A 46216-nucleotide genomic window follows, 5' to 3' on the forward strand; every position below is an offset into this window, starting at 1 on the left:
GCCGGGGAATATCACGAGATCGTCACCGGCGTCGAAAAGGACGATACCCCCGCGCACCGGCATGGCGTTTACGGGCTGGGGCCGCGCGTGCCCATGTACGTGCTGTCGCCCTGGACACGCGGCGGCTGGGTCAATTCCGAGGTGTTCGACCACACGTCGGTGCTGCGCTTCATCGAGCGGCGTTTCGGCGTGACGGAGCCGAACATTTCACCGTGGCGCAGGGCGGTCTGCGGCGACCTGACCTCGATTTTCAACTTCGCCACGCCCAACGATGCAGACATGCTGCGCGGCCTGCCGCCCACCGCGCGCGCCGCCGAGCGGGCGGCCGCCCTGCCCGGCACGGTCACGCCGCCCGCGCCCGCCAGGCCCGGCGCCGCGCGGCAGGAGGCCGGCACGCGGCCGTCGCGGGCCCTGCCCTATGCGCTGCAGGCGAACGCCGCCGCCGCGGGCCAGCACGTCACCCTGCATTTCGACAACACCGGCAGCGCCGGCGCGGTCCTGCATGTCTATGACCGGCTGCATCTCGAGCGCGGGCCGCGCCGCTATACGGTGGAAGCGGGCAAGCAGTTGTCGGGCGTCTGGGACGCCGGCGCGGACGCCGGCCGCTACGATCTTTGGGTACTGGGCCCCAACGGCTTTCACCGCCATTGCGCGGGCCGCCTGACCGCGCCCGCGCAACACGGCCTGGAGGTCCGCGCCCGCCACGACGGCGGCGGCGCGCGGTTGCGCCTTTCCGTCCGCAATGCCGGCTCGCAGGCCTGTACGTTCACGATCGAAGACCAGGCCTACGGGCGGCCCTCGGCGACGCAGACCCTCGAAGCCGGCCTAGAGGCCGTCTACGCCTGGCCGCTGGACGACAACGGCGGCTGGTATGACTTCGCGGTGAGCCTGGCGGAAGATCCCGCCTTCCTGCGGCGGTTCGCCGGCCGGGTGGAAACGGGCAAGCCGTCCACCTCCGATCCCGCGATGGAAGAGGAAACGGTGATGGAATGGATCGCGCGGGCCTGAAGCCCGCGCGTGAAGGAGATGCGGGCGGGGACGCCGCTGTGGCGTCCCCGCCGCCTCAGGCCTGCCCGGCCTGTTCGGCCTGCTCGCCGCCCTTGCCCAGGCCCAGGTAGCTTTCGATGACCTTCGGGTCGCCGGCCAGTTCGCGCGCCGGACCGTGCAGGATGACCTCGCCGGTTTCCAGCACATAGCCGTAGTCCGCCACTTGCAGCGCCGCGCGCGCGTTCTGCTCGACGAGCAGGATCGCCACGCCGGTTTCGCGCAGGCGGGCGATGATGTGGAAGATCTCGCGCACGATCCGCGGAGCCAACCCCAGGCTGGGCTCGTCCAGCATCAGCAGGTTGGGCTTGGCCATCAGCGCGCGGCCGACAGCCAGCATCTGGCGCTCGCCTCCCGACAGCGTGCCGGCCTGCTGGCCGCGCCGCTCGCGCAGCCGCGGGAACAGATCGAAGACTTCGTTCAGCGTGTCGCGCCAGCCGCTCTCGCGGGCGCGGTAACGGCGGAAGCCGCCCAGCAGCAGGTTGTCTTCCACCGACATGGTGCCGAACAGTTCGCGGCGTTCGGGCACCAGCGACATGCCGGCCGCGACGCGGCGCTCCACCTGCCAGCCCGATACGTCGGTTCCCGCGTATTGCACCGCGCCGGCCGCATGGCCGGTATGCGGCAAGGAACCCATGATCGCGTTCAGCATGGTGGATTTGCCGGCGCCGTTGGCGCCGATCACCGTAACGATGCTGCCGGCGGGCACGGTGAGCGTGGCGCCCACCAGCGCGCCGACCTTGCCGTAGCGGGCCGACAGCTTGCTGACTTCAAGAACGGGGGATTGCGTCGCGCTCATCACACGCCTCCTGCCGACACGGGCTTGGCCTGGTCCGCTTCGGGCAGGTCGTCGTCGATGCCGCCCAGATAGGCTTCCAGCACCGCCGGGTTCTTTTGCACGTCGGCCGGCACGCCTTCGGCGAGCTTGGTGCCGAAATCCATCACCACCAGGTGGTTGGTCAGGCGCATCACAAAATCCATATCGTGTTCGACGAGCAGAATGCTCATACCCTCGGCGCGCAGTTGCTCCAGCACGCGGGCGAGGTCTTGCTTTTCCTTGTAGCGCAGGCCGGCGGCGGGTTCGTCCAGCAACAGCAGCATCGGGTCGGCGGCCAGCGCGCGCGCGATTTCCAGGATGCGCTGCTGGCCCAGCGCCAGGTTGCCCGCCTGTTCGTACAGGTATTCGCCCAGGCCCACGCGCTTGATCTGCTCGGCGGCCTCGTGCAGCAACTGCGCTTCGCGCGCCCGGTCCGAATGCAGGGCGCCCGCCAGGACGCCGACGTCGGAGCGCAGGTGCGCGCCCAGCGCCACGTTCTCCAGCACGGTCATGCTGGGCAGCAGCTGCACGTGCTGGAAGGTGCGGCCGACGCCCAGCTTGGCGATCTCGCGCGCCGAGCGGTTGTCGATGCGCTCGCCCATGAAGGTGACCTTGCCCCGCGTGACCGGCAGCACGCCGCTGATCAGGTTGAAGGTCGTGCTCTTGCCGGCGCCGTTCGGGCCGATCAGGCCCATGATTTCGCCGGAGCTCACCTTGAAGGAGATGTCGTTGACGGCGACCAGGCCGCCGAACTCCTTGCGGATGGCATCCACTTCCAGCACCACCTGGCCGGCCTGCGGACGCGCGCGCGTGGGCAGCGCCGGCGCTTGCGCGGGCGGAGCCAGGTTGCGGCGCGAGCCGTCGGCGCCCGTCATGCTCTCCCACCAGCCGGCCAGGATGGGCCACAGGCCGTTGCGGGCGTATTGCAGCATCAGGATCAGCAGCACGCCGAAAACGATCATCTCGAAGTTGGCGTTGGTATCCAGCAGCTTGGGCAGGAGGTTCTGCAACTGGTCCTTCAGCACCAGGATGACGCTGGAGCCCAGCAAGGCGCCCCAGACGTAGCCCGCCCCGCCCACCACGGCCATGAACAGGTATTCGATGCCGTAATTGATGCCGAAGGGGCTGGGGCTGACGGCGCGCTGCATGTGCGCGTACAGCCAGCCCGACACGCAGGCCAGCAGCGCCGCCCAGACGAAGATCACGACCTTGTAGGCAGCCGTGTTCACGCCCATGGACTCGGCCATGCCGGCGCCGCTCTTCAGCGCGCGGATGGCGCGGCCGGGACGCGAGTTCAGCAGGTTGCGGGTCGCCCACAGCGCCAGCAGCACGAATACCCAGATCAGGTAGTAGATGTGGCGGCCGCTGGCCAGGGAAACGCCGAAGATGCTGATGGGCTCGATGCCGGCGATGCCGTCGTGCTTGCCCAGCCAGTCGATATTGCCGAACAGGAAGTACAGCGACAGGCCCCAGGCGATGGTGCCCAGCGGCAGGTAATGGCCCGACAGGCGCAGCGTGATGGCGCCCAGCAGGTAGGCCACCACGGCGGTCAGGACCAGCCCGGCCGGCAGGGCCAGCCAGGGCGATACGTCGTACTGCGTGGTCAGGTAGGCGGTGGTGTAGGCGCCCAGCCCCACGAACGCCGCCTGGCCGAACGAGGTCAGACCGCCCACGCCGGTCAGCAGCACCAGCCCGAGCACGACCAGGCTGGCCAGCCCGATGTAGTTGAGTTGCGTCACCCAGAACTCGGGCGTGGCCGACAGCATCGGCAGGCCCGCCAGGACGACGATGAAGACGGCAAGCAGAATGCGGTTCATGACGTTTATTCCTCTTCGTCCACGTGATGGGTGCTGAACGAACGCCAGACCAGAACCGGGATAATCAGGGTGAAGACGATGACTTCCTTGTATGCGCTGGCCCAGAAGGACGAGAACGCTTCCAGCACGCCCACCAGCAGCGAGCCCGCGGCCGCCACGGGGTAACTGGCCAGGCCGCCGATGATGGCGCCCACGAAGCCCTTCAGGCCGATCAGGAAACCGGTGTCGTAGTAGACCGTGGTGATGGGCGCGATCAGCATGCCGGACATGGCGCCGATGGCGACCGCCAGCGTGAAGGTCAGGCTGCCGGACATAGTGGTGCTGATCCCCACAAGCCGGGCGCCGCGGCGGTTGACCGCCGTGGCGCGCAGGGCCCGGCCGTAGAGCGTCTTGCCGAAGAACAGCCACAGGCCCAGGATCAGGATGGCGCAGGTCGCGACCACGAACAGGCTTTGCGCGGACCAGGTGGTGAAGCCCAGGTCGACTTGCCCGCTGACGAACGCCGGCGTGCGCCAGCCTTCGGCGCCGAAGAACACCAGGGCCAGGCCGGTCAGCGCGAAGTGCACCGCCACGGAAACGATCAGCAGGACCAGCACGGTGGCTTCGGCCAGCGGCTGGTAGACGATGCGATAGACCATCGGGCCCATCGGGATCACCAGCAACAGCGTCAGCAGCATGTTCAGCCACAGCGAATTGCCAGGCGCGGCATAGGTAACGGTAAGCCAGAGCAGCGCCAGCGGCAGGGCCACGCAGGTCACCAGGGCTTTGGGCAGGCCGGCGGCGCTGCGGGTGCGCAGCGCGCGCAGCAGTTCGAGCGCCAGGCACACGATGCCCAGCAGCGGCAGCAGGTAGGCGGTGCCGGGCACCTTGCCATCCACCAGCATCGCCAGGGTCAGGGCGCCGAACGCCACGAACTCGCCCTGGGGAATGAAAATGACGCGCGTGACGGCGAATACCAGCACCAGGGCCATGCCCAGGAGGGCATAGATGGCGCCGTTGACGACACCGTCTTGCAGCAGGATTAGCGCAATTGAGGAATCCATCTAACAACTACCTTGTGGTTTCTTGGTGCCCCCGGCCGCGTCCGGGGCACTGATACGACACACCGGCCGGAAAGGCCGGTGCGAAGCATTGCCCGGGTGCCGCGGACGTGCGCCTTGCCGGCGCCGCCGCATTGTGCACCCGTGGATCGGGCGATCCCGTGGATTTACAGGTTGGGCTGGTAGACCCACTTGCCGCCTTCCACCTTGACGATGACGCGCGAGCGCTCGTCAAAGCCGGCATGGTCGGTCGGCGACATATTGAACACGCCTTGCGAGGCGGCGAGATCCTTCACGCCTTCCAGGGCGTCGCGCATGGCGGCGCGGAATTCCGGCGTGCCCGGCTTGGCGCCCGACTTCAGCGCCACCGGCAGCGCGGCCACGACCAACTGGCCGGCGTCCCACATATGGCCGCCGAACGTGTTGGTGGAGCCCGCGCCGTTGGCCTTTTCGTAGGCTTCCACGTAAGCCAGGGCCGATTTCTTGACCGGGTTGCTGTCCGGGAGCTGGGCCGCGACCAGCAGCGGGCCGGCAGGCAGGAGCATGCCGTCGCAATCCTTGCCGCAAACGCGCAGGACGTCGTTGTTGGCGGCGCCGTGCGTCTGGTAGATGGTGCCGCCGTAGTTGCGGGCCTTCAGTTCCTTCTGCGGCAGCGCGGACGGGGTGCCGGCGCCGGCGATCAGGATGGCGTCGGGCTTCGCGCCGACGAGCTTCAGCACCTGGCCGGTGACGCTGGTGTCGGTGCGGCTGTATTTTTCGACCGCGACGATCTCGATGCCCTTGGCCTTGGCGGCCTTCTGCATCACGTCGAGCCAGCCGTCGCCGTAGGCGTCGGCGAAGCCGATGAAGCCCAGCGTCTTGACCTTGGACTTGGCCATGGCGTCAGCCAGGGCGCCCGCCATCAGCGCGTCGTTCTGCGGAGTCTTGAAGACCCAGCGGCGCTTCTCGTCCACGGGTTCGACGATCTTGGCGCTGGCGGCCACGCTGATCATCGGGACCTTGGCTTCCGCGGCCACGTCGACCATGGCCAGCGAGCCCGGCGTGACGGAAGTGCCGATCAGCACGTCGACCTTGTCGTCGGAAGCCAGCTTGCGCGAGTTCTTGACGGCTTGCGTGGTATCGGTGGCGTCGTCCAGGACGATCCATTCGATCTTCTGGCCGGCCACTTCCTTGGGCAGGAGCGCCACGGTGTTGCGCTCGGGAATACCCAGCGACGCGGCGGGGCCGGTGCTGGCCACCGTCACGCCGACCTTGACCTGCGCGCTTGCCAGAAGCGGCAAGGTCAGGGCAACAGCGGCAGCCGCCGCGGACAAGCCGAAGTGCTTGCGCATATTTTTGTCTCCTGTGGTGGCTCAGAGGCGCCTCGACAGAGGCTAAGCGAGCCTAGTTAAAGTTATACAGAAAAAAATATTATAGGGTTAAAACAGTATCAGATGACTACGCGCAACTCCGGTAAATCCCTGATGTGCTAAAGAAACACGTTTCAGCAAACGCATTCGTTAATGGCGAACTTGTACTAGAAAAGCGCGTAGCGCGTCAGTTGGGGGATTCCCTTGCCCCAGGGCGCCCGCCTCAGCGCCCCACCATGGGCCACACGCGCTCCACCCTGGACGCCACCCACGCGGCGACCAATGCCTTGACCAGATCGCCGGGCACGAACACCGCCACCGCCAGCGCGGCCTTCGCAAGTTCCATCTTGGCGACCGTGGCCAGCCAGGGCACGCCGAAGGCGTACACCACGGCAATGCCGCCAATGACGCAGGCGGCCGCGTAGCCGGCGATCTGGGCCGCGCCGGAGGCCCTTGCGGCCAGCCGGCGGGCCAGCCAGCCCGTCACGAAGGCGCCCGCCACCAGGCCCACGAGAAAACCGCCGGTCGGGCCGAGAAACGCGCCCAACCCGCCCCGCCCGCCCGGCAGCACGGGCAGGCCGATGGCCGCCAGCGCCAGGTACAGCAGGCAGGCCAGCGCGCCCCGCGCGGGCCCCAGCATGGCGCCCGCCAGCATGGCCCCCAGGGTCTGCAGCGTGATGGGCACCGGAATGGCAGGCAGCGGGATGGGCGGGATCAAACTGAGGACGACGATCAGCGCCGCGAACAACGCGATCAGCACGGTGTTGCTGGATTTCATGGGTTTTCCCCTTGCTGGTGGATGGTGTTCAGGCGCTGCGCGCGTCGATGGCTTCGGCGACTTCCTGGGCCCTTTTCAGGGTCAGCACGATCAAAGGCACGATGAGCGCGACAGGATTGGCCCCGAGCCCGCGGGCCGCCTGCGCCTCGCGGATTTCCTGGAAGTTGCGCCAGATCTCGGGCACGAAGCGCAAGGCGAGCGCCAGCGCCAGCGCAACCTTGCCGGCATCGACCAGCCCGGCGCGCTGGAGCGGCATCAGCGCCGTTTCGCAGACCGCGATCAGGTCGGATGTGCGGGTGGCCAGGGTGACGGCCAGCGCCAGCCCCACCAGCGCCCCCACGCGCAACAGCACGGCCAGCGCCGCCATCCCTCCCTGGAACCAGGCGGTGAAGGCGCCCACGGCCAGCAACACCCAGACGAGCCCCTTGAGCTGCCTCCAGACCGCGGCCGCGGCCACGCCCGTGGACCAGACCAGCAGGCAGGCCGCCAGGCATGCCAGCGCCAGCCAGCGCGGGTCGCGCAGCAGGAAAAGCCCCGCCCCCGCCGCGATCAGCGCCAGCAGCTTCAGCCAGGCAGGCAGGCGGTGCAGCGGCGTGCCGCCCGGCACATACAGGGGCTCCATCATGCGCAATGCTCCCGGTACCAGCGCAGGGCGGCGGCCGGAGCATCGTCCGCCGCGATATTGCCGTCCCGCACGACGAGCACCCGGTCGAAGTCCTCCAGCAGTTCCAGATCGTGGCTGACGACGATGGCATCGTGGGGCAGCCCGGCGATGGCCTCGCGCACCCGGTTGCGGTTGCGCAGGTCCAGCTGGGTGGTGGGCTCGTCGAACACGATGAGCCCGGGCTCCATGACCAGCACCGCCGCCAGCGCCACCAATTGGCGTTCGCCGCCCGACAGGGTGTGGCTGGTCCGGTCGGCGAGGTGCCCCACCCCCAGGCTGCCCAGCTGCGCCTCGATGCGGGCCTCGCGCTGCCGGCGGTCGGGCGCCAGGTGCTTCAGGCCGAACGCCAGATCTTCGCGCACAATGGGGAAGACGATCTGGTTTTCGGGGTTCTGGAAAACGAAGCCGACCTGCCGGCGCACCGCCTTCAGGTCTTGCCGGGTATCCAGCCCGCCTACCCGCACGCTGCCCGAGGAAGGCAGCACCAGCCCGTTGACCAGGCGCGCCAGCGTGCTCTTGCCGGCGCCATTGGGGCCGACGATGCCGACGCGGCGCTCGGCCAGCGTCGCGCTCACCCCGCGCAACACTTCCGCCTGGGGCGTCGATACAACCGCCTGGTCAAACTCGATTAACATGGGGCGGGATTATGCCCGAACCATTTCGGGCATCGGGACTCCAAGAGCTCATATGGACAAAGTACGCAAATCCGACGCCGAATGGCGTGCCCAGCTTTCCCCCGAAGAATACGTCGTCGCCCGCGAAAAGGGTACGGAACGCGCATTCACCGGGCGCTACTGGAATACGTTCTCGCATGGCATCTACCGCTGCGTGGGCTGCGGCACGGCGCTGTTCGCGTCCGACACCAAATTCGACGCCGGCTGCGGCTGGCCCAGCTATTTCCAGCCGCTGGACCCGGAAAAGGTCCGCGAGGAACGGGATACCAGCCACGGCATGGTCCGCACCGAAGTGCTGTGCAACGTCTGCGACTCGCATCTGGGCCACGTCTTCCCCGACGGCCCGGAGCCTACCGGCCTGCGCTACTGCATCAACTCCCTGTCGATGACGTTTGAACCCGTAGAAGACTGAATGAAGAAGTTTCTGTTCGACCTGTTTCCGCTGTTCCTTTTCTTCATCGCCTACCGGTACACGGACATTTTCATCGCCACGGGCGTCGCCATGGCCGCGGCCGTCGCGCAGATCATCTGGCTGAAGGCCACCGGCCGCGCCACCGAGGCCATGCACTGGATCAACCTCACGGTCATCCTGGTGTTCGGCGGCGCGACGATCTGGCTGCACAGCGACGTCTTCATCAAATGGAAGCCCACGGTGCTGTACTGGCTGTTCGGCGGCGCCCTGGTCTTCGCGCGCCTGCTGTTCGGCCGCAACCTGATCCGCCGCCTGATGGAAAAGCAGATCCAGCTGCCGGATGCGGCCTGGGAACGGCTGAACCTGGTGTGGGCCGCATTCTTCCTGATCGCGGGCGCCCTCAATCTCTACGTGGCGTTTTCCGGCCACTTCACCGAGTCGCAGTGGGTCAGCTTCAAGGCCTTCGGCCTGATGGGCCTGATGGTGGTCTTCGTGATCGGGCAGTCGCTGTGGCTGGGCAAGCACATCCAGGCCGAGGAGCAGACGCCCTCAGGCCCCGACTCCCCGCCCGGCAAGCCCTGATCCCCCCGCCCCGCCTTCTTCCGGCCGGCGCCCGCGCGCCGGAACTTTCATATTCACCGCCATGTCAGACACCACCGACCGCATCGCCCTGATCCGGGAACGGCTCGCCGCCCTGGAACCCGTCAGCCTGGACATCCTGGACGACTCGCATTTGCACGCCGGACACGAAGGCAGTAAAAACGGCGCCGGCCACTATCGCGTGATCATCGTTGCGTCTTGCTTTGCGGGGCTCTCCCCCGTCGCGCGGCATCGGCTGGTGTATCATCATTTGCAAGATTTGATCCCTTATCCGATTCATGCGCTTGCGCTTGACGCCCAGGCTCCCAAATAGAAAGTAAAAGGATATTCATGAAACGCATCGTCATGCTGGCTGCGGCCTGCGTCATCGCCGTGCCGGCTTTTGCCCAGAACGTGGCCACCGTCAACGGCAAGGCCATTCCGCAGAAGAGCCTGGATCAATTCGTCAAGCTGCTGGTCAGCCAGGGCGCGACCGATTCGCCGCAATTGCGCGAGCAGGTCAAGCAGGAAATGATCAATCGCCAGATCTTCGTGCAGGCCGCCGAATCCAGCGGCATCGCCAAGCAAGCCGACGTCCAGACCGAAATCGAACTGGCCCGCCAAGGCATCCTGGTCCGCGCCCTGATGGCCGATTACCTGGCCAAGCACCCCGTCTCGGAAGCCAAGGTCACGGCCGAATACGAGAAGATCAAGAAGGAACAGGCCGGCAAGATGGAATACAAGGTCCGTCACATCCTCGTCGAAGACGAGAAGACGGCCAATGACCTGCTCGCCCAGATCAAGGGCAACAAGAGCAAGTTCAACGACTTGGCCAAGAAGAACTCGAAGGACCCCGGCAGCGCCGAGAAGGGTGGCGACCTGGGTTGGGCTCCCCCGACCAACTACGTCCAGCCGTTCGCGCAGGCCGTGACCCAGCTGAAGAAGGGCGAACTGGTCGACAAGCCGGTGCAGACCCAGTTCGGCTGGCACATCATCATGGTCGACGACACCCGTCCGGTGGAATTCCCGCCGCTCGACCAGGTCCGCACGCAACTCGAAGAAATGCTGCGCCAGCAAACCCTGGCCGACTACCAGAAGGAACTGCGCGAAAAGGCCAAGATCCAGTAAGCCTGTCCGCCGAAACAAAAACTGCCCGCATCGCGGGCAGTTTTTTTGGAGGAAAGGAATAATTTCCGGAAAGCCAGCCTCAGCCGGCCATTCCGAGCAGGGCTTTCAGCCCGTCTTCGTCCAGCACGGTCACGCCCAGTTCCTGGGCCTTGGTGAGTTTGCTGCCGGCGTCCTCGCCCGCCACCAGGTAGGCCGTTTTCTTGGACACCGAGCCGCTGACCTTGCCACCGGCCGCCTGGATGTGCATGGACGCCTCTTCGCGCGTCCAGTTAGGCAGCGTGCCCGTCAGCACGAAGGTCTTGCCCGCCAGGGTCGTGCCTTGCGGGGCCGCTTCGGCCACCGGGCTCACGCCCTGCGCCTTCAACTGCCCGATCACGTCGCGGTTGTGCTGTTCGGCGAAGAAGTGGCGGATGGATGCGGCCACCACCGGCCCCACGTCGGGCACGGCCGACAGCATCTCTTCATCGGCATCCATGATGGCGTCGATGCTGCCGAAATGGCGCGCCACGTCGCGGGCGGTAGTTTCGCCCACGTGGCGGATGCCCAGGGCGAACAGCAGACGGGCCAACCCCGGCGTGCGCGCCTTTTCGATCGCGGCCACGAGGTTGTCCGCGGACTTCTGGCCCATGCGGTCCAGCCCCACCAGCTCGAGCGGACGCAGGCTGTACAGATCCGCCAGCGTCTTGACGCGGCCGCTGTCGACCAGTTGATCCACCAGCTTCTCGCCCAGGCCTTCGATGTCCAGCGCCTTGCGGCTGGCCGCGTGCCAAAGGGTCTGCTTGCGCTGGGCCCCGCAGAACAGGCCGCCGGTGCAGCGCGCGATGGTTTCGCCTTCCAGGCGTTCGATGGCGGAACCGCACACCGGACAGGCGGTGGGCATGACGAACTCCCGGGCGTCGCCGGGCCGCTTTTCCAGCACGGGCGCCAGCACCTCGGGAATCACGTCGCCCGCGCGACGCACGATCACCGTATCGCCGATGCGCACATCCTTGCGGCGGATCTCGTCCTCGTTGTGCAGCGTGGCGTTGGTGACGGTCACGCCCCCGACGAAGACCGGTTTCAGGCGGGCCACCGGCGTGATGGCGCCGGTGCGGCCGACCTGCACCTCGATGTCCAGCAGCGTGGTGGTGGCCTCTTCGGCCGCGAACTTGTGCGCCAGCGCAAAGCGCGGGGCGCGCGCCACGAAGCCGAGCACCTTCTGGGCCGGCAGCGAATCCACCTTGTAGACCACGCCGTCGATGTCGTAGGGCAGCTCAGCCCGCATCGCGCCGACCTTGGCGTAGAAGGCCATCAGGCCTTCGGCGCCGGTGGCCCGGTGGTTGTGCCTCACGTTGACCGGCAGGCCCAGCGAGGCGAGCCAGTCCAGCATCGCGCCATGGGATTTCTCGGGCAATTGCGAGGCTTCGGCCGCGCCCGCCGAAGCCTCGGCAAACAGGCCGCCCTGCGAACCCGGCAGGCCATGGACCTCGCCCCAGCCATAGGCGAAAAACCGCAACGGCCGCTTGGCGGTGATGCGCGGATCCAGCTGGCGCAGGCTGCCGGCGGCCGCGTTACGCGGATTGACGAACACTTTTTCGTCGCGCTTGGCCTGGGCCTGGTTCAGTTTTTCGAAGTCGGCGCGGTTCATCAGCACCTCGCCCCGAACCTCCAGCACCTTGGGCGCGGCCCCCGTGAGCTGCAGGGGAATCGCCTTGATGGTGCGGATATTGGAGGTGACGTCTTCGCCGGTCTGGCCATCCCCGCGCGTGGCGGCCTGCACCAGGCGGCCGTCCTCGTAGCGCAGGCTGATGGCCAGCCCATCAAGCTTGAGTTCGCAGAAATAGTCCGCCTGCTGCGCCGGGCCGAGCAGGCCGGCGCCGCGCAGCGTATCCGTCACGCGGCGGTCGAAGGCCACCACGTCTTCCTCGTCGAAGGCATTGCCCAGCGACAGCATGGGCACGGCATGGCGCACGGCGCCAAAGGCCGACACCGGGGCGGCTCCGACCCGCTGCGTAGGCGATTCGGGCGTCACGAGCTCCGGATGCTCGGCCTCCAGGGCCTGCAGCTCCCGCATCAGGGCGTCGTACTCGGCATCCGAAATGGAGGGTTCGTCGTAGACGTAATAGCGGACGTTGTGCTGTTCGATTTCGGCGCGCAGGCGCGCCGCGGCCTGCGCCGCGTTTTCACCGCCGGAAGAGCCTTTCATATCAGTTATCCATAACACCGCGGACCGCCCATGGCTCGCGACTCGCGCACGAGACGCTGGAATGGGCGCGGGGCCGCGCGGAGCCGGCCTCGCCGGTCCGCCGCGGCGCCCCTGGGAGGAGGCGCGCAGCGCTTCCTGGGGCGAACCCCATCAAGCGAACACCCGCTGGGCGCGTTCGCTGCCGGCGGGCAGGCCCGCCTGCTCCAGCTGGCCGAACAGCACTTGCAGCCGTTCGTCGATGACCGTTTCAGAGCCATCGGCCAGCGGCTTGCCCTGGTCGTCGACCAATTCCGCGCGCAGGCGGGCGGCCAGGTCGCGGCCCACGTCGACCATGCGGCCGAAGGCGCGGCTGTCCGCGGGGCTGCACGGCACGTCGAGCAACAGGTAGAGCCGTTCGATTCCGCCCATGCCGGCGTCGAACGCCGCGCCGTCGGCGCGGGCCAGCGTGAAGCGGGCCACACCGTTCTCCGCCGGCCAGGCCAGGCGGTTGCCATCGGGGACGAAGCCGGCATCGCGCGCCACGCCCAGCACCTCGGCGGCGGGCTGGGCCGTGCCCAGCAACAGGGTCAGGCCAACCTGGGTATCCAGGGCGGCGCAGGTATCGTCCAGGCGCGCGCCCTGCTCGAGCACGGCCTGCTGGTCCGGCCCTTCTATGGTGGCGTCGAAGCGCTCGGCCATGTCCTGGGCCCGGGCCCAGGCCTGCGACCATTCGATGGCGGTCAGCGGGCCGCTGCGGTTGGCCAGCAGCACGGCCAGCTGCATCGAGGCGTAGGATTCGCCCGCATGGATGTGGGCGCGATGGCGGCGCTGGTCGGTTTCGGCGAACACGCGCATGGGCTTGCGGCCCACGTGGCGCAGGCTCTGCATATAGGGCAGCAGCTCGGCGCCGCGCACCGGTTCGGCGAAGTTGATCTCGATGACCACTTCGCAAGCGGGATCCGGCTCGGCGGCATCGTCGGCGTCCGTGCCCGGATCGACCGGGGCCGCCTGTCCGGCTTGCGCGCGCGGGGCCTCGCCTCCCATGCCGGGTTCGCGGCGAGGCGCCGGACCCGAGGCGGCGCCGGCGGCAGCGGCGCCCGCCCCCAGCAGGGGATCCTGCTCGGACGCAGGGAAATGCGTCTGCATCTTGCGCCGCACGCGGCGGTCCTGCCACCAGTTGAATCCCAGCACCAGCAGTATCAGCAGGACGCCCAGGGCTATCAGCCCGATCTGCAAATCACTCATGTATCAATCCCGCGCCGAAACGCCCGGCGCCCTTCTGAATATTGGTTTATGCCGCTTCGGAGGCCATCATCTGCACGGCCGAATCTATGTCTACCGCAACGATACGCGAAACCCCTTGCTCTTGCATGGTTACACCGATCAGTTGCTTGGCCATCTGCATCGCGATCTTGTTGTGCGAGATGAACAGGAACTGGGTCTGCTCGCTCATGTTGGCGACCAGATTGGCATAGCGTTCCGTGTTGGCGTCGTCCAGCGGAGCGTCCACCTCGTCCAGCAAGCAGAACGGGGCCGGGTTGAGCTTGAACAGCGCGAACACCAGCGCGGTCGCGGTCAGCGCCTTTTCGCCGCCCGACAGCAGGTGAATGGTGCTGTTGCGCTTGCCGGGCGGCTGGGCCATGACCTGCACGCCCGCGTCGAGGATTTCCTCGCCCGTCATGCTCAGCCGGGCTTCCCCGCCCCCGAACAGCTTGGGGAACAGCTCGCCGAAGTGGCCGTTCACCACGTTGAAGGTCTCCTGGAGCAGCTCGCGCGTTTCGCGGTCGATCTTGCGAATGGCGTCTTCGAGGGTTTCGATGGCGGTCATCAGGTCCTGGTGCTGCGAATCCAGGAAGCCCTTGCGCTCGCGCGAGCTGTTCAGTTCGTCCAGCGCGGCCAGGTTGACCGAGCCCAGGGACTCGATCTGGCGGGAAATGCGGCTCACTTCCGATTGCAGCCAGCTCGCCCGGCGCCATTCGTCGGACTGGTTGGCCAGTTCCTGCGCGAGGGCCTCGCGGTCGACCTCGCGCGCGTTCAACTGTTCCGTGAACTGCTCTTCGGCCAGGCGGGCGGCCTGCTCCTGCAACTGCAGCTCCATGATGCGGGCGCGCCGCGGCTCCAGCGTCTGTTCCTGTTGCAGGCGGTCTTCGTCGGCGCCGCGCAGCAAGGCGGCCAGATTGTCCATTTCCTGGCGCGCGCGCGACAGCGCTTCCTCGCGCTCCGCGCGCACCTCCAGGGCGTCCTGCAAGCCGGCCTGGGAAGCCGACGCGTCCAGCTCGGCCAGGTCTTCCTGCAATTGCTCCAGTTCGACGCTGGCGCGCTGGCTCTGGTCGGCCGCCAATTGCTGGTTGCGCTGCAGATCGGTGATCCGGACCTGGATGCTGCGTTCGGCGAATTCGGCTTCCTGGGCGGCGCGCTCCAGTTCGCGCAGCCCGGCGCGGGCGGCCTCGGCCTGGGCGGCGAGCGTCTCGCCGTCGATCTCGGCATCGGCGAAGCGGGACTGGTGTTCGGCCAGCTCTTCGTCCAGCGCCTCGAAACGGGCCTCGGCTTCCTCGCGGGTGGCGCGCAGGTCTTCTTCCTGGACCTTGATTTCCTCCAGGTCCTGCCGCAGGCGGGAGGCGCGCTCGCCCGACTGTTCGGCCTGCTGCTGCAGGCGCGAATGTTCCAGCTGGATGTCGTGCACCCGGCGCGTGACTTCCGCCACGCGCTGGCGCGCCGGGGCGATGGCCTGGGACACCTGCTGCCACGCGGCCTCGGCGCGGGCCACCGCGGCGCGCGCCTGGTCGGCGATCAGCTGCTGGGCCTTGATCTCGCGCTGCAGGTTCTCGATTTCCTGCTGGCGGGCCAGCAGGCCGGCCTGCTCGGAGTCGGGCGCGTAGAAGCGCACGCTGTGCGCATCCACCAGGTGCCCGGCCTTGACCACGCAGGCGCTGCCGGCGGGCAGGCTGGCGCGCATGGACAGGGCCTGGGTCAGGTCGGCGGCGGTGTAGACACCGTCCAGCCATTCATTGAGCAGCGTGCGCAGGTCGGGGTCGGTGATGCGCAGCAGGCTGGCCAGCGGGGTCAGCCCGGCCGGAGCGGGCGGCGTGGGCGCGGCGGCCGGCAACTGGTAGAAAGCCAGGCGGGCGGGCGGCGCGTCCTCGGCGAAGGCCCGGGCCCAGTCCAGGCTGCGCACTTCCATGGATGCCATGCGTTCGCGCATGGCGGCTTCCAGGGCGGTTTCCCAGCCGGGTTCGACGTGCAGCTTCTGCCACAGCCGGGTCAGCCCGGCAAGTTCATGCTTGGCGAGCCAGGGCTCCAGCGCCCCCTGCTTCTGCACGTCTTCCTGCAGCTTCACCAGCGCGGACAGGCGGGCTTCCAGGCGCGCAAGATTCTGCGCGTCGGTCTGGGCGGCGGCCTGGGCGCGGCTGCGCTCGGCGTCCGCTTCGGGCACGCGGCCCTCCAGGGCGGCGAGTTCTTCCTGGGCTTCCTCGAGCTGGTCTTCGCCCGCCACGCGGTCGCCGGCCAGTTGCTCGAGGCGGACCGGATCGGGGCTGTGCAATTCGCGCAGTTCCTGCTGCAGGCGCTCGCGGCGCTGCTCCAGGGCCTGCATCTGGCGGTCCGCGTCGCGCTGCGTCTGCGCGACCAGGGCCAGGTTCTGTTCCACGCGGGCCAGGGCGGCGCGCATCTCGTCGCGCCCGGCGGCGGCTTCGCGCACGCGCTGCTCCACCGCCGGCAAGGCGGCCTGGGCATCTTCGGCCTTGGCGCGCGCCTCTTCGGTGCGGGCGGCGCCGGCCGCCAGGTCTTCCTCGGCCTGGGCGATCTGCTCGGTGCAGTGCTCGCGCTGGGCGGTCCATTCGCCGATCTGCTGCTGCAGCTGCTCGCGGCGTGCCTGCAGACGGTTGCGGGAATCCACCACGTGGCGGATCTCGGCTTCCAGGCGGCTCACCTGGGCGTTGGCTTCGTACAGCGCCCCCTGGGCCGCGTGGGCGGCGTCGCTGGCGGCGTAGTGGGCCTGGCGCCTGGACTCCAGCGCCGCCTCGCCCGCCCGCAGGCCGGCGATGGCGGCTTCCAGTTCGTTCTGGGCCTGCGCCATTTCCTGGGCCTTCTTGGCCCGCTCCTCGCGCGCCCCGGTTTCCTTCAGGAACCACAGCGCATGCTGCTTCTTTTCGCCGTCGGCCTGGAGCTCGCGGTAGCGGGTGGCCACCTCGGCCTGCGCCTCCAGCTTTTCCAGCTGGGTGTTCAGCTCGCGCAGGATGTCTTCGACGCGGGTCAGGTTTTCGCGGGTGTCGGACAGGCGGTTCTCGGTTTCCCGGCGCCGTTCCTTGTAGCGCGACACCCCGGCCGCTTCCTCGAGGAATACCCGCAGTTCTTCCGGGCGCGCCTCGATCAGGCGGTTGATCATGCCCTGCCCGATGATGGCGTAGCCGCGGGCGCCCAGCCCGGTGCCCAGGAAGATGTCGTGGATGTCGCGGCGGCGGACCTGCTGGTTGTTGACGAAATAGCTGCTGGTGCCGTCACGGGTCAGGACGCGGCGCACGGCGATTTCCGCGTAGCTGCTCCATTGGCCGGCGGCGCGCCCCTCGCTGTTGTCGAACACCATTTCGACCGACGCCCGGGCGGCGGGCTTGCGGTTGCCGGAACCGTTGAAAATGACGTCCTGCATGGACTCGCCACGCAGTTCCGAGGCCTTGGCTTCGCCCAGCACCCAGCGCACGGCGTCGATGATGTTCGACTTTCCGCAGCCATTGGGACCCACCACGCCCACCAGCTGGCTGGGCACGGGAATCACGGTGGGATCGACGAAGGACTTGAAGCCGGCGAGTTTGAGCTGAGTAAGACGCACAGTACGATGACGACGGGGTGGGTTGAACGAAAGGCGTTAACGGACCTGCCGCGCAGATTGCAAACCGGCCCATCGAGGGCCGGCTCTCATATGGCTCGTATGATACCGCAGCCGGTCCGCCCCCAAACGTCAGCAACCGTCAACCCACGGGCAAACGCTCAATGGCCGCCATTTGGGCTCCGGCTATACTCCCTGACACTTTTTGGCACGACACATAAATTTTCACGCGGACTGGCCGGGCTCTGGCCGAAGAACGGGGACATTCTTGAAACGTGGTTTCTATCTGGTCATGGCCGCGCAGGCCTTCTCGTCATTGGCGGACAATGCGCTGTTCATCGCAGCCATCGCCTTGATACAGGAACTGCACGGCCCCGACTGGTTGGCCCCCATGATGAAATGGTCGTTCGCGCTGGCCTACGTCGTGCTGGCCGCCTTCGTCGGAGCCCTGGCCGACTCCTTCCCCAAGGGGCGCGTGATGTTCTCCACGAACGCGCTGAAGGTCGGCGGCTGCATGCTGATGTTCTCCTACGCCAACATCGGCATCCCCGAGCAATACCAAACCTACCTGGTCTGCATGGCCTACGGCATCGTGGGGATCGGCGCCGCGGCCTACTCCCCCGCCAAGTACGGGATCGTGACCGAAATGCTGCCGCCGGCCATGCTGGTCAAGGGCAATAGCTGGATCGAGGGCCTCACGGTCTTCTCCATCATCCTGGGCACCGTGCTGGGCGGCGTGCTGATTTCGTCGTCCGTTTCCGCCGCCCTGCTCAACCACTCGTTCATCGGCAAACTGGTCCATACCCCCGCCGAGGCGGCGATCCTGGTCATCGCTTTCGTCTATCTGCTGGCGGCGCTGTGCAACCTGATGATTCCGCACACCCACGTGCGCTACCCGCCGCAGCAGAAAAACCCCGTGCGCCTCGTCCGCACCTTCTGGGGCTACGTCTGTGTGCTCTGGAAAGACAAGCTGGGCCAGATCTCGCTGGCCGTCACCACGCTGTTCTGGGGCGCGGGCGCCACGCTGCAGCTGATCGTCATCGAATGGGGCCGCAGCCACCTGGGCTACCAGCTGGACAAGGCCTCGATGCTGATGGGCGTGGCCGCGCTGGGCACGGTGGTGGGCTCCATCCTGGCCGGCCGCATTCCGCTGCGCCGCGCGCTCTCCGTGCTGCCCGTGGGCGCGGCCATGGGCCTGGTCGTGCTGCTGATGCCGCTGGTCTATTCGCCCTGGAGCGTCTACCTGCTGCTGCTGATCACGGGCGGCCTGGCGGGCTTCTTCGTGGTTCCGATGAACGCCCTTCTGCAGCACCGCGGCCACGTCCTGCTGTCGGCCGGCCACTCCATCGCCGTGCAGAACTTCAACGAACAGCTCAACATCCTGCTGATGGTGGCCATGTACACGCTGCTGCTGTGGCTGCAGCTGCCGATCAACCTGATCATCGTGATCTTCGGCACCGTGGTCGCCGTGCTGATGGTGGTCTTCATGCGCTGGAGCAAACGCAACCTGCAGGCCAACCCCGAGCTGCACGAGCAAATCGGCCAGGAAGGCCACGGCCGCGCGCTGGACTCCTCGCACTAAGCGATTGATCCTCCAATGAAAAACCGGGCTTGCGCCCGGTTTTTTTTTGCCTGGCGGAGGCTCAGCCCATGCGGGCCGCCAGCTTCAGGTCCTGCCAGGCGCGCGCCTTTTCGCCGGGGCTGCGCAGCAGGTAGGCCGGGTGATAGCTGACCACCACCGGTATCTGCACGCCCTCGTCCGTCTTCAGCTGATGGACGCGTCCTCGCAGGCTGCCGATCGTGGCGTCGGTGCCCAGCAGCGTCTGGGCGGCAAAACGGCCCAGGACCAGAATCCGCTCCGGCTTGAGCAGGGCGATCTGCCGCATCAGGTACGGGCTGCAGGCCGCGATCTCCTCGGGCTTGGGATTGCGGTTGCCCGGCGGGCGGCACTTGATGACATTGGTGATGAAAACGTCGCGCTCGCGGCTCATGGACACCGCCGACAGCATCGCGTCCAGCAACTGGCCCGACCTGCCTACGAAAGGTTGCCCCTGGCGATCCTCTTGCTCGCCGGGAGCCTCGCCCACCACCAGCCAGCGCGTCGGCTGGCCGCCATGGCCGAACACCGCATTGCGGCGGCCCTTGCACAGGCCGCAAGCCTCGCACGCCACGACCTGCTCGCGCATCTCGTCCAGGCTGGAATTCCTGATGGCCTCGGCCACCGGGATGGGCGCGGGCGCGGCCGCTTCGGCCACCACCTTTGGGGGCGGCGGCGGCGGCGGGCCCTTGCGGTTCAGGATGGAAGCGGGGATGCCCGGGCGGCCCGGCACGGGCTCCGCGGCGGGCGCCGCGGGGGCGGCGGCGGGCCGGGCCGGCGGGGCTTCGGCGGGCGGAGCTTCCGCCGCGGGGGCGGATACCGGAAAAACGGGTTTTGAAACAGGGACTTGCGGCTCGGCGGCCGGCCGGCTCGCCGCCGGCGCCGGACGCAGCCACAGCCGTTCCATGCCGATTTCGCGCAGCCAGATCCTTTGAAGGGGATTGACCCGGGGAGCGGCCGGCGCGGGGGAAGAGACAGGCGCCATCATGCGGCTTCTCCGGCGGCGGCCGCAAAGCGCTTCTGCATGACCAGCGCATCTTCCCGGCCGCCCTTTTCGGCGGGATAGTAGCCGCGGCGCACGCCTATCTGCAGGTAGCCGTGCCGCTTATAGAAACTGATGGCGGACGCGTTGGAGGGCCGCACTTCCAGGAGCACGCCCTCCAGGCCGCGCTCGCGCGCCTGCTGTTCGCACCAGTCGAGGAGAATGCCGCCCAGCCCCTGGCGGTGCAGTTTCCTGGCCACGGCGATCACCAGCAGGTGGGCCACGTCCGGGGCGAACATGACGACGCAGAACCCCGCCAGCTTGCCGTCGCGCCGCAGCACCCAGGCGCCATAGCCGGCCGCCAGGGCGTCGGCGAAATTGCCGCGGGTCCAGGGAAAGGACTGCACGTGCGCCTCCAGCGCCACCACCTCGTCCAGGTCCGCGTCCGTCATGGGCTGGGGAACCGCGGGCGCCAGCGAGGACTGAGCCTTGGGGTTGCCGCCCTGGCCCAGCATGCGCTCGGCGGTGGTGAAAGCCACCTTGTCGCGCACATAGAGCGGCGCGGCCAGCTCGGGAGCCAGGGCTTCGCCGCGCAGCCAGCCCTGCCGCGCAAGACGGGCCACGCTGGCCGCTTCCGGCCGCTGCGCGCCGGCGGCGCGGCGCCACTGCGCGGGATAGGCCATTTCCGCGGCGTAGGCATCCCACGCGTCGCCCGCCAGCAGCACGCCCAGCGGCTGGCCGGCGGCGGCCGACCAGCCCGACAGGTGATGCGCGGCCCAGGGCACGACCTCGGCCGCCGCGATCAGCATCGGCGCCTGCAGCGTTTGCCAGGCGATTTCGCCGTCCGCACTGCCCGCCTGGCGGTAGACCGCCAGATAGACTTCATTCATCCGGGCGTCCAGCGCCACGACTATCGCGTCCCCGGGCGTGGACTCCACCTGTGCGGCGACCGCCTGATGAGAGACAATGGGCAATACGGGAATGCCCAGCCCGAGGCCCATGCCCTGGGCCACGCCGCAAGCCACCCGCAGGCCCGTGAAGCCGCCCGGCCCCTGGCCGAAAGCCACCGCGTGCAGGGAGCCTGGCGTCAGGCCGGAGGCCGCCAGCAGCTCGTTGGCCATGGGCAAGAGCCGTTCCGCGTGCTCCTGGGAGCCCTCGTGTTCCCTGACGCTGACCTCCAGCCGGCCGCCGGCCGCGCGCAAAAGAGCCACGCCGCAACGGGACGAAGAGGTTTCCAAGGCCAGCAGGTTTAGTTCCATAGATGCAGATTGTACGAAATACCGCGGCTCCGCCCCCGGTTGTAAGGGGGATTTCAACGATGGATCGCAATGTGTAATATCTTGTGAACGCCCACTAGCCGCTGGTTCTTGTCACTGTTACATTTCCGGCCATGAATACGCAAAACACCACCCCCACCCGAAAAATCCTCGTCGTCGACGATGATCCGCGCTTGCGCGATCTGCTGCGCCGGTATCTGTCCGAGCAGGGATTCAACGTTTTCGTCGCCGAAGACGCGAAAGAGATGGGCAAACTCTGGCAACGCGAGCATTTCGACCTGCTCGTGCTGGATCTGATGCTGCCCGGCGAAGATGGCCTGTCCATCTGCCGCCGGCTGCGCGGTGGCCATGACAATACTCCCATCATCATGCTGACGGCCAAGGCGGAAGAGATCGACCGCATCGTCGGCCTGGAGATGGGCGCGGACGACTACCTGTCCAAGCCGTTCAACCCCCGGGAACTGCTGGCGCGGATCAACGCCATCCTGCGCCGCCGCGGCACCGAGGAACACCCCGGCGCTCCCAGCCAGGAGAACGAATCCATCGCCTTCGGCCCCTACGTGCTGAATCTGTCCACCCGCACGCTCACGCGCAACGGGGAACAGGTGCCCATCACCACGGGCGAATTCTCGGTGCTCAAGGTATTTGCACGGCACCCCAAGATCCCGCTCTCGCGCGACAAACTCATGGAGCTGGCCCGCGGCCGCGAATACGAGGCCTTCGATCGCAGCCTCGACGTCCAGATCTCGCGTTTGCGCAAGCTGATCGAGCCCAATCCGTCCAAGCCCGTATTCATCCAGACCGTCTGGGGTCTGGGATACGTGTTCGTGCCGGATGGTGGCAGCTGACCGGCTGGCCCGCCCCGGGCAGGAGCGCAGCCTCGTGCCCCGCTTGCGCAGAACCTTCAGGAACCTGACATCTCGATTGCGGCTCGGCTTGTTCGGCCGCACGTTCCTGTTGCTCGCCGCGCTGATGCTCGTGAGCCTGGGCGCGTGGCTACAAGTTTTCTTCAGCATGGAGCTGGGACCGCGCGCCAATCAAATGGCGCAGCGGGTGATCACGGCCGTCAATATCACGCGCACCGCGCTGATCTATTCCCATAACGACGAACGGAGCAAGCTCCTGCTGGACCTGGCCACCAACGAAGGCATCCAGGTCTACCCGCGCGAAGTCACGGACTTCGCCGAGGCGCTTCCCGACGACGACTACTGGCAACGCGTTGCCCAGCACATCCGCACGCGCTTCGGCCCGGAGACGCAGATCGCCTGGGGCGTGAACCAGGTGCCCGGCTTCTGGGTCAGCTTCCAGATAGAGAAGGACCTGTACTGGCTCGTTTTCGAGCGAGAACAGATAGGCTTGACCGGCGGGATCGAATGGCTGGGCTGGGGCGCAACGGCATTGCTGCTGTCCCTGGTGGGGGCCGCGGTCAGCGTGGGCTTCGTCAACCGGCCGCTATCGCGGCTGGCCCGGGCGGCGCAAGTACTCTCCCGGGGCGAGACGCCCGCCGCCCTGCCCGAGCAGGGCCCGCTCGAAATCCGCGACCTGAACGCCTCGTTCAACCGGATGGCCAAGGACCTCAGGCAGGCCGAGGCGGACCGCGAGCTGATGCTGGCGGGGATCTCGCACGACCTGCGCACGCCTCTGGCGCGCATGCGGCTGGAGATCGAACTGAGCGGCGTCTCCGAAGACGCCCGCCAGGCGATCGACGAAGACCTGGGCCAGATCGACCACAGTATCGGCCAATTGATGGAGTACGCGCGGCCGGCCGGCACGCTGCCGCAGCTGGCCACGGATATTTCCGCCGTGCTGGCCGAGCTCTACGAACGCGAACGCAGCCATACCGCCTCGCTGGGCGGCGAACTGGAGGCCTCGCTGGAGCCCGGCCTGCGCGCCCGCATCACGGCGCTGGACCTCAAGCGCATCGTCAGCAACCTGATCGAGAACGCCCGCCGCTACGGGCGCTCGTCCGATGGGATGGCCCATCTGGTCATGACATTGCAAGCCGACGGTGCCATGATCGCGATCGAGGTGTCCGATCGCGGCCCGGGCATCGCCCCCGAGGATGTCGACCGCCTGCTGCGGCCCTTCTCCCGCGGCGAAGCCGCCCGTACCGGCGTCAGTGGCGCCGGGCTGGGCCTGGCGATCGTCGAGCGGCTCCTCAAGCACGTGGGCGGGTCCCTGCGCATGCTTCCCCGCGAGGGAGGCGGCCTGACCGCCAGGATAGAGCTGCCCAAAGCCAAGTTTAGGAATTATCAATTAGACAACGATAATCCATAGCGTAGAATTTACGGTTTGAGGCACAGCCTTAATTCCACCAACAACTGGGAGTAAACATGAAAACTGTTGGCGACAAACTCGAGCCCTTCAAGGTCACCGGCGTCAAGCCCGGCTTCAACCAGCACGAAGAAAATGGCGTGTCGGCGTTTGAAGACATCACCGAAAGCTCGTTCCCCGGCAAGTGGAAGGTGATCTACTTCTACCCGAAAGACTTCACGTTTGTTTGCCCGACCGAAATCGTCGGCTTCAACAAGCTGGCCAAGGATTTCGAAGACCGCGACGCAGTCCTGCTGGGCGGTTCGAGCGACAACGAATTCGTCAAGCTGGCCTGGCGCCGTGAGCACCCGGACCTGAACAAGCTGGGTCACTACCAATTCGGCGACACCACCGGCGCCCTGATCGACCAGCTGGGCGTGCGTGAAAAGGGTGCTGGCGTTGCCCTGCGCGCCACGTTCATCGTCGACCCGGACAACACGATCCAGCACGTTTCGGTGAACAACCTGAACGTCGGCCGTAACCCGGAAGAAGTCCTGCGTCTGCTCGACGGCCTGCAAACCGACGAGCTGTGCCCGTGCAACCGTTCGGTTGGCGGCGCCACGCTGTAATTTCCAGCCCGGCCAGGGATCTGCCCAGCAGGTCCCGCGCTGGGCTTTAACTGCGCTAGATTATAGGTAAAAACTATGGAATTTCTTACGACCATTAAGGAACAGCTGCCGGATTGGGCCAAGGACATCCGCCTGAATCTGGACGCCGTGATCGCCCGCTCCACGCTGGCACCCGAAGACGCGGTGGGCGCCGCCCTGTCCGCCGCCTACGCCGCGCGCAGCCCGGCGCTGGTCGACGCCTTCAAGAGCGGCCTGTCGGAAGCCGACGCCAACGCCGCATTGACCGCCTCGGCCCTCATGGGCATGAACAACACCTGGTATCCCTACGTGGAAATGACCGGCGACGCCCAGTTGAAGAGCCTGCCCGCGCAACTGCGCATGAACGCCTACGCCACTCATGGCGGCGTGGAAAAGAAGCGCTTCGAACTGTTCGCGCTGACGGCCTCCATCATCGGCAAATGCCACTTCTGCGTGGCCTCGCACTACGAGAACCTGAAGAACGACGGCCTGTCGACCGAACAGCTGCGCGACGCCGGCCGCATCGCCGCGGTGGTCAACGCCGCCGCGCTGGCGCTGACTGCCCAAGGCAAGTAAAGCACCGCCTTCTCAAGGCAAAAAGGGCCCAACCGGGCCCTTTTGCTTTTCTTGCCACTTCGGCGGCGATCGAATCCGGGGCCGATCCCAGGATCAGACCCGGGCGAGCAGCGCCACGACCGTCGCCGCTATGCCTTCCTTTCTGCCGAGGTAACCCAGGCCTTCATTTGTCTTGGCCTTGATGTTGACCTCGGTCTCCGCCAATCCCGTGTCCGCGGCGATGTTCTTCACCATGGCCGGCGCGTGCGGGCCGATCTTGGGAGCCTGCGCGTGCAGGGTGGCGTCGATATTGACCGGCTCCCAGCCGGCCTTGCGCACCCGGGCCATGGCCTCGCGCAGCAGCACGCGGCTGTCGGCCCCCTTGAAGGCCGGGTCGGTGTCCGGGAAATGACGCCCGATATCCCCCAGGCCCGCGCCGCCCAGCAGGGCGTCGGTGATCGCGTGCAGCAGCACGTCCGCATCGGAGTGGCCCAGCAGGCCGTGCGTATGGGGGATCGTGACGCCTCCGATGATCAGCGGCCGGCCCTCGACCAGCGCGTGCACATCGAAGCCCTGCCCGACGCGAAAGGGAATGCTCATAGCCATTTTTCCATCAGTTCGAAATCATCCGGCCACGTCACCTTGAAATTGCGCATGGCGCCGGACACGAGCAGCGGCGCGTAGCCGGCCGCCTCGATGGCCGACGCTTCGTCGGTGACGGCAATGCCGCTCACGGCGGCCGCCGTCAGCGCGTCGCGCAGCACGCCGGCCCGGAACATCTGCGGGGTTTGCGCCTGCCACAGGCCATTGCGGTCGAGCGTGCGCTCGACGCGCCCATGGCCCGACTTGACCGTATCGGCCACCGGCAAGGCCAGCAGGCCGCCCACGGGATCCGCCAGGCAGGCGTCGATGAGACGGCCCAGCGCATCGGCGGGCAAGCCGGGGCGCGCGGCGTCGTGCACCAGCACCCAGGTATCGTCGCCCGCCCCGCTATCGGCCAGCGCGCCGGCCACCGTATCGGCGCGCGTCGCGCCGCCGCAGGCCCGCCACACCGTGCGGGGCAGCCCCGCCAGCGCCGCATCCACCCAGCCGTCGCCCGGCGTCACCGCCACGCGCACCTGGGACACCCGGTCGTCGGCCAGCAGCGCCCGCACCGCGTGGCGCAGCATGGGCTCTCCGGACAGGGGACGATATTGTTTGGGAACGGTCTCGTGCCCGGGCCGGCTGGCGCGGGCGCCGACGCCCGCTGCGGGCACGATCGCAATGATGGAGGCAGACATGGTGCGGTGATTTTATAATCTTCCGCTTGATGCCTGCTGCCAGCCTGATGCCTGCCCCCATTCTCCCCGCCACAGCCGCGCCCTCCGTCCCCGCGACGGCCCCCACTCTGTCCGCGCTCAAGCCCGGTTCGCGCTACGCGCAACCGCGGCCTCCGGGCTCGGGCGACGCCTGGCTGCTGGCGGACCTGGCGCGCCAGGCGTCCGCGCCCCTGGTCATCCTCACGGCCGAGCCGGTCGAGGCCCAGCGCCTGGCGGAAGAGATCCAGCTGTTCGCCCCCGACCTGCGCGTGCGGCAGCTCCCCGACTGGGAAACGCTGCCCTACGACGCATTCTCCCCGCACCAGGACCTGATTTCGGAACGCCTGCACACGCTGCATTCGCTGATGACGAAATCGGTGGACGTGCTGACGGTGCCGATCACGACGGCGCTCTACCGGCTGGCTCCGCCCTCGTTCCTGGCGGCCTACACCTTTTCCTTCAGGCAAAAAGACAAGCTGAACGAAGCGGCGCTGCGCGCCCAGCTGACGCTGGCCAACTACAACCACGTCACCCAGGTGACGGCGCCGGGCGAATTCTGCCTGCGCGGCGGGCTGATCGACCTGTTCCCGATGGGTTCGGCCGTGCCCTACCGCCTGGATCTGTTCGACGACGAAATCGAGACCATCCGCAGCTTCGACGTGGATACGCAGCGCAGCCTGTATCCCGTGCGCGAAGTGCAGCTGTTGCCCGGTCGCGAGTTCCCCATGGACGAGGACTCTCGCACCCGCTTCCGCGCACGTTTCCGCGAAGTCTTCGAAGGCGACCCGTCGCGCGCCCTGCCCTACAAGGACATCGGCAACGGCATCCCGTTCGCGGGCGTCGAGTACTACCTGCCGCTCTTCTTCGAAGAAACGGCCACCCTCTTCGATTACCTGACGGAAGGCACGGTCACCGTCACCGTCGGCGACATCGACGATGCGATCCAGCGCTTCAACCAGGACACCGTCAGCCGCTACGGCTTCCTGAAGAGCGATCGCGAACGTCCGGTGCTGCCCCCGTCCGCGCTGTTCCTGGACAGCGAGGCGCTGCATGCCCGCCTGAAGGCCTTCCGCCGCCTGTCGCTGGCTGCCGGCCAGCCCCATCCCGACTTCCGGCCCGCGCCCGACGTCAGCGTGGCCCGGCGGTCGGACGACCCCATCGCCAAGCTCCGCGCCCTGGTGCAGACGAGCCAGACGCGGGTGCTGCTGTGCGCGGATTCCGCCGGCCGGCGCGAGACGCTGGTGCAGATGCTGAACGAATTCGGCATCGCGCCCGACGCGCAGCCGGACGCCATCGAAACCTTCCTGGCTTCAGACGCGCATTTCGGCATCGTCGCGGCGCCGCTGTCCGCCGGCTTCCAACTGCCTCAGGCCGAACTGGTCTTCCTGACCGAGAACGATCTGTACCCCGGCCTCGCGGCCACCGGCCGCCGCGGCAAGCGCGACCAGGAGCGCGCCAGCAACGTCGAGGCGATGGTGCGCGACCTGTCCGAGCTGCGCGCCGGCGATCCCGTCGTCCACGCGCAGCACGGCATCGGCCGCTACCACGGCCTGGTCAACATGGACATGGGCGAAGGCGAGATGGAATTCCTGCATCTCGAATACGCCAGCGGCAGCACGCTTTACGTGCCGGTATCCCAACTGCACGTGATCGCCCGCTACAGCGGAGCCGATCCGGAAGCCGCGCCCCTGCACCAGCTGGGCTCGGGCCAATGGGACAAAGCCCGCCGCAAGGCCGCCAAGCAGGTGCGCGACACGGCGGCGGAACTGCTGGCGCTGTATGCCCAGCGCGCCGCGCGCGAAGGCTATGCCTTCAACCTGCCGCTGAATGACTACCAGGCATTCGCCGAGGGTTTCGGCTTCGAGGAAACGGCCGACCAGGCTGCCGCCATCGAAGCCGTGATCGCCGACATGACCTCCGGCCGCCCCATGGACCGCCTGGTCTGCGGCGACGTGGGTTTCGGCAAGACCGAGGTCGCCCTGCGCGCCGCCTTCCTGGCGGTGGCGAACGGCAAGCAGGTCGCCCTGCTCTGCCCCACCACGCTGCTGGCCGAACAGCACGCGCAGACCTTCTCCGACCGCTTCGCCGACTGGCCGGTGCGGGTGGTGGAACTATCGCGCTTCCGCTCGGCCAAGGAAGTGTCGGCCGCGATCGAGGGCATCAACGACGGCCGCGTCGACATCGTCATCGGCACCCACAAGATCCTGTCCAAGGACGTCAAGTTCAAGCGCCTGGGCCTGGTCATCATCGACGAAGAGCACCGCTTCGGCGTGCGCCAGAAAGAAGCGTTGAAGGCGCTGCGCGCCGAGGTCGACGTGCTGACGCTGACCGCCACGCCGATTCCGCGCACCCTGGGCATGTCGCTGGAGGGCATCCGCGACTTCTCCGTCATCGCCACCGCGCCGCAGAAGCGCCTGGCCATCAAGACCTTCGTCCGGCGCGAGGACGGCAGCACCCTGCGCGAGGCCCTTCTGCGCGAACTCAAGCGCGGCGGCCAATGCTATTTCCTGCACAACGAGGTCGAGACCATCCACAACCGCCGCGCCCGCCTCGAGGAACTGGTGCCCGAGGCCCGTATCGCCGTGGCCCACGGCCAGATGCCCGAGCGCGAGCTGGAACAGGTGATGAAGGGCTTCTACCAGCAGCGCTATAACGTGCTGCTGTGCACCACCATCATCGAAACCGGCATCGACGTTCCCAGCGCCAACACCATCGTGATCCACCGGGCCGACCGCTTCGGCCTGGCCCAGCTGCACCAGTTGCGCGGCCGCGTCGGCCGGTCTCACCACCAGGCCTACGCCTACCTGCTGACGCCGGGCGAAGACGCGATCACCAGCAACGCCAAGAAACGCCTCGAGGCGATTCAGGCGATGGAAGAACTGGGATCCGGCTTCTACCTCGCGATGCACGACCTCGAAATCCGGGGCACGGGCGAGGTGCTGGGGGACTCGCAGTCGGGCAACATCCAGGAAGTGGGCTTCTCGATGTACAACGAGATGCTCAACGAGGCCGTCCGGGCCCTGCGCGCCGGAGAAGAACCCGACCTCGACGCTCCCTTCAACCTGGCCTGCGAGGTCAATCTGCACGCTCCGGCCTTGCTGCCGTCGGACTATTGCGCCGACGTGCACGCCCGGCTGGGCATCTACAAGCGCCTGGCTCACGCCGGCGACGAGGACGACCTGATCCACATCCAGGAAGAGCTGATCGACCGCTTCGGCAAGCTTCCGGAAGCCGCGCAGACGCTGCTCGCCACGCACCGCCTGCGGCTGGCGGCGCAGCCGTTGGGCATCGTCAAGATCGACGCCAGCGAAACGCAGGCGCTGCTGCAGTTCGGCGCCAAGACCTCGGTGGATCCCGGCAGGATCATCGAGCTCGTCCAGCGACAGCGCCACATCAAACTGGCGGGACAGGATAAATTGCGGGTTGAGATCAAAGCCCCGCAGGTTCCGGCCCGCGCCGATGCCGTGCGCGCCGTGCTGCGCGCCTTGAAGTAACCGTACCCTTCTCTCGAATTTCTATGACTACCCATCATCTTGTCGTCCAATCCCCCGCCTTGAGCGTCGAACACGCGGAACAGCTGGCGGCCCTGGCCCAGGCCCAGGGCATCGCGCGCATCAGCGCCACCGCCGCCCGCCTGCTCGACGTGCAGCACGACGACGAAACGCGCGCCGAGGTCGTGCGCTGGGCCGAACGCCATGGCGTCGACGCCGCATTCGTGCCTGCGGGCCTGACGCTTTCGAGCTGCAAGGTGCTGGCCATGGACATGGACTCCACGCTGATCAACATCGAGTGCATCGACGAGATCGCGGGCGTGGTCGGCGTGAAGGACAAGGTCTCCGCCATCACCGAAGCCGCGATGCGCGGCGAAATCAAGGACTTCTCGGAGAGCCTGCGCCGCCGCGTCGCCCTGCTCGAAGGCGCGCCGGCCGAGGCGCTGGAACAGGTGTACATGGAAAAACTGCGCCTGAACCCAGGCGCCGAGCGCCTGATCTCCACGGCCCAGGCCGCCGGCATCAAGGTGCTCCTGGTCTCCGGCGGCTTCACCTTCTTCACGGAGCGCCTGCGTGAACGGCTGAACCTGGACAGCGCGCATGCCAACACCCTGGAAGTTTCCAACGGCGTGCTGACCGGCAAGGTACTGGGAGACATCCTGGACGCCGATGCCAAGGAGGCGCACCTGCGCGCGTTCGCCCGGCAGCACGGCGCGGTCCAGGAACAGATCATCGCCATGGGCGACGGCGCCAACGACCTGAAGATGCTGGGAGCCGCCGGCTTCCCTGTCGCCTACCACGCCAAGCCGCTGGTGCGTCAACAGACCCGCTACGCGCTCAACGTGTCCGGCCTGGACGGCGTCCTGAACTGGTTCGAAAGCTGAGCCGTCCGCCGCTACCCTGGCGCCTCCCGGGCGTCCGACGCCCTCCCGCCCCAAAAAAGAAAGCCACCTCGCGGTGGCTTTTTCCGTTCCCGGGACCGGGATCAGTAGCGCATGCGCAGCGACAGCAGCGCGGCGCGGCCCGTGCCCAGCGCGGCATAGTGCGCCGCATAGGCCTTCGTGTAGTACGTCTCGTCGAAGATGTTCAGCACGTTCAGCTGGGCCGATACGTGTTCGTTGAATTCGTAGGCCGCCATGGCGTCGAAGCGCCAGTACGAAGGCACCCAGCGCGCCTTGGGCGTGCCGTTGGCGTTCTTCGACGAATCCGAATTGCCGTACACCTTGTCCACGTAGTAGGCGCCGCCGCCGACCGTCAGCTTGGGCAGCACCTTGTAGGTGGTCCACAGGCTGAAGGCGTTGCGCGGGGTGTTGGGCAGGTCCTGGCCGACGGCGCCGCTGTTGTAGGCGCCCTTGGTCATTTCGCTGTCCATGAAGGTGTAGCCGCCGAACACGTTCCACTTGGGCGTGATGCTGCCCGAGAAGCCCAGTTCGATGCCGCGCACCTTGGCCTCGCCGACCTGCTCGGTCTCGGTGGCCGACACGGCGACGCTGGTGTTCTTGCGGATGTCCTGGAAGGCGGCCGCCGACAGCGTCAGGCGGTCATCGAACACCTGCCACTTCGTGCCCAATTCGACCGTGCGGCTCTTTTCCGGCTCGAGCGACTGGCTCACTGCCGTTGCGGCGTCGCTGACCGCGCTGGCGGCGACGGCCGACGGCGTCGACGACGTGCCGTAGGTCGCGTAGATCGTGCCGTTGGGCACGGGCTTGTACGCCACCCCGACCTGGTAGTTGAAGAGATTGTCTTCGCGGCTGGTGCTGTAGAACGCCGGCGTGCCCGCCGGATCGTTGCGGCCCTTGGCGATGTTGCTGCCGCTGGTGCGGTAGTTGTCCCAGCGCAGGCCCAGGCTGGCTTGCCATTGCTCGTTGAACTTGATCGTGTCGAAACCGTAAAGCGCGACGGTGTCGGTGTTGTAGCGCGCGGGGTTGCCGTTGCGCTGCAGATGGCCGGGGTAGTTCGTGCCCGGATCGGGATCCCACAGCGACGCGCACATCGCCGACACCGTCGTGCAGGTCGTGCTGGTCGGCACGCCCGTCTGGGTATAGCCGTCCTTGTCCTGCTTGATGTTGCTGTATTCGAAGCCCAGGTCGAACGAGTGCTTCAGGCTGCCGGTTTCGAATTCCCCGGTCAGGTCCGTCTGGTTGGCAAAGCTCTTGGTGACGTAATAGCCCGACTTGAGCGCGCGGTACACCAGGCCGTTGGGGACGTTGCCCTTGCTGTCGTCGGGGTTCGTCGCGGCGAAGTCGGTCGTGCCGCGGCCATAGCGCAAGACGTTGCGCAGCTGCAGCTTGTCGGAAAAGTCGTGCTGGAAGTCGACGGTGGCCACATCGTCGCGCGTCTTCATGAAGTCGCGGCCGGTCAGCCCGTAGAAGCTCTTGCGGCTCACGCCCATGGTCTCCGTCACCGGCTGACCCGTCTTCGGGTCATACGGAATGGAGTAATCGGGCATGCTGTCGTCTTGGTAGTGGTAGTAGCTCAGCGTGATGCGCGTCGGCGTGCCCACGCCCAGCGTCAGCGAAGGCGCGACGCCCCAGCGTTCGAAATCCACCGCGCTGTCGCGGCCCGGCACGTCGCCCTTGTTGCCCATCACGTTCAGGCGGAAGGCCGCCTTTTCGTCCAGGCGCCAGTTGCTGTCGATCGTTGCGCGGTAGTTGTTGTCCGTGCCGACCTGGACGGTGCCTTCCGTGAAGTCGGTGGGCTTGGGCGTCTTGCTGATCATGTTGATGCTGCCGCCCGCGCCGCCCCGGCCCGAATACACGGAGTCCGGCCCCTTGATGATTTCCACCTCTTCCAGGTTGAAGGTGTCGCGCACCTGCGTGCTGGAATCGCGGATGCCGTCCAGGAAGATGCTGCCGGCCGAATTCTGGCCGCGGATGATCGGCAGGTCGCCGCCCGGACGGCCGCCCTCGCCCGCGCCGAAGGTAATGCCCGGCGAGTTGCGCAGCACGTCCTGCAGCGTGGAGGCCGACTGGTCCTGGATCACCTGCTTGGGCACCACCTGCACGGTGCGCGGGGTATCCAGCAGGGGCGCGGTCATTTTCGGCGACGGCACGGTCGTCGTCTGGTAGGAAGACCCCTCGCCTTCCACTCGCACGGGCGCAAGCTGCGTCACCCCATCAGCGGACTGGGCGGAAGCGTAAGGGCTGATGAACAGGGCGGGAACTGCGATGGCGGCGGCCAGCGAGGTAGTGAGCGTATTCAGTGAATACGAGTCTTGGGGCTTCAAACCAGCTTCTCCGATTGTGAATAGCAACGATTCTTGTTTTTTTAACGTTTGCGATTCTGAACCCGCTTGCTGAATGAAACCTGAATCGATAGGCCAATCCCCTTCAAAAGATGAAAAAACAACACCCCGACCCGGGTTTTCCCGGGGCTCAAGCCCGCCGCGGCGCGCGGCATGACCGCCTGGGGGTCGCGCGCTCCGGGGATACGTCCAGACCGCGTGGGAATGGCCCCAGACGACGCCAACGGGGCTGGCCGGCACATACCCATGCCCGCCATGAAAAAACGCCCCAAAGGGGCGTTTTTTCGGGGACGGAAACCGCTCAGGTCCGCAGGCGCGGATGCCGCTTGAACAGATACCGGTACACGAACCCCGGATAGGCCAGCACCAGGTACAGGCTCAGCGTAATCGCATAGAACTCCCAGGTCTGGGAAAACCGGTTGCCCAGCGCGGACTCGAATGCGAAGCCCAGCGCGCCGACGATTGCGTAGAACACCAGCACTTCGAGCAGGCGGACCCAGAACGGCTTGACGGCCAGGGCCCCGCCCCGCTTCCACGGCATGACCGCGAACACCCGCTCGGTCAGGAACGGCAGATTCGCGCTGACCAGGGCCAGCGCGATCAGCAGCCATACCGCCAGGGTCTGGTTCATGTCCCCGTTTTCCGCTTACAGGCTCAGCGAGCTGCGGATGGCCTGCACGCACAGCGCCATCAGGCCGCCGGGCAACACGCCCAGCACCAGGATCAGGGCGCCGTTGATCGACAGGATGCCGCGCTGGCCGGCGGTGGCCACCATCGGCGCGGCGTCTGCCGCCGGCTCGTCGAAGTACACGACCTTGACCACGCGCAGGTAGTAGAACGCGCCGATCAGCGAGAACAGCACCGCGATCACCGCCAGCGTCACGTGGCCCGCGCTGACCAGCGCCTGCAACACGGCCAGCTTGGCGTAGAAGCCCACCAGCGGCGGGATGCCGGCCAGCGAGAACATCAGCAGCAGCACGATGGCGGCGTGCCACGGGCTGCGGCGGTTCAGGCCCTTCAGGTCATCGATCTGCTCGCACTCGAAGCCCTGGCGCGACAGCAGCAGCACGATGCCGAAGCTGGCCAGCGTGGTCAGCACGTAGGTGAGCATGTAGAACAGCGACGCGCCGTAGGCGGCGGACGACAGCTCCGGCTTGCCCGCGACCGAGCCCGACATCAGGCCCAGCAGCACGAAGCCCATGTGCGAGATGGTCGAATAGGCCAGCATGCGCTTGAAGTTGGTCTGCGCGATGGCGGTCAGGTTGCCGATGGCCAGCGACAGCACGGCCAGGATCATCAGCATCGGCTGCCAGTCGGCGGCCAGGCCGTGCAGGCCGTCCACCAGCAGGCGCAGCGTAATGGCAAAGGCGGCCAGCTTGGGCGCGGCGCCCAGGATCAGGGTCACGGCAGTGGGCGAACCCTGGTAGACGTCGGGCACCCACATGTGGAAGGGCACGGCGCCGAGCTTGAACGCCAGGCCGGAAACCAGGAACACGATGCCGAACACCAGCGCCAGCTTCTCGGCCTTGCCGGCGGCGATGACCTTGGCGACTTCGGCCAGGTCCAGGTGGCCGGTGGCGCCGTAGACCATGGACATGCCGTAGAGCAGGAAACCCGAGGCCAGCGCGCCCAGCACGAAGTACTTCATGGCGGCTTCGGTGGCGACGACGTTGTCGCGGCGCAGCGCGATCAGCGCGTAGAGCGCCAGCGACATCAGCTCCAGGCCCAGGTAGATGGAAATCAGGTTCCCGGAGGAAATCATCACCATCTGGCCCAGCAGGGCGAACAGCGTCAGCACGTAGAGCTCGCCGCCCTTGAGCATGTCGCGGACTTGCGCGTAGACGCGGCCGTACACCAGGGTCGCGGCAACCGCGATGTAGGACGCGATCTTTAGCAGGTGCGACAGTTCGTCGGTGACGTACAGGCCATTGAAGGTCGAACCCGTGACCCCGTTTTTCCATTGCAGCGCCGACACGACGGTCAGCACGCCCAACACGAGCATGGTCAGCAGGAACGTCGGCTTGCGCTCGGGGTGATTGCTGACCGCGTCGACGAGCAGGATAGCCAGGCCGAAAATCAGCAAGAGGATTTCCGGTGTCGCCAGGGCGAAATCGATTTGGGATTGCATCATTGTCTTGTCTTACAGTTTCGAGACGGCAACGTGTTGCAGCAGGGCCTCCACCGAAACGTGCATCACGTCGGTAAAGGGCTTGGGATAGATCCCCATGTACAGCACGGCGATCGCCATCACGCCAAGAATCACGAATTCGCGGCGGTTGATATCGGTCAGCTCGCGGACGTGGTCATTGGCGACGTCGCCCAGGACCACGCGCTTGACCATCCACAGCGAATACGAAGCCCCCAGGATCAGGGCGGTTGCCGCCAGCAGGCCGATCCAGAAGTTGTGCTCGACCGCGCCCATGATCACCATGAACTCGCCGACGAAACCGCTGGTGGCCGGCAGGCCGCTGTTGGCCATCGAGAACAGGATGAAGAACGTGGCGAAGCGCGGCATCACGTTGACCACGCCGCCGTAGTCGGCGATGCGGCGCGAGTGCATGCGGTCATAGAGTACGCCGATACACATGAACATGGCGCCCGACACGAAACCGTGGGAGATCATCTGCACGATGGCGCCTTCGACGCCGGCCGTGTTGAAGATGAAGAAGCCCAGCGTCACGAAGCCCATGTGGGCAACCGACGAATAGGCCACCAGCTTCTTCATGTCGTCCTGGACGATCGCGACCAGGCCGATGTAGATCACGGCGATCAGCGACAGCGTGATCATCAGGCCGGCAAGACTGTGCGAGGCATCCGGAGCGATCGGCAGCGAGAAGCGCAGGAAACCATAAGCGCCCAGCTTCAGCATGATCGCGGCCAGGACGATGGAGCCGCCCGTGGGGGCTTCGACGTGGGCGTCGGGCAACCACGTGTGCACCGGCCACATCGGGACCTTCACTGCGAAGGCCGCCAGCAGGGCCACGAAGATCAGGATCTGCGGCGTATAGCCCAGCTTGGTCTGCTGCCAGGTCAGGATGTCGAACGAACCGCCCGACGCGTTCCACAGGTAGATGAACGCGACCAGCGTCAGCAGCGAGCCCATCAGGGTGTACAGGAAGAACTTGAACGCCGCATACACGCGATTCGGGCCGCCCCAGACGCCGATGATGATGTACATCGGGATCAGCGTGGCCTCGAAGAACACGTAGAACAGCATGCCGTCCAGCGCGCAGAACACGCCCACCATCAGGCCCGACAGGATCAGGAACGCGGCCATGTACTGGGCGACGCGGCTGGTGATCACTTCCCAGCCCGCCAACACCACGATGATCGTGATGAAGGCGGTCAGGAGCACGAACCACATCGAGATGCCGTCGATGCCCAGGTGGTAATTGACGTTGAACGCCTCGATCCAGGAGGCCTTCTCCACGAACTGCATGGCGGCCGTGGAGGAGTCGAAACCCGTGTACAGCGGGATCGTGACCAGGAAACCGGCGATCGCGCCGATCAGCGACAGGCCGCGGGTCAGACCGGGACGGTCGTCACGGCCCACCGCCAGCACCAGCAGGCCGAATACGATCGGGACAAAGATCGCAAGCGTGAGCCAGGGGAAAGTGTTGGATGCCATCTCGCTTGCCATCATTGGGGAATCAGCACAAAGAAAGTCACCAGCGCCATGATGCCGATGATCATCGCGAACGCGTAGTGATAGATGAAGCCGGACTGCAGGTGGCGGCTGATCGCTGCCACCCAGCCCACCACACGGGCGCTGCCGTTGATCAGCAGGCCGTCGATGATGCCGCGGTCACCGGTCTGCCACAGGCCACGGCCCAGGCAGCGCATGCCGCGGGCGATGATCTGCTCGTTGACCCAATCCACGTAGTACTTGTTCTCGAGCACCTTGTTGATGCCCGACAGGCTGGACTGGATCTTGGCCGGAACCTTGGGGTTGATCAGGTAGCAGTACCAGGCGATGACCGCGCCGGCCACGACCAGCCAGAACGGAACCGTCTGGAAGGCGTGCAGGCCGAAGGCCACCCAGCCGTGCCACTCTTCGTGCAGCTCGTGCATCGCGGGATGCTGCGGCAGGACCTTGATGACGCCGTCGAAGAACTTGCCGAACAGCATCGGGTCGACCACCCAGGCGCCGATGAGCACCGACGGGATCGCCAGCAGCACCAGCGGCAGCGTGACCACCCAGGGCGACTCATGGGGAGTGCCGTGATGGCCGTGGCCATCCGGTTCCTGGTCGACGTCGGCCGCGTGGTGGTGGTCGTCATGGCCGTGGCCATGGCCGGTCGTGTCGAAGCGTTCCTTGCCGTGGAAAACCAGGAAGTACACACGGAACGAGTACAGCGAGGTCACGAACACGCCGATCAGGGTCGAGTAGTACGCGAAGCTCGCGCCCCAGACGTTCGCGGCGCCGGCGGCCTCGATGATGTGTTCCTTCGAGTAGAAGCCCGAGAAGAACGGCGTGCCGACGAGCGCCAGCGTGCCCAGCAGGAAGGTGATCCAGGTGATGGGCATGTACTTGCGCAGGCCGCCCATGTTGCGGATGTCCTGGTCATGGTGCATGCCGATGATGACCGAGCCCGCGCCCAGGAACAGCAGCGCCTTGAAGAAAGCGTGGGTCATCAGGTGGAAGATCGCCACCGAGTAGGCCGAGGCGCCGAGCGCGACGGTCATGTAGCCCAGCTGCGACAGCGTGGAGTACGCGACCACGCGCTTGATGTCGTTCTGGATGATGCCCAGGATGCCCAGGAACAGCGCGCCGATGGCGCCGATCACGATGATGAACGACAGCGCGGTGTCCGACAGTTCGAACAGCGGCGAGAAACGCGCGACCATGAAGATGCCGGCCGTCACCATGGTGGCGGCGTGGATCAGCGCGGAGATCGGGGTCGGGCCTTCCATCGAGTCGGGCAGCCAGGCGTGCAGCGGAACCTGGGCCGATTTGCCCATGGCGCCGATGAACAGGCAGATGCAGGCGACCGTCAGCAGCATCCAGTCGGAACCGGGCAGCGTCAGCGCGGCCAGCTTGTCGGCCTGGCCGAAGACTTCGCCGTAGTTCATGGTGCCGGCATACGCGAACAGCAGGCCGATGCCCAGCACGAAACCGAAGTCGCCGACGCGGTTGATCAGGAACGCCTTCATGTTGGCGAAGATCGCCGTGGGACGCGTGTACCAGAAGCCGATCAGCAGGTACGACACCAGGCCCACCGCTTCCCAGCCGAAGAACAGCTGCACCATGTTGTTCGACATCACCAGCATCAGCATGGAGAACGTGAACAGCGAGATGTACGAGAAGAAGCGCTGGTAGCCGGGATCGTCGGCCATGTAGCCGATGGTGTAGATGTGCACCATCAGCGACACGGAGGTCACCACGACCATCATCATGGCCGACAGCGGATCGATCAGGAAGCCGATTTCCAGCTTGGTCTGGCCGATCAGGCTCCAGGTGTAGACCGCGCCGTCAAAGCGCAGGCCGTTCAGCACGTCGCCCAGCACCACCACCGAACCGATGGCGGAGATGAGCACGCCCAGGATGGTGATGACGTGCGAGGCGCGGCGGCCGATGGGACGGCCAAGGAACCCGGTGCCGAAAAGGCCCGCGAGAATTGCTCCGGCCAGCGGCGCCAGCGCGATGAGCAGGTAGAGATTGGGTGAGCTAGACATTTTCTTCCAATACCCCGTCAGCCCTTCAGGCGATCGAGTTCGTCAACGTTGATCGTGTTCAGGTTGCGGAACAGCAGCACCAGGATGGCCAGGCCGATCGCCGCTTCGGCGGCGGCCACGGTCAGGATGAAGAACACGAACACCTGGCCGGCGGTGTCGCCGAACCAGCTGGAGAACGCCACGAAGTTCATGTTGACGGCCAGGAGCACGAGCTCGATGGACATCAGGAGAATGATCAGGTTGCGGCGGTTCAGGAAGATGCCGAAGATCCCGATGGCGAACAGGATCGCCCCCAGAATCAGGTAGTGGGCCAGCGTCAGCGTCATTTTTGTTCTCCTTGGTGCGCGGCGGCGGACGAGGCACCGATCTGCGACTGGGCGCGCTCGCTCTGGGCGGTCATGCTCACCAGGCGGAAACGGTCCTTGGCACGCACGCGCACGGCGGCGACGGGGTCGTTGTACTTGACGTCGCGGCGGCGGCGCAGGGTCAGCGCAATGGCGGCGACCATGCCGACCAGCAGCAGCGCGGCGCCCACTTCAATGGCGTAGATGTACTGGGTGTACATCGCTTCGCCCAGCGCGCGGGCGTTGTTGTAGTCACCGGCGACCGGAGCCTGCGGGCCCGCGCCGTACCAGGTCGAACCCAGCACGAAGGCCATCTCCAGCACCATGACCAGGCCGATCACCAGGCCCAGCGGCAGGTAGGTCTTCATGCCCTGGCGCAGCGTATCCATGCGGATGTCGAGCATCATGACCACGAAGAGGAAGAGCACCATCACGGCGCCCACGTACACCAGCACGAGCAGCAGCGCGAGGAACTCGGCGCCAAGCAGCATCCACAGCATGGCCGCGTTGGCGAACGCGAGGATCAAGTGGAGGACGGCGGTGACCGGGCTGCGCGCGGTGATCACGCGGAACGCCGCGATCACCAGCACGGCGGCCAGTATGTAAAACAGGACAGTGGTAAAAGTCATGGATCAGAACCCTGGGCTCAACGGTAGGGAGCGTCTTCGGCCCGGCGGCGGGCGATTTCGGCTTCGTAGCGGTCGCCCACGGCGAGCAGCATGTCTTTGGTGAAATACAGGTCGCCGCGCTTTTCGCCGTGGTATTCGTGGATATGCGTTTCCACGATGGAGTCCACCGGGCAGCTTTCCTCACAGAAGCCGCAGAAAATGCACTTGGTGAGGTCGATGTCGTAACGCGTGGTGCGGCGGGTGCCGTCATCGCGCTGATCCGACTCGATGGTGATCGCCAGTGCCGGGCACACCGCTTCGCACAGCTTGCACGCGATGCAACGCTCTTCCCCGTTGGGGTAGCGGCGCAGCGCGTGCAGGCCACGGAAACGCGCCGACGCGGGCGTCTTTTCCTGGGGGTAGCGCAAGGTGACCTTGCGCTTGAAGAAATACTTGCCCGTCAGGCGCATGCCCTTGAGCAATTCGGTCAGCATCAGGCTGCCGAAGAAATCCTTGATCGCTTCCATATCCTGCCTCTGCCTGGCGGCTTAGCGCCAAATGTTCCAGGGCGTCTGCATCCAGATCGCCACCACGACCAGCCAAACGCCGGTCAGCGGGATGAAGATTTTCCAACCCAAGCGCATGATCTGGTCATAGCGGTAGCGCGGGAACGACGCGCGGAACCACACGAACAACGAGACCACGACGAACGTCTTGAGACCCAGCCAGATCCAACCCGGAATCCAGGTCAGCGGCGCGATATCGATCGGGGAAGCCCAGCCGCCCAGGAACATGATCGACGCCATGCACGACAGCAGGATCATGTTGGCGTATTCGCCCAGGAAGAACAGCGCGAAGGCCATGCCCGAATATTCGACCATGTGGCCGGCCACGATTTCCGATTCGCCTTCCACCACGTCGAACGGGTGGCGGTTGGTTTCGGCGACGGCCGAGATCACGTAGATCACGAACAGCGGCAAGAGCGGCAGCCAGTTCCAGGACAGGAACGTCAGGCCCTTGTCGGCGAACCAGCCGCGGTTCTGCACATGCACGATCTCGGACATGTTCAGGCTGCCGGACACCAGCAGCACCGTCACCAGCACGAAGCCGATGGCCAGTTCATACGACAGCATCTGGGCCGAGGCGCGCAGCGCGCCCAGGAACGCGTACTTGGAGTTGGACGCCCAGCCGGCGACGATCACGCCGTACACGCCGATGGACGTGATGGCCATGATGTACAGCAGGCCGGCGTTGACGTTGGCCAGCACGACGTCGGGGCCGAACGGCACGACGGCCCAGGCCGCCAGCGCGGGCATCAGCGTGACCACGGGGGCCACGATGAACAGCACCTTGTTGGCCTGGCTGGGGACCACGACTTCCTTGGTCAGCAGCTTGAACACGTCGGCAAACGGCTGCAGCAGCCCCTTGAAACCGACGCGGTTCGGACCCATGCGCACGTGCATGGCGCCGATCATCTTGCGTTCCCAGTACGTCAGGTAGGCCACGCACAGGATGATGGGCACGGCGATGATCACAATCTTGATGAGGGTCCAGAGGACCATCCAGACCGTCGGGCCCAGCAGTGCCGTACCCTGGCTCTCAAGAACATTAAGCCATTCCATCAGGCACGCTCCACGCTGATTTGACCGAATGCGCCACCCAGGGCCGCGGTGTTTTCAAAGGCTGCCGAGATGCGCACGGCGCGATCGGCCACGGCGTCATCCTGCACGGTTTCGAGCTCGACGGCGCCCTGCCCGCCCGTCACGCGCACCTTGACGCCGGCCGTCAGGCCCAGGCTGGTGAGCGTGCGGCCGTTCATGGCGGCAGCCGGCTTCTTCGAGGCCGGGGCCGCTTGCAGCGGCTCCGAACGGCGGACCATCGCATCGCTGCGGTAGATCGGCACGTCGGCCACGCGCTCCAGGCCGCTGCCGGCCTGGCCCAGGCCCAGCGGCGCCTTGATGTCGTTGGACAGGCGGCTTTCGACCCCGCCGGCCAGCACGGCGTCGCGCACGGACTCGGAGGTTTCGTCGTCGAAGCCCGCCAGGTGCAGCACATTGCCCAGCACGCGCAGGACCTTCCAGGCCGGACGGGTCTGGCCGAACGGCGCAACCGTGCCCTTGAAGCTCTGGGCCAGGCCTTGCGCGTTGACGAAGGTGCCCGAGGTTTCGGTGAACGGCGACACCGGCAGCATGACGTCGGCCCACTCGGCGGCGGCCGAACGGTAAGGCGTCAGGGCTACGGCGAATTGCGCGCCGCGCAGCGCGGCGATGGCCTGCTGGCCGTTGTCGGCATCCAGCAGGGGCTCGGCGTGAAGAACCACGTAGGCCTTCAGCGGCTCGGCCAGCATGGCGGCGGCGTTCTTGCCGCCCTTGCCCGGGATCGCGCCGGCCAGGTAGCCGCCGACGGTGTTGCCGCCGGAGGTCAGGAAGCCGAACTTGCCGCCGGCCAGGTCGGCCACGGCGCGGCCGTTGGCGGCCAGGGTCGAGGCCTGGGCGCTGGCCACGGCCAGATTGCCCATCAGCACGGCGGTGTTGGCGCCGGAAGCCAGGCTGGCCGCGATCTTCTTGGCGTTCTCGCCCGGGGCGACCGAGGCGAACTCGGCCGGCACGGCCTGTTCCTTGGCCTGGGCCAGCGCGACGGCCACTTCGGCCAGCGCGCGCGCCAGTTCGGAGGGAGCCACGGTAATGCGGGCGGCCACGGGCATCAGCGGATCGTCCGCGACGCTGTCGACCATCAGGATCTGCGTGCCGCGCTTGGCGGCCTGGCGCAGGCGTTGCGCCATCAGCGGATGGTCCTTGCGCAGGAACGAACCCACGACCAGGACGCGGTCCAGGTTGTCGAGTTCGGCGATCGGCATGCCCAGCCACGGCGCGCCGGCCAGGGCGGCGTCGAAGGACGGATCGGTCTGGCGCAGGCGGAAGTCGATGTTTTCGGAACCCAGCGCGCGGACCAGGCGGCCCAGCAGCGCGTATTCCTCGGTGGTGGCGTATTCGGACGCCAGGGCGCCGATCTGGCCGGCGCCGAAGCTGTCACGCACGCGCGACAGGCCTTGGGCCACGGCCTGCAGGGCGTCGGCCCAGGAGGCTTCCTGCCACTTGCCGTCGGTGCCCTTGATCATCGGGGCGGACAGGCGGTCTTCGCTGTTCAGGCCTTCGTACGAGAAGCGGTCGCGGTCGCTGATCCAGCATTCGTTGATGGCTTCGTCTTCGAACGGCACCACGCGCATCACGCGGTCGCCCTTGACCTGGACCACCAGGTTGGCGCCCAGGCTGTCATGCGGGCTGACCGAACGGCGGCGGGCCAGTTCCCAGGTGCGGGCGCTGTAGCGGAAGGGCTTGGAGGTCAGCGCGCCCACCGGACAGATGTCGATCATGTTGCCCGACAGCTCGGACTCGATCGAGCGGCCGACGAAGGTCGTGATCTCGGAGTGCTCGCCACGGCCCAGCATGCCCAGTTCCATGACGCCGGCGATTTCCTGGCCGAAGCGCACGCAGCGGGTGCAGTGGATGCAGCGGCTCATTTCCTCGGCGGAAACCAGCGGGCCCAGGTCCTTGTGGAAGACCACGCGCTTTTCTTCCTGGTAACGCGAGGAAGAGCCGCCGTAGCCCACGGCCAGGTCCTGCAGCTGGCACTCGCCGCCCTGATCGCAGATCGGGCAGTCGAGCGGGTGATTGATGAGCAAGAATTCCATCACCGACTTCTGAGCGGCGCGCGCCTTCTCGGAGCAGGTGTGGACGACCATGCCATTGGTCACGGGCGTGGCGCAGGCGGGCAGCGCCTTGGGCGCCTTTTCCACTTCAACCAGGCACATGCGGCAGTTGGCCGCGATGGACAGTTTCTTGTGGTAGCAGAAATGCGGCACGTAAAGCCCGACTTTCTGGGCGGCATGCATGACCATGCTGCCTTCGGGCACTTCGACCTTGTTGCCGTCGACGGTTAGTTCAACCATTGCTGTTCCTGAGACCTACAGATATTGCGGGACCACACAAGACTTGTGCTCGATGTGGTGCGCGAATTCGTCGCGAAAATGCTTGAGGAAGCCACGGACGGGCATGGCGGCGGCGTCACCCAGGGCGCAGATGGTGCGGCCCATGATGTTGCCTGCCACGTTGTCCAGGAGGTCCAGATCTTCCGGACGGCCCTGGCCGTTCTCGATGCGGTGCACCATGCGGTAGAGCCAGCCGGTGCCTTCGCGGCACGGCGTGCACTGGCCGCAGCTTTCCTCGAAATAGAAGTACGACAGTCGCAGCAGCGACTTCACCATGCAGCGCGTCTCGTCCATGACGATCACCGCGCCCGAGCCCAGCATCGAGCCCGCCTTGGCGATGGAGTCATAGTCCATCGTGCATTCCATCATGATGTCGGCGGGCAGGACCGGGGCGCTGGAGCCGCCGGGGATGACCGCCTTCAGCTTCTTGCCGCCGCGCATGCCGCCCGCCAGTTCCAGCAGGGTCGAGAACGGGGTGCCCAGCGGGATCTCGTAGTTGCCGGGACGCTCGACGTCGCCGGTGATCGAGAACAGCTTGGTGCCGCCGTTGTTCGGCTTGCCGACTTCCAGGTAGGCCTGGCCGCTGTTGCGGATGATCCACGGCACCGCCGCGAACGTTTCGGTGTTGTTGATCGTGGTGGGCTTGCCGTACAGGCCGAAGCTGGCCGGGAACGGCGGCTTGAAGCGCGGCTGGCCCTTCTTGCCTTCCAGCGATTCCAGCAGCGCGGTTTCTTCGCCGCAGATGTACGCGCCATAGCCATGGAACGCGTGCAGCTGGAAGCTGAAGTCGGAACCCAGGATCTTGTCGCCCAGGAAGCCGGCGGCGCGCGCCTCTTCCAGCGCTTCCTCGAAGCGCTCGTAGACTTCGAAGATTTCGCCGTGGATGTAGTTGTAGCCGGCGCTGATGCCCATGGCGTAGGCCGCGATGGCCATGCCTTCAATCACGATGTGCGGATTGAAGCGCAGGATGTCGCGGTCCTTGAACGTGCCCGGCTCGCCTTCGTCGGAGTTGCAGACCAGGTACTTCTGGCCGGGGAAGGCGCGCGGCATGAAGCTCCACTTCAGGCCGGTCGGGAAGCCTGCGCCGCCGCGGCCGCGCAGGCCCGACGCCTTGACTTCGGCGATCACGTCCTCCGGCTTCATGCCGGTGGTCAGGATCTTCTTCAGGGCTTCGTAGCCGCCGCGCTTGACGTAGTCGGCCAGGCGCCAGTTGGCGCCGTCGACGTCGGCCAGGATCTGCGGCTGGATGTGCCGGCCGTGCAGGCACATCGAATTGGACAGGTCGTTCAGCGGGTTGGGATCCAGCCCTTGCGCGAACTGCTTGTACAGGTCGGGCGCGTTCATGCCGACTCTCCTTGCGCCTTGAGGGCCGCGACCAGCGCGTCCAGCTTTTCTTCGGTCATGCGCACGCACATATGCTTGTTGTTCACGATCAGCACGGGCGAATCGCCGCAAGCGCCCATGCACTCGCCTTCCACCAGGGTGAACTGGCCGTCGGCGGTGGTCTCGCGGTAATCGACCCCGAGTTTGCGCTTGAGGTAATCGCCCGCGCGTTCGCCGTCGCGCAAGGCACAGGGCAGGTTCGTGCAGACGGCGATCTTGTTCTTGCCGACGGGCTTGACGTCGAACATGTTGTAGAACGTGGCGACTTCCTGGACCGCGATGGGCGGAACGCCAATGTAGTTGGCCACATCTTCGATGATTTCGGTAGCCAACCAGCCCTTCTCTTCTTGCGCGATGGCAAGCGAGGCCATGATGGCGGACTGCCGCTGGTCGGCCGGGAACTTCGCGAGTTCTCGGTCGATTTTCTGGTAGGCCTGTTCGGAAAGCAGCATAGTTTGAATCCGGGTTATGCGGGCGTGCTCGTGACTGTCTGGGCGGATCAGCGATCGATCTCGCCGAAAACGATGTCCTGCGTGCCAATGATGGTGACGGCGTCGGCGATCATGTGGCCGCGCGACATTTCATCCAGCGATTGCAGGTGGACAAAGCCGGGCGCCCGAATCTTCAGGCGGTAGGGCTTGTTGGCGCCGTCGGACACCAGATAGATGCCGAATTCGCCCTTCGGATGCTCGACCGAGGCGTACGCTTCGCCCGGGGGCACGTGGAAACCTTCGGTGAAGAGCTTGAAGTGATGGATCAGCTCTTCCATGTTGGTCTTCATGGCGGTGCGCTTGGGCGGGGCGATCTTGTGGTTCTCGATCATGACCGGGCCCGGGTTGTTGCGCAGCCACTCCACGCACTGGCGGATGATGCGGTTGCTTTCACGCATTTCGGCGACGCGGACCAGGTAGCGGTCATAGCAATCGCCGTTGACACCGACGGGGATGTCGAAATCGAGCAGGTCGTAGACTTCGTAGGGCTGCGTCTTGCGCAGATCCCAGGCCACGCCGGAGCCGCGCAGCATCGGGCCGGTGAAACCCAGCGCCTTCGCGCGCTCGGGCTCGACCACGCCGATGCCGACCAGGCGCTGCTTCCAGATCCGGTTGTCGGTCAGCAGCGTTTCGTATTCGTCCACGCAGCCCGGGAAGCGGTTGGTGAAGTCTTCGATGAAGTCCAGCAGCGAACCCGAGCGCGCGTCGTTCATGGCGCGCAGCTCCTTGTCGCCGCGGTACTTGCTGGTGGCGCCGTATTGCGGCATCGAGTCCGGCAGGTCGCGGTAGACGCCGCCCGGGCGGTAGTAGGCCGCGTGCATGCGCGCGCCCGAAACCGCCTCGTAGCAGTCCATCAGGTCTTCGCGCTCGCGGAAGGCGTACAGGAACACCGCCATGGCGCCCACGTCCAGCGCGTGCGAACCCAGCGACATCAGGTGATTCAGCAGACGGGTGATCTCGTCGAACATCACGCGGATGTACTGCGCGCGCAGCGGGGCTTCGACGCCCAGCAGCTTCTCGATGGCCATGACGTAGGCGTGCTCGTTGCACATCATGGACACGTAGTCCAGGCGGTCCATGTAGGGCAGCGCCTG

At 66.5% G+C, this 46216-nt stretch carries 39 protein-coding genes (1 of these 39 only partly in view); 12 read left to right on the forward strand and 27 right to left on the reverse strand.

Going from position 1 to position 46216, the window contains the following annotated elements:
- Window positions 1-1008, forward strand: partial view of a phosphocholine-specific phospholipase C gene (locus tag ACN6PJ_RS20995; protein WP_427997740.1) — the 3' portion only. It extends 1140 nt beyond the left edge of the window; 1008 of the gene's 2148 nt are visible here — the last part of the coding sequence; its start codon lies beyond the left edge, outside the window; it ends in the stop codon at window positions 1006-1008.
- Window positions 1009-1063: 55 nt separating this feature from the next.
- Here ACN6PJ_RS20995 and ACN6PJ_RS21000 read toward each other — a convergent pair whose 3' ends face one another.
- From ACN6PJ_RS21000 to ACN6PJ_RS21030, 7 genes are all read right to left on the reverse strand, one after another.
- Window positions 1064-1843 carry an ABC transporter ATP-binding protein gene (locus ACN6PJ_RS21000; protein WP_427997741.1) on the reverse strand — a complete coding sequence of 260 codons (780 nt, stop codon included), beginning with the start codon at window positions 1841-1843 and terminating at the stop codon, window positions 1064-1066.
- A complete protein-coding gene (locus ACN6PJ_RS21005) occupies window positions 1843-3678 on the reverse strand; it encodes an ABC transporter permease subunit (protein WP_427997742.1) in 1836 nt (611 codons plus the stop codon). The genes ACN6PJ_RS21000 and ACN6PJ_RS21005 overlap by 1 nt, the downstream gene beginning before the upstream one ends.
- A gap of 5 nt (window positions 3679-3683) precedes the next feature.
- Window positions 3684-4721 carry a branched-chain amino acid ABC transporter permease gene (locus ACN6PJ_RS21010; RefSeq protein ID WP_427997743.1) on the reverse strand — a complete coding sequence of 346 codons (1038 nt, stop codon included), beginning with the start codon at window positions 4719-4721 and terminating at the stop codon, window positions 3684-3686.
- Between the two features lie 164 nt (window positions 4722-4885).
- Window positions 4886-6049: an ABC transporter substrate-binding protein gene (locus ACN6PJ_RS21015; RefSeq protein ID WP_427997744.1), complete on the reverse strand. Its 1164-nt coding sequence runs from the start codon at window positions 6047-6049 to the stop codon at window positions 4886-4888.
- Window positions 6050-6290: 241 nt separating this feature from the next.
- The gene (locus tag ACN6PJ_RS21020; protein WP_427997745.1) at window positions 6291-6845 is read right to left on the reverse strand and encodes a biotin transporter BioY; all 555 of its coding nucleotides are present in this window, start codon (window positions 6843-6845) and stop codon (window positions 6291-6293) included.
- Between the two features lie 28 nt (window positions 6846-6873).
- Entirely contained in the window at window positions 6874-7470 is a 597-nt protein-coding gene (locus tag ACN6PJ_RS21025; protein ID WP_427997746.1) for an energy-coupling factor transporter transmembrane component T family protein, read from the reverse strand.
- The gene (locus tag ACN6PJ_RS21030; RefSeq protein ID WP_427997747.1) at window positions 7467-8144 is read right to left on the reverse strand and encodes an energy-coupling factor ABC transporter ATP-binding protein; all 678 of its coding nucleotides are present in this window, start codon (window positions 8142-8144) and stop codon (window positions 7467-7469) included. The genes ACN6PJ_RS21025 and ACN6PJ_RS21030 overlap by 4 nt, the downstream gene beginning before the upstream one ends.
- 52 nt (window positions 8145-8196) lie before the next feature.
- Between ACN6PJ_RS21030 and msrB the strand changes: the two genes are divergently transcribed.
- The 4 genes from msrB (at window position 8197) to ACN6PJ_RS21050 (ending at window position 10302) form a co-directional block, all read left to right on the forward strand.
- Window positions 8197-8595, forward strand: coding sequence for a peptide-methionine (R)-S-oxide reductase MsrB (msrB, locus tag ACN6PJ_RS21035; protein WP_427997748.1), 399 nt, complete (start codon window positions 8197-8199; stop codon window positions 8593-8595).
- A complete protein-coding gene (locus ACN6PJ_RS21040) occupies window positions 8596-9177 on the forward strand; it encodes a septation protein A (protein ID WP_427997749.1) in 582 nt (193 codons plus the stop codon).
- A 61-nt stretch (window positions 9178-9238) separates the two neighbouring features.
- Complete coding sequence (locus ACN6PJ_RS21045) at window positions 9239-9508, forward strand: BolA family protein (protein WP_427997751.1); 270 nt, start codon at window positions 9239-9241, stop codon at window positions 9506-9508.
- 17 nt (window positions 9509-9525) lie between these two features.
- Complete coding sequence (locus ACN6PJ_RS21050; RefSeq protein ID WP_427997752.1) at window positions 9526-10302, forward strand: foldase protein PrsA; 777 nt, start codon at window positions 9526-9528, stop codon at window positions 10300-10302.
- A 79-nt stretch (window positions 10303-10381) separates the two neighbouring features.
- Here ACN6PJ_RS21050 and ligA read toward each other — a convergent pair whose 3' ends face one another.
- From ligA to smc, 3 genes are all read right to left on the reverse strand, one after another.
- A complete protein-coding gene (ligA, locus tag ACN6PJ_RS21055; RefSeq protein WP_427997753.1) occupies window positions 10382-12487 on the reverse strand; it encodes an NAD-dependent DNA ligase LigA in 2106 nt (701 codons plus the stop codon).
- 150 nt (window positions 12488-12637) lie between these two features.
- Window positions 12638-13711, reverse strand: coding sequence for a cell division protein ZipA C-terminal FtsZ-binding domain-containing protein (locus tag ACN6PJ_RS21060; RefSeq protein ID WP_427997754.1), 1074 nt, complete (start codon window positions 13709-13711; stop codon window positions 12638-12640).
- A gap of 46 nt (window positions 13712-13757) precedes the next feature.
- Window positions 13758-17291, reverse strand: a complete 3534-nt coding sequence (gene smc / locus ACN6PJ_RS21065; protein ID WP_427997755.1) for a chromosome segregation protein SMC — start codon at window positions 17289-17291, stop codon at window positions 13758-13760.
- Between the two features lie 265 nt (window positions 17292-17556).
- Here smc and lplT point away from each other — a divergent pair, with 265 nt between their 5' ends.
- On the forward strand, window positions 17557-18870 hold the full coding sequence (lplT, locus tag ACN6PJ_RS21070; RefSeq protein ID WP_427997756.1) for a lysophospholipid transporter LplT: 1314 nt from the start codon (window positions 17557-17559) through the stop codon (window positions 18868-18870).
- 61 nt (window positions 18871-18931) lie between these two features.
- On the opposite strand, the gene ACN6PJ_RS21075 is transcribed toward lplT, so the two are convergent.
- Together ACN6PJ_RS21075 and tsaB are read right to left on the reverse strand one after the other, a co-directional pair.
- A complete protein-coding gene (locus tag ACN6PJ_RS21075) occupies window positions 18932-19873 on the reverse strand; it encodes a uracil-DNA glycosylase (protein ID WP_427997757.1) in 942 nt (313 codons plus the stop codon).
- A complete protein-coding gene (gene tsaB / locus ACN6PJ_RS21080) occupies window positions 19870-21126 on the reverse strand; it encodes a tRNA (adenosine(37)-N6)-threonylcarbamoyltransferase complex dimerization subunit type 1 TsaB (protein WP_427997758.1) in 1257 nt (418 codons plus the stop codon). Before tsaB ends, ACN6PJ_RS21075 begins: the two co-directional genes overlap by 4 nt.
- A 131-nt stretch (window positions 21127-21257) precedes the next feature.
- Between tsaB and ompR the strand changes: the two genes are divergently transcribed.
- The 4 genes from ompR to ACN6PJ_RS21100 all read left to right on the forward strand — a co-directional run bounded on the left by ompR (window position 21258) and on the right by ACN6PJ_RS21100 (window position 24620).
- Entirely contained in the window at window positions 21258-21992 is a 735-nt protein-coding gene (gene ompR, locus ACN6PJ_RS21085) for a two-component system response regulator OmpR (protein WP_003813882.1), read from the forward strand.
- A 4-nt stretch (window positions 21993-21996) separates the two neighbouring features.
- Window positions 21997-23421 carry an ATP-binding protein gene (locus ACN6PJ_RS21090; protein WP_156124267.1) on the forward strand — a complete coding sequence of 475 codons (1425 nt, stop codon included), beginning with the start codon at window positions 21997-21999 and terminating at the stop codon, window positions 23419-23421.
- A 56-nt stretch (window positions 23422-23477) separates the two neighbouring features.
- Window positions 23478-24026, forward strand: coding sequence for a peroxiredoxin (locus tag ACN6PJ_RS21095; protein ID WP_427997759.1), 549 nt, complete (start codon window positions 23478-23480; stop codon window positions 24024-24026).
- Between the two features lie 75 nt (window positions 24027-24101).
- Window positions 24102-24620: a carboxymuconolactone decarboxylase family protein gene (locus ACN6PJ_RS21100; RefSeq protein ID WP_427997760.1), complete on the forward strand. Its 519-nt coding sequence runs from the start codon at window positions 24102-24104 to the stop codon at window positions 24618-24620.
- 93 nt (window positions 24621-24713) lie between these two features.
- Here the strand turns inward: ACN6PJ_RS21100 and ispF are convergent, their stop codons facing one another.
- Both ispF and ispD read right to left on the reverse strand, forming a co-directional pair.
- The gene (gene ispF / locus ACN6PJ_RS21105; RefSeq protein WP_427997761.1) at window positions 24714-25199 is read right to left on the reverse strand and encodes a 2-C-methyl-D-erythritol 2,4-cyclodiphosphate synthase; all 486 of its coding nucleotides are present in this window, start codon (window positions 25197-25199) and stop codon (window positions 24714-24716) included.
- Window positions 25196-25879, reverse strand: coding sequence for a 2-C-methyl-D-erythritol 4-phosphate cytidylyltransferase (gene ispD, locus ACN6PJ_RS21110; RefSeq protein WP_427997762.1), 684 nt, complete (start codon window positions 25877-25879; stop codon window positions 25196-25198). Before ispD ends, ispF begins: the two co-directional genes overlap by 4 nt.
- Window positions 25880-25908: 29 nt before the next feature.
- Between ispD and mfd the strand changes: the two genes are divergently transcribed.
- Window positions 25909-29391 carry a transcription-repair coupling factor gene (mfd, locus tag ACN6PJ_RS21115; protein ID WP_427997763.1) on the forward strand — a complete coding sequence of 1161 codons (3483 nt, stop codon included), beginning with the start codon at window positions 25909-25911 and terminating at the stop codon, window positions 29389-29391.
- 23 nt (window positions 29392-29414) lie between these two features.
- A complete protein-coding gene (serB, locus tag ACN6PJ_RS21120) occupies window positions 29415-30272 on the forward strand; it encodes a phosphoserine phosphatase SerB (RefSeq protein ID WP_427997764.1) in 858 nt (285 codons plus the stop codon).
- Window positions 30273-30373: 101 nt separating this feature from the next.
- Here the strand turns inward: serB and ACN6PJ_RS21125 are convergent, their stop codons facing one another.
- The 13 genes from ACN6PJ_RS21125 to ACN6PJ_RS21185 all read right to left on the reverse strand — a co-directional run.
- Window positions 30374-32614 (reverse strand): TonB-dependent receptor, encoded by a 2241-nt coding sequence (locus ACN6PJ_RS21125; RefSeq protein WP_427997765.1) that lies wholly within the window; start codon window positions 32612-32614, stop codon window positions 30374-30376.
- Window positions 32615-32933: 319 nt separating this feature from the next.
- On the reverse strand, window positions 32934-33263 hold the full coding sequence (locus ACN6PJ_RS21130; protein ID WP_427997766.1) for a DUF2818 family protein: 330 nt from the start codon (window positions 33261-33263) through the stop codon (window positions 32934-32936).
- A gap of 15 nt (window positions 33264-33278) precedes the next feature.
- Entirely contained in the window at window positions 33279-34763 is a 1485-nt protein-coding gene (nuoN, locus tag ACN6PJ_RS21135; protein ID WP_427997767.1) for an NADH-quinone oxidoreductase subunit NuoN, read from the reverse strand.
- Between the two features lie 9 nt (window positions 34764-34772).
- Window positions 34773-36275: an NADH-quinone oxidoreductase subunit M gene (locus ACN6PJ_RS21140; protein ID WP_427997769.1), complete on the reverse strand. Its 1503-nt coding sequence runs from the start codon at window positions 36273-36275 to the stop codon at window positions 34773-34775.
- Window positions 36272-38308 carry an NADH-quinone oxidoreductase subunit L gene (gene nuoL, locus ACN6PJ_RS21145; protein WP_427997770.1) on the reverse strand — a complete coding sequence of 679 codons (2037 nt, stop codon included), beginning with the start codon at window positions 38306-38308 and terminating at the stop codon, window positions 36272-36274. The genes ACN6PJ_RS21140 and nuoL overlap by 4 nt, the downstream gene beginning before the upstream one ends.
- A 17-nt stretch (window positions 38309-38325) precedes the next feature.
- Window positions 38326-38634 carry an NADH-quinone oxidoreductase subunit NuoK gene (gene nuoK, locus ACN6PJ_RS21150; RefSeq protein WP_006217969.1) on the reverse strand — a complete coding sequence of 103 codons (309 nt, stop codon included), beginning with the start codon at window positions 38632-38634 and terminating at the stop codon, window positions 38326-38328.
- Window positions 38631-39281: an NADH-quinone oxidoreductase subunit J gene (locus ACN6PJ_RS21155; protein ID WP_427997771.1), complete on the reverse strand. Its 651-nt coding sequence runs from the start codon at window positions 39279-39281 to the stop codon at window positions 38631-38633. Before ACN6PJ_RS21155 ends, nuoK begins: the two co-directional genes overlap by 4 nt.
- A 17-nt stretch (window positions 39282-39298) precedes the next feature.
- Window positions 39299-39787, reverse strand: a complete 489-nt coding sequence (nuoI, locus tag ACN6PJ_RS21160) for an NADH-quinone oxidoreductase subunit NuoI (protein WP_063642043.1) — start codon at window positions 39785-39787, stop codon at window positions 39299-39301.
- 21 nt (window positions 39788-39808) lie between these two features.
- Window positions 39809-40882: an NADH-quinone oxidoreductase subunit NuoH gene (gene nuoH, locus ACN6PJ_RS21165; protein WP_427997772.1), complete on the reverse strand. Its 1074-nt coding sequence runs from the start codon at window positions 40880-40882 to the stop codon at window positions 39809-39811.
- Entirely contained in the window at window positions 40882-43209 is a 2328-nt protein-coding gene (gene nuoG / locus ACN6PJ_RS21170) for an NADH-quinone oxidoreductase subunit NuoG (protein WP_427997773.1), read from the reverse strand. The genes nuoH and nuoG overlap by 1 nt, the downstream gene beginning before the upstream one ends.
- Before the next feature lie 15 nt (window positions 43210-43224).
- The gene (gene nuoF / locus ACN6PJ_RS21175; RefSeq protein ID WP_427997774.1) at window positions 43225-44592 is read right to left on the reverse strand and encodes an NADH-quinone oxidoreductase subunit NuoF; all 1368 of its coding nucleotides are present in this window, start codon (window positions 44590-44592) and stop codon (window positions 43225-43227) included.
- On the reverse strand, window positions 44589-45083 hold the full coding sequence (gene nuoE, locus ACN6PJ_RS21180; protein WP_043543414.1) for an NADH-quinone oxidoreductase subunit NuoE: 495 nt from the start codon (window positions 45081-45083) through the stop codon (window positions 44589-44591). Before nuoE ends, nuoF begins: the two co-directional genes overlap by 4 nt.
- Before the next feature lie 47 nt (window positions 45084-45130).
- Window positions 45131-46216, reverse strand: a 1086-nt coding sequence (locus ACN6PJ_RS21185) for an NADH-quinone oxidoreductase subunit D (RefSeq protein WP_427997775.1), incomplete at its 5' end; no start/stop codon positions are given.

The sequence above is a fragment of the Achromobacter sp. genome, assembly GCF_050285585.1.
In the GTDB taxonomy this organism is placed as follows: domain Bacteria; phylum Pseudomonadota; class Gammaproteobacteria; order Burkholderiales; family Burkholderiaceae_B; genus Achromobacter.

Coding starts and splice junctions, on each gene's coding strand:
- ACN6PJ_RS21000 (WP_427997741.1), bottom strand. CDS start 1,843: ATGAGCGCGACGCAATCCCCCGTTCTTGAAGTCAGCAAGCTGTCGGCC.
- ACN6PJ_RS21005 (WP_427997742.1), bottom strand. CDS start 3,678: ATGAACCGCATTCTGCTTGCCGTCTTCATCGTCGTCCTGGCGGGCCTG.
- ACN6PJ_RS21010 (WP_427997743.1), bottom strand. CDS start 4,721: ATGGATTCCTCAATTGCGCTAATCCTGCTGCAAGACGGTGTCGTCAAC.
- ACN6PJ_RS21015 (WP_427997744.1), bottom strand. CDS start 6,049: ATGCGCAAGCACTTCGGCTTGTCCGCGGCGGCTGCCGCTGTTGCCCTG.
- ACN6PJ_RS21020 (WP_427997745.1), bottom strand. CDS start 6,845: ATGAAATCCAGCAACACCGTGCTGATCGCGTTGTTCGCGGCGCTGATC.
- ACN6PJ_RS21025 (WP_427997746.1), bottom strand. CDS start 7,470: ATGATGGAGCCCCTGTATGTGCCGGGCGGCACGCCGCTGCACCGCCTG.
- ACN6PJ_RS21030 (WP_427997747.1), bottom strand. CDS start 8,144: ATGTTAATCGAGTTTGACCAGGCGGTTGTATCGACGCCCCAGGCGGAA.
- msrB (WP_427997748.1), top strand. CDS start 8,197: ATGGACAAAGTACGCAAATCCGACGCCGAATGGCGTGCCCAGCTTTCC.
- ACN6PJ_RS21040 (WP_427997749.1), top strand. CDS start 8,596: ATGAAGAAGTTTCTGTTCGACCTGTTTCCGCTGTTCCTTTTCTTCATC.
- ACN6PJ_RS21045 (WP_427997751.1), top strand. CDS start 9,239: ATGTCAGACACCACCGACCGCATCGCCCTGATCCGGGAACGGCTCGCC.
- ACN6PJ_RS21050 (WP_427997752.1), top strand. CDS start 9,526: ATGAAACGCATCGTCATGCTGGCTGCGGCCTGCGTCATCGCCGTGCCG.
- ligA (WP_427997753.1), bottom strand. CDS start 12,487: ATGAAAGGCTCTTCCGGCGGTGAAAACGCGGCGCAGGCCGCGGCGCGC.
- ACN6PJ_RS21060 (WP_427997754.1), bottom strand. CDS start 13,711: ATGAGTGATTTGCAGATCGGGCTGATAGCCCTGGGCGTCCTGCTGATA.
- ACN6PJ_RS21075 (WP_427997757.1), bottom strand. CDS start 19,873: ATGATGGCGCCTGTCTCTTCCCCCGCGCCGGCCGCTCCCCGGGTCAAT.
- tsaB (WP_427997758.1), bottom strand. CDS start 21,126: ATGGAACTAAACCTGCTGGCCTTGGAAACCTCTTCGTCCCGTTGCGGC.
- ompR (WP_003813882.1), top strand. CDS start 21,258: ATGAATACGCAAAACACCACCCCCACCCGAAAAATCCTCGTCGTCGAC.
- ACN6PJ_RS21095 (WP_427997759.1), top strand. CDS start 23,478: ATGAAAACTGTTGGCGACAAACTCGAGCCCTTCAAGGTCACCGGCGTC.
- ACN6PJ_RS21100 (WP_427997760.1), top strand. CDS start 24,102: ATGGAATTTCTTACGACCATTAAGGAACAGCTGCCGGATTGGGCCAAG.
- ispF (WP_427997761.1), bottom strand. CDS start 25,199: ATGAGCATTCCCTTTCGCGTCGGGCAGGGCTTCGATGTGCACGCGCTG.
- ispD (WP_427997762.1), bottom strand. CDS start 25,879: ATGTCTGCCTCCATCATTGCGATCGTGCCCGCAGCGGGCGTCGGCGCC.
- mfd (WP_427997763.1), top strand. CDS start 25,909: ATGCCTGCTGCCAGCCTGATGCCTGCCCCCATTCTCCCCGCCACAGCC.
- serB (WP_427997764.1), top strand. CDS start 29,415: ATGACTACCCATCATCTTGTCGTCCAATCCCCCGCCTTGAGCGTCGAA.
- ACN6PJ_RS21130 (WP_427997766.1), bottom strand. CDS start 33,263: ATGAACCAGACCCTGGCGGTATGGCTGCTGATCGCGCTGGCCCTGGTC.
- nuoN (WP_427997767.1), bottom strand. CDS start 34,763: ATGATGCAATCCCAAATCGATTTCGCCCTGGCGACACCGGAAATCCTC.
- ACN6PJ_RS21140 (WP_427997769.1), bottom strand. CDS start 36,275: ATGATGGCAAGCGAGATGGCATCCAACACTTTCCCCTGGCTCACGCTT.
- nuoL (WP_427997770.1), bottom strand. CDS start 38,308: ATGTCTAGCTCACCCAATCTCTACCTGCTCATCGCGCTGGCGCCGCTG.
- nuoK (WP_006217969.1), bottom strand. CDS start 38,634: ATGACGCTGACGCTGGCCCACTACCTGATTCTGGGGGCGATCCTGTTC.
- ACN6PJ_RS21155 (WP_427997771.1), bottom strand. CDS start 39,281: ATGACTTTTACCACTGTCCTGTTTTACATACTGGCCGCCGTGCTGGTG.
- nuoI (WP_063642043.1), bottom strand. CDS start 39,787: ATGGAAGCGATCAAGGATTTCTTCGGCAGCCTGATGCTGACCGAATTG.
- nuoH (WP_427997772.1), bottom strand. CDS start 40,882: ATGGAATGGCTTAATGTTCTTGAGAGCCAGGGTACGGCACTGCTGGGC.
- nuoG (WP_427997773.1), bottom strand. CDS start 43,209: ATGGTTGAACTAACCGTCGACGGCAACAAGGTCGAAGTGCCCGAAGGC.
- nuoF (WP_427997774.1), bottom strand. CDS start 44,592: ATGAACGCGCCCGACCTGTACAAGCAGTTCGCGCAAGGGCTGGATCCC.
- nuoE (WP_043543414.1), bottom strand. CDS start 45,083: ATGCTGCTTTCCGAACAGGCCTACCAGAAAATCGACCGAGAACTCGCG.